Consider the following 42,638-nt stretch of genomic DNA (forward strand, 5'->3'; position numbering starts at 1 on the left):
GTTGATAAAACTTTAGACGATGTCAACCAAAAAGATTACCATGCATTAATGTTGCCAGGTGGTGTTATTAATCCTGATAAATTAAGAACCAACCCTAAGGCGGTCAATTTTGTAAAATCATTTTTTGAAAACCATAAACCAGTAGGGGCAATTTGCCACGGACCATGGTTGTTGGCAGAGGCTGATGTGTTGAAGGGACGTAAAATGACATCTTACGGTTCTATCAAAACTGATATGATCAACGCAGGTGCAAATTGGGTAGACCAAGAAGTAGTTGTGGATGAAGGCTTGGTAACGAGCAGATCTCCTGAAGATTTGCCTGCATTTAATGCCAAGCTTGTTGAAGAAGTTTATGAAGGTAAGCACGAAGATCAAGTAGCATAATCATTCAATATAGTTGAAGAAAAAGCGTCATACATTAAGTTGTAGGACGCTTTTTTTATTTCACTCGCATCAAAACGCTGTAAATTGCAGCAATATTTTTTCCAATTTCTTAAAGTTGGCATCGTAGGTTTCTCGAGTTGATGTCAAATCAATCCACAAGTAAGATTTAGAGGTTTCAACGATGATGTAGCAACAATTATAAAACGTGTCTTCTGTTTTTAGCTGCACTTTAAAAGCTTTTCCAATGGTGTTAAACTCTGAAAGGTTCTTTTTGAATAAGACTTTCTGATTGGTCGACCACTTTGGCGTGTCTCCTGATTTATAACTGGAAATAACCCAGTTTTCAAAATTTTGAAGCGTCTTGAACTTTTCTTTTTCAAAAGCTTTAACTAATAGCGCACTTTTTGATTTATCTATTTCATCAAACGTGCCACCAAAAAAGTTGGGACTTGGTGTTTCTTTAATATCCCACCATTTGGGGATGATCACACTATATCCGTTAGCTGAATCTGCATAACTGATTTGGTATTCTCCAGAACTCTGCTTTGAAATTATTTGGGACACATTGGTAAGAACAATTGGTTTTGTTTGTGAAATGCCACAAAAAGACACTAGTGAAAGAAACAAGAATATCACAACAGATTTTATGTTCATATAAGCTTAAGGTGTTGCTATTTGATTTTGTAACGCGATGGTCTCCGCATTATTGAGTTGACACTTTTAAAGACTAGTTTTAAACGTTATAAAATTATAATTTAGCGTTCTAAGCCCTCCAATTCCAGATGGTAATCATACTGTAAATCTTCATGCAACGTGCTCACTATTTTTTTTATAAGCACAATTTGCCGCTCATAGGAGTTGGTAAGCGTTACATTTTTAAAAATTGAAGGTTTAAAATCCTTAAGAACAGTGCAAAAATGAAGTAACAATTCTACCTCAGTTTCTTTTTTAAGTGAATATCTGGCGTACTTTTTAACAGTCTTCAAGATTTTACGAACACTCTTTTTTATATAGAAATAATTTTTGGTGTTGATGCCCTCAAATTGGGCATTTATTTCTGCCTTTACACTTTCGATATAACCAGATTCGTCGTGAGATTCAAACAGCAAATAGGTGAGCAGTTCCTTGTTTTCTTTTTTGAATTTAGAGAGGCGCAAACAAAGTTCCAGCAATTCTTCTGAAGACCGATGTTTTAATTCTTTCTTTATAGTTACAACAGAGACTGCTTTCATTTAACGTTATTTTCTTCCGTCTACTGAATATCTTCCAGCGCCAACCAAGGCAATCACAACAAATGCCAACAGATAGAGTAAGGCCATTTCTTTAGTGGCAAAGTCATCATTAATATGAACAACAAATGCTGCTACTGCCATAGTAATCACAACAGGAATAGCCGCAATTCTTGTTTTAAAACCAATCAAGACAAAAATCGGTGCAACTACTTCCCCAATTATTGCTAATACCAGAGATGCGGTACTTCCAATACCAATTGGATCAGGAAAACCAGAAGCATTTTCAAGAAGCATGTTAATTTTGGGGATACCATGGGTAAGTATCATTCCTGAAAAGGAGACTCTTAATATGGCAAGAGCCAAATCGTTTAGGTTGTTTTTCATTCGAATCTGGTGGTTTAAAATTTTTAAAGGCTTTATACTATAATTTATTCTTAATTTTAAAATAGATACTATGAGCGCTTTATCTCAATTTAGGATAACTTTCAGGACTCACCTCATGCATGATTGCATACACACTTTCAAAAATGTCTTCTGCCGATGGTTTTGAAAAATAATCACCATCTGTTCCATATGCAGGTCTGTGTGGACGAGCTGTCAACGTTTTCGGTTGACTATCTAAATATTGGTAGGCGTTTTGGGTATTCAAAATGGCGTTGAGCAAATAGGCTGAGGCACCACCAGGAACATCTTCATCGATAACCATCAATCTATTGGTTCTTTCAACACTTTTAACAATATCATGATTTAAATCGAGAGGCAATAAAGACTGAACGTCAATGACTTCAGCATCGATACCAACTTCCATTAATTCTTTGGCGGCCTGTTCTACCAAGCGCAATGTGGAACCATAGGACACTAGGGTAATGTCTTTTCCTTCTTTAATAGTTTCTACTACGCCAAGAGGTGTTTTAAACTCACCTAAATTGGTTGGCAGTTTTTCTTTAAGACGGTAGCCATTCAAACACTCTATAATAAGCGCAGGCTCATCACTTTCTAAAAGCGTATTGTAAAATCCTGCAGCTTTGGTCATATTTCTAGGCACTAAAACATGGATGCCCCTAATCAAATTCAACACCCCTCCCAATTGAGATCCAGAATGCCAAATGCCTTCCAACCGATGACCTCTGGTGCGCACAATTAAGGGCGCTTTTTGTCGGCCATGGGTTCTGTAATGCAAAGTTGCCAAATCATCACTCATAATTTGAAGCGCGTATAAAATGTAATCTAAATACTGAATTTCAGCAATAGGGCGTAAGCCGCGCATCGCCATCCCAATACCTTGACCCATAATCGTGGCTTCACGGATACCTACATCAGCAACTCTTAGTTCGCCATACTTTTCTTGAAGTCCTTCCAAACCTTGATTGACATCACCAATAGTACCGGCATCTTCACCAAAAATTAAAGCTTGCGGGTATTTCTTAAAAATCGCATCAAAATTATCACGGAGCACCAATCTGCCATCCACATCATCTGCAGAAGCGTCATACGTTGGTTTTACTTCCTTGATTTGTAAAGCTGATTTTTTAGATTGACTGTAAAGATGTGAGCTGTATCTTGGTTGAATTCTATCTAAATAGGCATCAATATACTTATGGGCAGCGTCTTTTTCTGCAGAATTTTCAGAAATCACATAACGCAATGCTTTTCTGACCGCAGAAGCAATGTCTTTTCTGATAGGTTCAGCAGCATTGGTCAATTCTGTAACGATGCGTTCAATAAATACTTTATTAGCGCTAGAATTTGCAAGATTGGTAATCAGCTGGATCGCTTCTTGTTGCTCTTCCTTCATAGGATTTTGGTAAGCTTCCCAAGCTGCTTTTTTACCTTCCCTAACTTGTTTCTTGATATTTTTATCAGTGGCGTCCAATTCAACCTCAGTGGAAATGCCGTGGCTAATGATCCATTCGCGCATTTTACGGATACAATCATTTTCTATTTCCCAATCTAAACGCTCTTTACTTTTGTAGCGTTCATGAGAACCAGATGTGGAATGCCCTTGCGGTTGTGTCAGTTCTACAACGTGAATCATGACAGGCACATGTTCTTCCCTTGCAATTTTGGAGGCACGTTGATAGGTTTCTATTAATTCAACATAATCCCAGCCATTTACTTTTAATATTTCATAACCTTTATAGTCTTTATCTCTTTGGAAACCTTTTAAAATTTCAGAAATATTCTCTTTGGTGGTTTGATGTTTCGCATGTACTGAAATACCGTATTCATCATCCCAAATGCTAATAACCATTGGAACTTGTAAAACACCCGCAGCATTTATGGTTTCAAAAAACAAACCTTCACTAGTACTGGCATTACCGATGGTGCCCCAAGCTACTTCATTTCCTTTATCAGAAAACTTCAGACTGTTGATGCCACTGACGTTTCTATATATTTTTGAAGCTTGTGCCAATCCTAAGAGCCGTGGCATTTGGCCAGCAGTAGGAGAGATGTCTGCACTCGAGTTCTTTTGCTCCAATAGGTTTTTCCAATCGCCTTTTTCATCCAAACTATGGGTGCCAAAGTGGCCTCCCATTTGACGACCTGCTGACATGGGATCATTGTCAATATTAGGATCACCATAAAGGCCTGCAAAAAATTGCTGGATACTCAATTCTCCAATGGCCATCATAAAGGTTTGGTCTCTGTAGTATCCAGAGCGGAAATCTCCATTTTGGAATACTTTGGCCCAAGCCAATTGTGGAACCTCTTTACCATCGCCAAAAATGCCGAATTTAGCTTTTCCAGTCAATACTTCTCTTCTGCCCAATAGACTACATTCTCTGCTGGTCATGGCAATTTTGTAATCACTAAGAACTTCTGATTGAAATTCTTCAAAAGAGATATCCTTGATAGTTTTTGGCGTCGTTTGCATAAGGTGGTTTTTAGATATTGCAAAAGTAGTCAAAACAGACAAGTATTGCAATTCAAATACGTGTTACAGGGTTGAATTGACGTTTAATTACCAAGCCTTGGCATCGTATAAGTCTGTGTGTCAAGTGCTGATAATTAAGTTGTTAATGCTTTTATTTTTTGAGTAAGGTTGTATTAAAGAGCTTTAAGATGCGCTTATACTCATCGGTCCAGCTACTCGGTTCTACAAAACCATGATCTTCTGCAGGGTAAATGGCCATTTCCCAATTGTCCTTGCCCAATTCTATCAAACGTTGCGACAATCTTACCACATCTTGAAAATGCACATTGACATCTACCATCCCGTGTGCCATCAGCAAATTACCTTCCAAACCTTCTGCAAAGTAAATAGGAGATGAACGTTGATATGCAATAGGGTCATTGAACGGCTCATTTAATATGTTGGCAGTATATCCGTGATTGTAATGCGCCCAATCTGTAACTGACCTCAAGGCAGCACCAGAAGTAAATGTTTCAGCCTCAGTAAATAATGCCATTAACGTGATAAATCCGCCGTAACTACCTCCATAAATTCCGATTTTTTCTTGATCAATCCCATAATTATCAACTAAATATTTGGCACCATCCACTTGGTCAGATAAATCTTTTCCACCCATATGTCTGTAAATTCCTGTGCGCCAATCTCGACCATAGCCTGCACTGCCTCTATAATCTATGTCGATAACCGTGTAGCCTAAATCAGTCAATAAATTATGGAACATGTATTCTCTAAAATATGATGACCACCACTTATGGACATTCTGTAAATAGCCAGCGCCATGTACGAAAATGACGGCTGCATTGTTTTTGACCGAAGCTTCAGGAACATACAATCTTGCAGGAACTTGTGCGCCATCTTCGGCCTTAAAAGTAATGAGTTTAGGATCTCTCCAAGTATAAGATTGGAATGCATCAGATTGTCCAGAAGTCAATTGCTCTGCTTCTGCTTTTGCTGAATTCTTCTTATAATATAGCTCCCAAGGTTGATTGCTGTAGGAGTGACGAATGGCCATGTGTTTTTCATCAGGAGAAAGACTCACGTCATTATTGCCCGTCATGGTGGTGAGTTGCCCCATTGTTCCACCCATAATCGGCATTGTATAGAAATGTCTTTCGGCTGGGCCAACTTCAGAGGTGGATAAGTACCAATTTTTTTTGTCGTTGGACATAAAAGGGTCAAAAACTTCAAAATTCCCTGAGGTCAATGCTTTTTTCTTGCCATTTGTCACATCTAAAAGATAGAGGTGTGAATAGCCAGTGGCTTCAGATTGAAAATACAGATGCTTATTATCTGGCAGCCACCCCATAGTACCGCCACCCATGGTCCAGCCAATTCCGGGGCCGGCAATCCATGCTTCATCGCGTTGCCTGTCTAAGTTGGTCAGTTCACCTGAGGTCAAATCTAATTTCGCAATCCAACGGTCTTTGTTGTCTTTTGAGCGCACATTCACGATAGCGTGTTGGCCGTTGTCAGAAAAATAAGCTTGCGAACTAATGACTTCGCGTTCTTTTTCTTCCCATTCTTTATCTGGATAATCTTTCACGTAATCTGGTAAATCCTTAATACCAGGCAAGGTGCTCGTGTTGACGGTATAAACAGTATCTTTTTCGATATTGTAAATAGCCAATGCCACTTTGGTTTCATCATCACCGACTTTAGAACGGGTGCCCAAATCAGTGGTATAACTGGAGGCATCAATGTAATTTGGTACAATGGTGGCATCGCTTTTGCCACGTTGGTAGAGTGTAAAAGTAACATACTTGGCATCAGGAGATACTTGTAAGTTGAAGATCTCGTTGTCTCCTGAATAATAGGTATAGGCCTCTTTTTCTTTTCGAGCTTCTCTTATTTTTTTGGAAGTTTCTTTGTTGTCTTCGCGTTCTTTGACCACGCTCAATAATTTGAGATTTTCTTCTTCCAAAAACGACGCTTTATCTGAAGATTTTGGATCTTTCTTTTTTGGCGCCTCACCCGATTTGATCTGGGTCAGTTTTTTTAAGATGCCTGTTTCTTGTGAATAGATATAAGCATTATCATCTGCCTCAAAAGCGATCCAGTCTTCATTCGCCAGAAAATTAGGGTTGCTTATGTTTTTTGGGAATTGGAGTAACTCTGTTTCCTTGTCAGATTTGACATCAAATATGATGAGGGTGTTGCCTTTGGCGTAAATCTTTTTGGTTTTTTTGCTGTTGTATGTGCCCCTGGCAAAGTCTATATCTTTCTCTTCTGTCCAAGTTACTTTTTCAATGTTTTTGGGATTTTTTAAACGGATGCGATACAATGAATCTGAGGGATCATCATCTCTATTATAATTAAAATAAATGGCGCTGCTGTTTTGATCCCATTTGATATTGGAAGGGAAAGTGCCCATCCATTTTGGGTCTTGCATTATTTTTTCTACCGAAAGATCGCTTTGTTGCGCGTAGATATTGATAAACAGTACAGAAAAAAGAATACTGAAGAAAATAGATTTTGTCATTAGTTATAGTTTAAAACACGGTTGGACTAAACTACATAATTTTAAAAATATAAAACCAATGAAAAGAGATAAATTGAAAATTAAATCTTTTTTTTCCGACAATTAAAATCAGCCAAAATCTGCGCTATCTGATGGAGATTTAATACCATTTACGTCTAAAAAGTCCCAAAAGTACTTCTGGGTCTAGCGTAAATTTGATGCGGATGCGTTGGCTGTAATTAGGCTCATCAACTTCCCAGCCCAAGTTGGAATAAATAGGGAAATAGAGTTCAAAATAATCAGTAACCAAATTGAGCCTGATGCCAGAATCATAAACGAACTTAGGGTTAACCGACTTGTTTTTTACCAAGCCGATATCTCCATAAGCTTCAATAAAGCGCCACAAAGTAGTGCTCACATTGGCCGTCGTCATCCATTGGTTGGCGAACGGGGTGTCTAATTTTGATTTGAAACCACCTTCCGCAATGATAATTTGCTGACTAAAAATACCTGTATCTTCTGAACGTCCCAAATAATTGTAATCAAACAAATAATCGGTTGGCCTGTCTAATGCAAAACTAAAGAAATCTGAATTTTCATCGGTTTTATTGTAGAGGAATGTTCCGGCAAAAAATCTGAAATTGAACTGTCGGTTATTTTCTGTCAATTTTCGCCATTCGTAGTTCACTGATATTTTTCCAAATTGTCGGGCTGCTTGAAAGTCGTAGTAAAACTTTGAATAATCAATCAAATCAGTATAGGCATTCACATATCTTACGTTAAAAACACTATAATCAGGGTTTGTTACCGTTAGCAGTGGATTATTATTGGTTCTGGAAATGTCTAAATACCTGAAATTTATAAAGCTCGATTTGTTCGATCTGTAATTGTCATTATCCCTAAAATAGAGTGATACGCTCGGACTTATAACTGTTACAAAAGCGTTTTCAGCGAAAGAGGAATAACTGCCTCCCAAACCGTAATTGATCCGGAACAAATCTTGGTCTTCAACATGTTGCGTATAAATCCCGCTGGCACCACCAGTGATTGTTTTTGAATTAAAAGAATATTTGGGCGACAGTCTATAACTGAAATTCTTCATTAAAAGTGTCTTGTTATACACTTTTGCGCCCAAGGTGAGTCCGTCGTAAATATTATTAAACTCCACTAGTGGCATAAAAAACACCTGATTGTAATTGGGGTCTTCTATATCCTTAAACAATCTAAACTGCAACGGTTTGTTGTTAAAAAACCAACCTTCCAAAGATTTCCAATTATCTCTCAAGTTATATTCAGGGATGGTGTTGTCGTAATTCAAAACCAACTTCGTTGCATCGTTGTGTGGAATGGTCAATGTTTTTGATCCATGAACATCCTCGATCCATTGTTTTGAAAGCACGGAATCATTTTTTAAGGTGAATAGAGAAACCGGAACATTGGTTTTTCTCTTATTCTTAATGGTGAATGTCACGGAATCTTTTGTCTTAATGACATCCTTGATTCTAAAATCTATTTTTTCAGTGGTATTGATATAATCCGTAAAGAACCAATCCACGTCTTTATCTGTATTCTTTTTGAGCAAATTTTCAAAATCCGAAATCGTAGTTGCTTTTAATGAGAAATTCTGAAGATATTCTTGAATGGTTTTTTCGACAATGCCTGAATTGACAAAATCATTTAGATATTTAAGTCCGATGCCTGCTTTGTATTTCCCGGCAATGTTCGCATTGAATTTCAATAGAGAATCCTTTGCTGTGGTTAAGGATTGATCTCTATTGGTACGCGCCATTTGCATAAAATAGAGATTATACTGCTCATTAAAATCAACATCTGCTGCGTGAAAAGAACGAATGCCCCAAAAATTAGATAAGGTGCCCAACAACTTTAGGTCTGGATAATATTCGTCAATATATTTCATCAAATAATAAATCTGAATACCATCTTTGAGCCAGTATTCTTTTCTCGAATCTAGCAATAATGTATTGTCCAAATAATTTTTTAAGGTGGTTTTTAAAAGCTTCAGTTCATATTGAAGATTACCAGGGAAAGGATTGATGAATTTTGGAAGTTGATTTAAACCATAAAGAGGATCTTTTCTATATTCAATATCCGTTACCAATAAATAATTATGCGGATATGGCCCAAGATTTTCAGTAATGAATTGGGTGATTTTATCCGTGATGATAGCACGATCTGTTGGCATGATGCCTTCATTTTCCAAATTGGTGATGACCGTAAAATTATCAGTTTGCACAAAATTAAATTTAGGAAACTTATTGAGATAAAGTTTACTATCTACACGATCTTTACCAAATAAGGAGAAGGTTTGTGTGCTGTCATTCTGTGTGATGTCTTGAATATCAAGTTCGGAATAAAGGGCATAATTCTTTGGAAACTCGAGCTTTAAAAAGAGGTTCGCTTTGGGAATAAATAAATCATCTAAATTCTTATTGCTATAATAATGCCATTGGCCATCATAGGCAGCGGGCGTCATATACCAATATTTTAAATTGAACTCATTGTTATCAGTCACCCCATAGTCTGTAAACGTATGGTCTGGAAATTGTAAATTGTAAAATAACTGAATTTGATAGGATTGGTTTGGCAAAAGGGGCTCAGAAAGTTGCACTTCTACCACATCTGGATGTAATTTTAATCTGGAATGCATCAGTTCTTGATCTTTACTATCTCTTATGGCGGTGATATTTGTATAGCCACGCATCTCATTCTTGGCAAAATGGAATTTCGTACTGTATTCCTGCGTAAACCTATCTGCCAAAGGGGTGCGTTTGGTTGAAAAACTGTTGTTCCAATCGTTGAGATAGATGGTTTTTAAGGTGTCGTTTGAAGTGTTCTGGTAATGAATGGTTTGCGCTATTTTTGCGCTCTTGTTGGGCATGTTGAACTGGGCATCGATTTTGATCTCATTTTGACCAAACATTAGCACCGAATATAAGATTACGAAACTTAAAAGGATACGTCGTTTCAATATGCTATGATAAACTTTAGGGTTTTCAACTGTTTTGAGAGATAATGATAAAGTGTAGACTTTTTGCTAGTACCGTCATGTTCTCGGCTTAATATATCGTATTAGAAGTGGTTATGGTTTTTTAATAGAGGCTATTTGTGAATAATTTCAGAGCACATTTCAAATAAGTGCGAAAAATGTGCTCTAAAAATCAAATCATCTCCTAAGATTTAAGGATCAAAGGTTCAGTAGAGAGACCAAGTAATCTGTATTACTTTAGAAATTAGGACTCAATTCAAATTCCTTATAAAAACTGTCGAGAATTTCGATGACTTCATCAGGAGTGTCCACCAAATGCACCAATTCCAAATCCTTGTCACTAATATTAGTGAAAGAATCCAGCAATATTTCTCTAACCCATTCTAAAAGACCCGACCAAAAATCTGTTCCTACTAAAATTATCGGGAATTTTTCAATTTTATTGGTTTGTATCAAGGTGATGGCTTCAAACAATTCATCTAAGGTTCCAAAACCACCAGGCATTACCACAAACCCCTGGGAGTATTTTACAAACATGACTTTTCTTACAAAAAAGTAATCAAAGTCTAAACTTTTATCAGCATCGATATACGGGTTGTCATGTTGTTCAAAAGGGAGATCAATGTTCAATCCCACCGAAATACCTCCTGCAATATGTGCGCCTTTGTTTCCTGCTTCCATAATTCCAGGACCGCCACCAGTGATCACACCGTAACCATGTTCTACAATTTTTTTGGCGACTTCTTCGGCTAGTTTATAATATTTATGATCTGGCTTAGTACGTGCTGAACCAAAAATGGAAACGCATGGTCCTATTTTGCTCAATTTTTCATACCCATTGACAAACTCTCCCATTATTTTAAAAATGGCCCAAGAATCGTTCGTTTTTATTTCATTCCAAGCTTTACTGTGTTTCTCTAATCTCATTCTGTATATGCTCTATTGTTTATTTTTATTTTTTATTTATTATTCATGATTCAGTCCTCAGTCTTCGGTCATCCGTCATCCGTCATCCTCCACATTGCCAAAACAGACAAATTTAAAAGAAAATAAGACAATAACTTCTATTCAACGTATTTTAAAACTAGTTAAGGATAAGATTTTTATGAAATGTTCCCGATCAGACTAATTTCTGTAGCATTTTTATCTGATAGTGAAATATGGTGTACTAAAAAAGATCTTGTTCTTGACGATTGTGGATGGAGTTGTGAACAAAAAAAGGCAAATCTCTCGATTTGCCCATTTGATAAGATAATTGGTTGCTGAAATGTTTTAAGACTCATTTAGAGTGCTTTACGACCGGAAATAATGTTATAAAGAATAGCAATAACTGCGATTACCAATAGAATATGGATCAAGCTACTGTCTGCCAATCCTGGAACAACACCTAAAAAGCCCAAAAGCCAAATGACAATACAAATTACGGCTACAAGCCAAAGAATACTTCTCATAATTGATAGTTTTTAAGTTATATGACTAATATAGTAAAGATTTGTATTGATACCGTGCCGATACCGATAAATTTTTAACATTATTCATACCGTCTTTTTATAGAAATACTTAAATAATTTTATTTCTTGTGGTTTTCTAGTTCCTTTTTAAGAAATTTTGCGGTGTAACTATCTTTGTGCTTAGCCACTTGCTCAGGAGTGCCCTCCGCAATAACCTCTCCGCCGCCTTTACCACCTTCATAACCTATATCAATAATGTAGTCTACCGCTTTAATCACATCCATATTATGTTCTATAATTAGGATAGTATTGCCTTTGTCAACCAATTCATTGAGAACATCCATCAAGACGCGTATATCTTCAAAATGTAACCCTGTTGTAGGTTCATCAAGGATGTAAAAGGTGTTTCCGGTGTCGCGTTTGCTCAGTTCGGTTGCCAATTTAATGCGCTGTGCTTCTCCACCAGAAAGGGTTGTGCTTTGCTGCCCGAGTGTGATATAGCCTAAACCAACATCTTTGATGGTCTGCAGTTTTTTATGGATTTTAGGAATGTGTTCAAAAAAATCAACACCTTCATTAATGGTCATGTCCAAAACATCACTTATAGATTTCCCTTTGTAACGAATTTCTAAAGTTTCTCTATTAAAACGTTTGCCTTGGCAGGTTTCACATTCCACATACACATCTGGAAGGAAATTCATTTCAATAACCCGCAATCCGCCTCCTTGGCAGGTTTCACAACGTCCGCCTTTCACGTTAAAACTAAAACGTCCTGGCTTGTATCCACGGATCATAGCTTCAGGGATTTTAGCAAACAAGCTCCTGATTTCATCAAAGGTCTTGGTGTAGGTGGCAGGGTTACTTCGTGGGGTGCGACCAATTGGTGATTGGTTAATGTCAATAACTTTATCAATATGCTCCAAACCTTTAATACTCTTATACGGCATTGGTTTTTTGACGCCGTTAAAATAGTAAGCGTTCAGAATAGGGTAGAGGGTTTCATTGATCAAGGTCGATTTCCCACTGCCTGAAACACCGGTCACGCCAATCATTTTACCCAAAGGTAATTTGACCGATACATTTTTCAAATTGTTTCCAGTACAGCCTTTCAACTCTATAAATTTTCCATTGCCTTGGCGACGTTTCTCAGGAACTTCGATTCGCTTTGTGCCATTGAGGTAGTCTGCCGTAAGTGTGTGGTGCGTTTTAAGTTCTTCGGGAGTGCCAACACTGATAATTTCTCCGCCATACTTCCCAGCCTTTGGCCCGATATCAATGACATAATCAGCACTTTCAATCATATCCTTATCATGTTCAACAACAATGACTGAATTGCCGATATCACGAAGTGCGACCAATGATTTTATTAATTTTTCATTGTCACGTTGGTGCAAACCAATACTCGGTTCATCCAAAATATAAAGGACACCCACCAATTGTGAGCCAATTTGAGTGGCTAATCTTATGCGTTGTGCTTCTCCTCCAGACAATGATTTAGAGCTTCTGTTGAGCGATAGATATTCTAAGCCTACGTCTAATAGGAACTGCAAGCGCGTTCTAATTTCTTTGATAATTTCTTCTGAAATTAGCAATTGTTTTTCAGAGAGTTTGGAAGTCAATTCCGCAAACCAATTGGACAAGTCGATAATATCTTTATTGGCCAACTCTGCAATATTGAGTCCGTTGACCTTAAAGTAAAGCGATTCTTGACGTAAGCGTGAGCCATGGCAGGCATCACATTCCACTTTGTCCATATACTCTTTTGCCCAACGCTTTAAGGACGTAGTTTCTGCAGTAGCAAACTGATTTTCAATAAAATTGGCAACCCCTTCAAAATCAATTTTATAATCGCGGGTTACGCCTAAAGTTTTGCTTTCTATGGAAAATTTTTCATTGCCACCGTATAATATCATTTTTTTTGCCTCGTCAGGAATGTCCTTGTACGCATCTGTCAACTGGAAACTGAACCGTTGCGCAATGGTGTCAAACTGTTTAAAAATCCAACTGTTTTTATAGGGTCCGTGAGGAGCAAGTGCGCCAGCTTTAATGGAAAGACTCTCATCAGGAATAATTTTTTTCTCATTGATCTGATACAGTTTTCCAATACCGTTGCATTTTGGACAGGCACCTTTGGGTGAGTTAAATGAAAAGTTGTTGGGCTCCGGATTTGGATATGAAATCCCCGAAGTAGGACACATCAAACTTCTACTGAAATAGCGGGTTTCATTGGTATCCTGATCCAAAATCATCAACACATCATCTCCATGGTACATGGCGGTGTTAATGGATTCGTTTAATCGCTTTTCATTATCCACAGAGTCATCAATTTTAAGTCGGTCAATGACAATTTCAATATCGTGCATTTTATAGCGGTCCACTTTCATACCTTTTACAAGGTCTTTCACTTCGCCATCAGCACGCACTTTTACAAATCCTTGCTTGGCAATTTGCTCAAACAATTCACGGTAATGTCCTTTACGTGAGCGTACCACTGGTGCAAGAATGTTGATGCGTTTGCCCTTAAAACTTTCTTTGATCAAGCTTTTGATTTGCTCATCCGTATAACTTACCATTTTTTCGCCTGTATTGTAACTATAGGCATCACTTGCCCTTGCGTACAACAGGCGTAAAAAGTCATAAATTTCTGTAATGGTGCCGACAGTCGAACGTGGCGATTTACTGGTCGTTTTTTGTTCAATAGCAATCACAGGAGAAAGGCCATCAATCTTATCCACATCTGGACGTTCCAATCCGCCTAAAAACTGACGTGCATACGCCGAGAATGTTTCAATATAACGGCGCTGACCTTCAGCATAAATGGTGTCAAAAGCCAATGACGACTTACCACTCCCTGACAAACCTGTAATGACCACAAGTTTTTCTCTAGGAATTGTAACGTCTATATTTTTTAGGTTGTGAACGCGTGCGCCTTGAACCTCAATTGTTTCTTCAAATTTACTCATAGCACTAGTGTCTTGCTTGATTTTACAAACAAGTTTGCAAAGGTACAATTTTAGATGTTAATTTTCTGTGAAGGCTTTCATTGGATTTCATGTGATTACATAAAAAAAAGCACTCATTTTCTATGAATGCTTTTCCTTCCTTTTCATAGCCATTTAGTCCAAATTATTTTGGCATCACTACACTATCAATCCTATGAATTATACCGTTACTTCCCATGACGTCAGTAGCCGTGATTTCACTGTAATTTCCTTTTTGGTCTTTCAACCATATTTTTCCATCTTTTTGCATGACGGTCAACATTTCGCCATTTAAGGCTTTCAGCTCCACTTTGCCATTTCCTTTTTTCAAGGCAGCAACATCATCCGTTGCTTTTGATTTTCCTGAAACAAGATGGTAGGTTAAATTATAATTCAGTCTTTATTAATACCAGCCAGTTGCTTGTGTTGAATGCCGAGCATGATTATCAAATGTGGGCCGATGTTGAAGGAGAAATGGTCAACATCGGGCTTATTGATAATAAAAAAGACTTGTTGGCGATGAACTATAAGGAAAAGCAAAATCCTTAAATATTACATCGAGCCTTTGGGTGGTAGTGAGCATCCTAACGTATCACGCTCAAATTCAAATGTCTATTTGAAATAGATGTCCATTTTATTTGTCTTGTCTTTTTCGCAAAATTAGTAGAACTTCGTTCCGTAGAATTCAATTTCAAATCATTTTACAAAACAATCTTATTTATATGAAATTACTAGGTATAGGCTCGAGAATCAATCATAACGAATTTGGTAAGGGCGTTGTCACCAACGTCACCACAAAACATTATTGGGTGACCTTTATTGACAACGGATTGGAAACTATTGAACTGGATAGCGCATTTGAAGTCATTGAAGCTGCCGAAGATGATGTAGATACCATTAGTTTTTATGAAGTTGAGCGCACTCTAAAATCCATTTTAAAACAATGGAGTGATGTGAGCGAAGTGGTCACCATCGCTGATAAATGGAAAGGTGGCAAGCTTATTATGGAACCTGGAGACTCCAATTTAAAATCGAACGAAGTGCCTATCGATACATTTTTCAATAAAATCACTATGGTTCGTGATCGCTTAAGAGTCATGGAACAAAAGATTAACAGCAGTAATCTTGACGCACAGGAAAAGATTGATTTACAACAATATCTTACCAGATGTTATGGGAGCTTAACCACATTTAATGTGCTGTTTAAGCATAAGGATCATAATTTTGTGGGGCAGAAAGGGTAGTAGTCAGTCGCAGTCTCAGTCTTAGTCTCAGTCTTAGTCTCAGTCACAGTCAGAGTCACAATTTCAGTCGCAGTCACAGTTGCAGTCACAGTTGCAGTTTACAGTGACGGTTTACTGAAAACCGCGACTGCGACTGTAAACTCATTTAGTCCCTGTAATATCCGTGATCTCCAATCCAAAAACCATAAACTTGTGAAAGGTTGGCAACTGGGCACCACTTTCTGTTGTGGTCCAAACACTCCACGAGGCTTCCAATCCGTCAATAGGTAAAATATCCACCCACATTTGAAAGCTGGTGGGTTTTCCGGAAGCATCCAGATGCCACAAATAGGAATCTCCAGGAGTTGAACCACCGGAAGTATAGGTCACTAAAAGTGATTTTGAACCGTTTTCCAAAGTGACTAAGCGGCGCTCTGTTCCAGGATCAAAGACCTTATACGGCGCCACTAGCCAAAAAGAATCATTGTTGAAATAAGCGAGGGCTTTTTCAATGAGTTCTTTTGAGTCAGCACCTTCAACTTTTTGGTCGTTTTTAAAGACTTCGCTTTTCGATGTGTCTTTCAGATCTAAATTGACTTTATAATCTTTCCAATAGACTTCGCAGGTGTTTTCGGCTTTGTTCCATTTAAAATGATGGCGTTTGCTGAAGGTCCATTCCAGATAGTTGGTGTTTTGGTAGGCTTCATAATCTAAAGCATTTAGCATTTTTTTGGCGACCTGTTCTGCTTGTTCACCTTTAATTCCTGTTGGCAAGTCCTTATCGTATTTGAAATATGTAAAACCGAATAAGAGAAGGGTGGGAAGCGTTATGAAGATAATGGCGCCTACGATAATTTTTAATATTTTTTTTGGATTGGCCACGAATTCACGACTGTTTTTATAGTTAAAAAATGATGCTGCAACAAGAGCTATTTCGCAGAGTTACGCAGAGAAAATAGAGATGCACAGAATGTTTTTTAGAGTGTACATTTTACTCTGTGAATCTCTGTGTGTGTTTAACTCTGCGAAATAAGGCGAAATAACCCAATCCTAATTCTCATTCTTATACCCTTCCGGACGTTTCCAACGTACCGGTGCTTTTGGTTCTGGCTTCATTTTAAATTCTTGGGTCTCCAACAATTTCATGGCTTCTTTAACGGCGCGCTCCAATTGCGGATCATTGCCGTTCATGCTCAACTTTGGTTCCTGAATCACTTCAATGTCTGGCGCAACGCCTTCACCTTCCACAGCCCATTCGCCATTCACATCATAAAATCCACCACGAGGCGCCACCATGCGGCCACCATCTATAAAAGGAGGTGTGTCCCAAGTGCCTACCAATCCGCCCCAAGTTCTGGTGCCAATCAGCGGTCCGATATTTTTTTCTTTAAACATATAAGGCAGCAAATCTCCGCCAGAACCTGCACGCTCATTGATAAGCATCACTTTTGGTCCCCAAATTCCCGCCATTGGTGTGGTCCACGGTCTGTTATCGTTGGTCTTACTATTAAAATATCCAAACAGCTCACGAGACATGATGTCAATCATATAATCTGCCGCTGAACCGCCACCGTTGTTGCGCTCATCAATAATTACCCCTTTTTTATCCTGTTGGGAAAAGTAGTATCTGTTGAAAGATTTAAATCCGTCTTGGCTTGTATTTGGCACATACACATAAGCTAATTTGCCGTTGGAGAGTTCATCTACTTTTTTACGATTACTTTCTACCCAATCCATATACCGTAAGCTGCGTTCATTAGAAACTGGCTTTACCAAAAACGATTTGGCTCCTATAAGCGATGGTTTACTGTTCACTTCAATGGTGATTTCTCTATTGGCAGTTTGCTCCAACAGACGGTAGATATTCTCTTTCGGAGATACCGTTTTCCCATTGATGGAAACGATGTAATCGCCTTCATTCACCTGAATTCCTGGTAAGCCTAAAGGTGAATAGGTACCAGGATTCCAACGTTCGCCATTGTATATTTTGCTGATACGGTAACCATCCTTTGTCCATTCAAAATCAGAGCCCAATAAACCGACAGGAACGCGATCAATGTCTGGCATATCGCCTCCAGAAACATAAGAATGGCCAATGGAAACTTCACCGCTCATAATGTCCACCACGTAGTTCAAGTCTGTTCTATGGCGCACATGGTCAATCCACGGCGCATACCATTTATAAACCTCGTCCCATGGTGCTCCATGAACATTGTCAACATATAAAAAATCGCGCATATAGCGCCACCCTTCTTTAAAGATTTGCTGATATTCAGCTTTAGGATCAACTTTTACCTTCAAATCCATTTTGAGCTTTTCATCATCTTTTGGAGGTGTTGTGGTGCTGGTAATGCTCCAACTGTTGTTTTGTTTTATCAACGCATTGTCACGATCGGATGAAACCACCATTTCTGAAACGTCTTTGGCATATTCTGTGGCTTTGCCTTTCTCCAAACTATAACTGTGAATTTTGAATCCAGTAGCATCAGGAATCATTTCCTCTACAAAAACAACATTTTTTGGACCTTTAATCAAGCCCACATAACTGCCTTCTTTAAGTTCAAGAGGTACGGCACGATTAAAGATATTTTCTTGGTCAATGATAATTTTTGGCACATCAGCCGTTTTATCTTTGTCTTTGGAATCGTCCTTTTTATTCTTGTCCTCTTTTTTATCCTCTTCTGATTTATCGTCCTTCTCTTTAGAATTTTCCTCATCGGTTTTTGGAAGAATGGGAGCGTTATCTTTACTGTTCAGAACGATGGCATATAAACTTCTCGTCACATTCACATCATAAGAACTCATATCTAGCCAACCCGAGGTCAATCCGTAATTGGTACTCGCCAAAGTGTAAATATACTTTCCTGAAGCATCCCACACAGGGCTTATCGCGTCTGCAATACCATCCGTAATTTGAATGGTCTCATTAGTTTCGACATTGTAGACAAAAATGGATTTGAAGTGACTTTCCTTTTGTTTGGCATACGCAATCCATTTACTGTCAGGAGACCAAACCGGATTCATGGAACGATCAGGATGCGCGTAACGATCTGTGTCGGCTTTTACGACCTTTTTGGTATCAAGATTGACAATCCAAAGGTTGTAATCGGTATCTGTATACGCGATGTATTTGCCATCATTGGACCATTCTGGTTTAAAGTAAAAAGTGGCATTGGGTAAGGTGATCTCTTCTTGATTATTGCCGTCTTGGTCTGCAACTTTCATTTTATAGTTACCAGTGGCATCAGAAAACCATGCGATTTTATCTCCTTTTGGTGACCAGATCGGACTGCGGTCTGCCACTCCAGAAGAATTGGTAAGGTTGCGCCACGTACCATTTTCTTTCGGTACCGTAAAAATCTCTCCACGATGCTCAAAAACAGCACGCATCCCTTTTGGAGAAATTTGCGGATTGCTTAAACTATTTGCAGAAACATCTTCCCAACGGGGTCTTGAAAAATTCAAATCGCCAGTTGCAGTGATGTTCAGCTGTTTGGTTGTTCCAGTTTCTATATCCAATAGGTGCAAATAGCCTCCTTGTTCATACACGATTTGATTGTTGGTGGCATCCAAGCTTTTGACATCAAATTTTTTATGAAAGGTAATTTGTTTCTCTGTTTTACTTTTAGGATCAAAGGACCAAATATTACTGGTATAATCACGTTCTGACAGATAATAGACAAGTCCGTTCTGCCACACAGGATACAAATGCCGTTCTTTATCCAGTTGAGGCGTGGTAATCAAATCTTTGGTTTTTAAATCCACAATCCAAATGGGCATTGCTTGTCCGCCTCTGTAGTTGCGCCATTCCGGATCCCAAGAGGTGATAGGGGTATAGGCTATATATTTTCCATCCGCAGAAATATCACCATACGCTGCTCTTGGAATATCTAATGCCTCAGGAAAGCTTCCTTCTGCAGTTACGGTGTAAAATTTTGAAAGTGTGGTAGGTTTTCCTTCGCGCCCTGAACGAAAGAGGATTTTGCTGTCGGGCGTCCACCCTTGTACATAATCGCCATCAGGATGAAAGGTGAGGCGCTGTGGCTCTCCGCCTTCTGAAGGAACAATGTACACATCAGAATTTCCATCGTATTCAGCCGTAAAAGCAATCATCTTGCCATCCTCAGAAAAATGGGGGTCAGATTCATACCCTTCGCCACTGGTCAATCTTATGGCAGTGCCACCATTAATTGGGGCTTTCCACAAATCATTCGCATAAATAAAAACAACTTCGGTTTTAGAAATGGTGGGTTGCCGCAGTAATTGCGTGCCTTGTGAAAACATGGAAAGTGAGGAAAATAGTGTAAAAAGGACAAGGGAATTTCTCATAATAACGGTGGTTTTGAAAATGTTTTAAAAATACAAATAATATGGTATGGATAACCTACTGCAAAGCGTACATGTGTTGCAATGCTGTTAATTTTTTATTTGAAAAGACACGTAGTTCTTCAAAAAAAATGGTGAATTCATCCTCAAAATCATCATAAAACTCCTGAAGTTCATTGGTAGCGCTATTCATTCCTGAAATGTTATTGGTACGGTGGTTCATGCCATTGAGTACTTTTTGAATCCCTTCAATTTGGGCGTAGCTTAACAGCCAATTGTCGGCAATCATATAGGGCATCATCTTCTGAATACGCAGAGGCAAGAGCTCAAAATTTGTTTTTAGCGAGTCATAAAAATTAGCAACATACAGGTCCAAAGGTGTGTTAGAATACTGCGACCAATTTTTGGCTAAAAAATGGTCGTATAAAATATCCACAATCACACCGCTATAATGGCTGTAGTTTTTATGGAGTCTTTTTGTACTTAATCTGACCGTAGGATGGGCATCCGTAAAAGTGTCAATTTCCCGATGGAGTAAAATGCCAATTTGAATGTCTTTCGGCTGCTTTTCATAGCGTCTTCCTTTGATGCCGTCTGCCATAAAGTTTCCGATAGTGATCAACGGGTTGTCTCCTGAAAGATAAATGTGGGCTAAAAAATTCATCGGTCTAATTTACGGAATTGCTTTTTAGATTTCCGATTTTGTAATTGTATATTTGCTTTTCACTTTAAAAAACAGATATGACACTCATCAAATCAATTTCAGGAATACGAGGCACCATTGGCGGACATGTTGGAGATAATTTAACGCCTATTGATGCGGTTAAATTTGCATCGGCTTATGGAATATGGTTAAAACAACAGCGCCATAAAGAGACGCACAGAGTTGTGGTGGGTCGTGATGCGCGTATTTCTGGTGAAATGATTCAAAATTTAGTGATGAATACGTTGGTTGGTTTGGGTATTCATGTTATTGATCTCGGTTTGTCAACAACCCCAACTGTTGAGATTGCCGTACCTATGGAACATGCTGATGGCGGCATTATTTTAACAGCAAGCCACAATCCTAAACAATGGAATGCACTTAAACTCCTCAATGCCAAAGGCGAATTTTTAAATGGAGAAGAAGGCGCTAAGATTTTGGAAATTGCTGAAAGCGGAGAAATGATCTTTGCAGACGTAGACCATCTTGGAGAGATTACGAAAAATGAGGCGTATATAGATATTCATATTGATGAAGTTTTAAAATTGCCCTTGGTGAATAAAAAAGCCATCGAAGATGCTAATTTTAAAGTGGTTGTAGATGGTGTCAATTCTACAGGTGGTATTGCCATCCCATTATTATTGGAACGTTTGGGCGTGCATACTGTAAAACTATTCTGTGAACCTAACGGACAATTCCCACATAATCCAGAACCTTTGAAAGAGCATTTGCACGATTTATCTGCAGCAGTAGTTAAAGAGGATGCCGATTTGGGCATTGTGGTAGACCCTGATGTGGATCGCTTAGCATTTATGGATGAAAAAGGTGAGATGTTTGGTGAAGAATATACTTTAGTGGCCTGTGCCGATTATGTATTGAGCAAAACTCCGGGGAATACAGTAAGCAATATGAGCTCAACCAGAGCCTTGAGAGATATTACTGAAAAACACGGTGGTACTTACGAAGCAAGCGCGGTAGGAGAGGTAAATGTGGTTGAGCTGATGAAGAAAAACAATGCCATTATTGGTGGTGAAGGTAATGGTGGCATAATCTATCCAGAATCTCATTACGGCCGTGATGCCCTTGTTGGTGTGGCTTTGTTTTTGAGCCTGTTGGCAGAAAGGAAGATATCTACAAGTGCGCTCAGAGCCTCTTACCCAAGTTACTTTATGGGTAAGAAGAAGATCGAGTTAACAGCTGATATGGATGTGGATGGTATTTTGAAAGCGATGGAAACACGTTATCAAAATGAAAAGTTGACTACAATTGACGGCGTAAAGATCGATTTTAGCAACAGTTGGGTCCATTTGAGAAAGAGCAATACGGAGCCAATTATCAGGATTTATACCGAAGCGCCTTCACAATTAGAAGCAGATGAACTGGCCGATAAGATCATATCTGAAATTAAAGCAGTCGCAAATATTTAGTACCTTTTAATGATTATTAAAAATTGAATTCATCCCGCCGTTCAGAGGGATAAAACACTTGAAATTTTAGTTCAAATGATTTCGACACCAACACCAAACACAAAAACAACCGAGCTAGAAAATTACTTTCAACAGTTCAGGCAACATATTATTGGGATTGATCAGGAGTTTATGACGCCTTACGGGAAGCAGAGAATCATTTATACAGATTGGACCGCATCGGGACGTTTATATAGACCCATTGAAGAGAAGTTGACGAATGAATTTGGGCCTTATGTGGCCAATACCCATACGGAAACTACGGTTTCTGGAACAGCGATGACTAAGGCCTATCATAAAGCAAAACATATTATCAAGGATCATGTTAACAGCAATGCTGACGATGTGTTAATTTGTTGTGGCAGCGGAATGACAGAGGCTATCAATAAATTTCAGAGAATTTTGGGATTAAAAGTTCCAGAAAATCTTCAAAAGCACACCATAGTTCCTGATGAAATGAGACCAGTTGTTTTTATAACGCATATGGAACACCATTCTAACCAAACGTCATGGTTGGAGACAATCGCCAAAGTTGAGGTAATTCCGCCAGGTGAAGATGGATTGTTTTGTATGGCTAATTTAGAAGCGCTTCTTGAAAAACATGAGGCACGACCAATCAAAATAGCCTCGGTTATTGGAGGTTCCAACGTGACAGGAATCCAGACACCTTATCATGACATTGCCAAAGTGATGCACCAAAATGGTGGGGTCTGTTTTGTGGATTTCGCCTGTTCTGCACCTTATGTAAATATGGACATGCATCCCGAAGATGAAGACAAAGCGCTGGATGCTATTTTCTTCTCGCCACACAAATTCTTGGGAGGTCCGGGAACATCAGGTGTTTTGATCTTCAACAAGAAACTCTACAAAAATATGATTCCTGACAGTCCGGGTGGTGGCACCGTGAGTTGGACCAATCCATGGGGAGAACACAAGTATATTGATAATATTGAAGACCGTGAAGATGGTGGTACACCAGGCTTTTTGCAAACCATAAAAACCGCATTGGCCATTAAGCTCAAAGAGCAAATGGGCGTTGATAATATTCTGAATCGTGAACATGAAATTATTGATTATATTTTTAGCAGTTTAAAAGACATTGAAAACCTTACTATTCTTGCAGGCCAGCATCAAAATCGATTAGGCGTCATTTCATTTTATATTGATGACTTACATTTTAATTTGGGAGTAAAGCTTTTGAATGATCGTTTTGGTATCCAAACACGTGGTGGCTGTAGCTGTGCAGGTACCTATGGGCATTTTCTATTGCATGTAGATATTGAAACGTCCCATCAATTGACGAATGAAATTTCTTTAGGAGAATTGACACGCAAACCAGGTTGGATACGGATGTCCATCCATCCTACAACTACCACGGAAGAAACGGTCTATGTATGCGAAAGTTTAAAAAAACTCGCTAAACACCATAAGGAATGGGCAACGGATTATCAGTATGTTCGCGCGACTAATGAGTTTATACATAAATCGGCTTTAGTTGAAGATAAACATGCAATTCCGGTGAATGATTGGTTTGAGCTGTAATTTTCCGAATTATTTGTTCGAAGGTTCTCTATTATTTTTGACACCCACTGAAGCCTCGGCGTCACAAATCCTTAAAAATAAATCAATAGGTTAGAACTTAGCGCTTCTGCGTCTCTGCGAGAAAAATCAAAAGATTTTAAAGAAAAAAATTACACAGATTCTAACTGGAATTTGGTATTTATTTTTTGGAATTTTAAATGAAACACTCGTCTTTTGGAGCTCCCAGAAGCTTTCGGATAAAGATTCTTACAGGTATATCTATCCATTAAGACTTAGCGCCTCTGCGCCTCTGCGAGAAAATCAAATGATTTTAAAGATAAAAATTAGACAGATTCTAATTGGAATTTGGTATTTATCTTTTGGAATTTTAAATGAAACACTGGTCCCTTAGAGCTCCCAGAAGCTTTCAGATAACGATTCTTACAGGTACATCTATCCATTAAGACTTAGCGCTTCTGCGTCTCTGCGAGAAAAATCAAATGATTTAAAAGTTAACAATTACACACATTCTGATTGGAATTTGATAGTTGTTTATTCAGCCCAATTTTTTTGAAATATTACTTTAGTGCATCTTGATTTAGTTTCTAAAAATTTTGACACGAATTTCACGAATTTTCACGGATTTACTAGTTCTTAGAACTTAGCGCCTCTGCGTCTCTGCGAGAAAAATCAATTGATTTTAAAGAAAAAAATTACACAGATTCTAATTGGAATTTGGTATTTATCTTTTGGAATTTTAAATGAAACACTCGTCTTTTGGAGCTCCTAGAAGCTTTCGGATAAAGATTCTTACAGGTATATCTATCCATTAAGACTTAGCGCCTCTGCGCCTCTGCGAGAAAACTACTTTTTATATAGCATTCAATTGGAAAGGCAAGTTATTCAAAATTGATGGGCAAGTCTATAATCTAAAATCCATCAGCGAAGCGATCTAAAATCTATTTTTACAGAAACTTTTCCGGCACAGCGTTTCTATGCTTCCAGCGTCTATGCGTCCATAAATAATATTGTGGCGCCTCGTAAATTTGTTGTTCTAATTTTTTTGTGAAAATATCGGTAATTTCATAATCTGGATACTCGTTCGGATTTACCGCAAGCGTTTCAAATGTAGTTTCGTAAAAGCCACGCTTCAAACGTTTCACTCTAAAGAACACTACGGACATGTCCAATCGTTTTGCCAACATTTCCGCACCTGTGTGGATTGGGACTTTGATCCCCATAAATTCATTCCAATGGAATGCTCTCGAAACACGCGGCGTTTGATCTGACACAAAACCATTTATCGTCAGCTCGCCATTTTGTTTAGCTTCCGTCAGTGTAGGAATGGTTTCTTTAGTGGTTATTAAGCCACTGTTGTATTTAGCACGAATCCGTTTTACTAAATCATCAAAATACTTGTTGCCTAAACGGCTGTAAACGGCGTAGCCTTTATGCGAAACGTACTTTTGAAGAATGAAAATCCACTCCCAACTGCCGTAGTGGCCACACATCAAGACGATACTTCTATTTTGTTTTTCAAGATCATTGATAAGCTCAACATTTGTAAAGGTAAATCGCTCTTTCATCGATTCTTCGGAGATGGTCAAAGATTTAATCGCTTCAACCATCATATCACAAAAATGGTGGTAAAACTTCTCGGTAATCGTGTTTATTTCAGCTTCTGGTTTATCAGGGAACACCAATCTCAAATTATCTTGAACCACTTTTTTCCGGTAACCAACAAGTTTAAAGATAATAAGATAAAGTCCATCAGAAAAAGCGTAAAGCAGCCGAAAAGGTAACATTGAAATCAACCAAATAAGCGGATAAACCAAGATGTAAATGAGAAATTGCATTTTTTAATATTAGATTTGCAGCTGCAAATATATGTTTAAAAATAATTAATACGTTTGGAGTTTATGGGTAATTTAGATTTGGTAACCATTATCGTAATTGCGGCAAATGCCATTATTTCTTACAAGGGCTTTAAGGATTATGGTTTTTTTGAACGCTACAAATTCAACGTTGGCGGGATAAGACGTGGGGAACAAATTAGGATTTTCAGTTCAGGATTTTTGCATGTGGACATGGCGCACCTGTTCTTCAATATGTTTACACTATACTTTTTTGCACCAGTGGTCATCTACCATTTAGGAACACTTTACTTTTTGATAATTTATGTGGCAAGTTTGATTTTAGGAAACTTATTGTCACTCTATTTTCATAAAGAAGAATTCCACTATAGTGCAGTAGGCGCGAGTGGTGCTGTTACTGGCGTATTGTATGCTGCTATTTTGTTGGAGCCATCAATGCAATTGGGAATTTTGTTTATTCCGTTGCCAATTCCTGCCTACGTTTTTGGGATTTTGTATTTGCTTTATTCCATCTATGGGATGAAAAAACAAATTGGTAATATTGGCCATGATGCCCATTTTGGTGGTGCCATTGGAGGGTATGTGGCCACCTTGATCCTTATGCCATCGCTTTTTAAAACTGATTTATTGATGGTCGGTTTGTTGGCAATTCCCATCATTGTGCTGTTTGTAATGCATAAAATGGGCAAGCTTTAATAGGGTCGAATTATTAGGCATCAGATGATTGTTGATTTTTCCCCCTATATCTAGAATCTAATAAAATTGCTTTATTTCTGTTAAACGGCATTTTAAAATATTTTGCCATAAAATCACAGATCATGATTTCAAATGATACCATAGTAGCACTGGCAACACCCTCAGGAAGCGGTGCTATTGCCGTCATACGGCTTTCAGGAAAAGAGGCCATTGCTACGGGCTCAAAATTTTTTAAATCGGTTTCTGGTAAGGTTTTATCTGAGCAAAAATCGCATACTGTGCATTTGGGACATATTGTAGATGAACCCCGGGTGATTGATGAGGTTTTGGTGACCATTTTCAAGGATCCGCATTCTTATACAGGCGAAAACGTCATTGAGATTTCATGCCATGGCAGTTTGTATATTCAACAAGAAATTATTCAATTATTTCTTAAGAATGGGTGCAGAATGGCGGATGCTGGGGAATTCACATTGAGAGCATTTTTGAATGGTAAGTTAGATTTGAGTCAGGCCGAAGCCGTAGCCGATTTGATAGCGAGTGATAGTGAATCCTCCCACAAGATTGCAATGCAGCAGATGCGTGGTGGTTTTAGCAATGAGATTAAGAATTTACGTAATGAATTAATGAATTTTGCCAGTTTGATTGAATTGGAGCTCGATTTTGCTGAAGAAGATGTGGAATTTGCAAACAGAGATGAGTTTTATAAATTGGTCAACAGGATTGTGAACGTTTTGAAACGTTTAATTGATTCTTTTGCCGTTGGAAATGTTATTAAAAACGGCATTCCGGTTGCGATTGTGGGGGAGCCCAATGTGGGAAAATCGACCTTATTAAATGCGTTATTGAATGAAGAGCGCGCCATAGTTTCTGAAATAGCAGGAACCACTAGGGATACCATTGAAGACGAAATGGTGATAGGAGGGATGGCTTTTAGGTTTATTGATACTGCAGGAATCCGTGAAACGGAAGATGTTGTTGAAAGTATAGGCATCAAGAAAACCTTTGAAAAAATTGAACAGGCACAAGTGGTCATGTTTCTGGTTAGCAGTGTTCAATTAACCGCTGGAAACAATGCTGTTCAATCGTTTACAGTTGAAATTGAAAAAATAAAGAATAAATTCCCCCAAAAACAAGTGCTGGTTGTACTTAATAAAATCGATCAAATTTCAGATATTGAACTTGCTAATTTGACCAAGGCGATAACACCTCACACGGCACACCTCATTCCTATTGCGGCTAAAACAGGATTTGGAGTAGAACAGTTGACCGATACCTTGCTGAATCTTATCAATACAGGAGCCCTCAGAAACAATGAAACTATCGTGACCAACACAAGGCATTACGATGCGCTCTTGAAAGCCTTCGAAGAAATGCAAAAAGTAAAGTATGGATTAGATTCAGAGCTTTCAGGCGATTTATTAGCGATTGATATCAGGCAAGCGCTCTACCATTTTGGAGAAATCACGGGTGAGATTACAAATGACGATTTGTTGGGGAATATTTTTGCTAATTTTTGCATCGGCAAATAGAACTGGTTTCCGATGCTTGTTTATTCTCTTCTTTTGCTTGATATACAGTTAGTTATAGTGTTAAAGTTTTTCTTTCTATTTCTTTTATTATTACTTTTGGTACCACATATGTACTACATTTTTAAATTATGTAGTACAAACGTATCACATAATGAAAATAACACTAAAAGAACGGAAACTGCCAAGTGGGAAAATTAGCTTGCTAATAGAGTACTACAAAGGATCGGAGATATCTCCAGACGGCAAAAGAAAACACATTCGGGACTATGAAAATTTGAAAATGAATTTACATGGTAACCCTAAGAATGCCATTGAGAGAAAAGAGAACAAAGAATCTATGGAATTAGCCAAAAAGATTCTTGCCATTAGGGAAGCAGAATACTATCAAGGCAAGTTTGACCTCAAAACGACCACCAAAGGTATAAGACGCTTTTTTGACTTCTTTCGAGAAAAAGCAGAAGAGCGCTATGATAGCCCAAAAAACTATGGTAATTGGACGGCCGCACTGATGCACTTTGAGCGTTGTATTCCTCCAAACACAACTTTTGACGATATTGATGAAGCTTTTGTTAACCGAGTTCGGAAATACATCGATAAAGAAGCTCGTACAAAAAGCGATTTACCCTTATCACTCAATTCTAAATATTCCTATTTCAATAAATTTAAAGCGGCTTTAAGAGCTGCTTTTGACGAAGGCTATTTAGCACTTAATTATGCTACAAAAGTTAAGTCCTTTGAGCAAGCAGAAAGTCAACGCGAATATCTAACTTTTCAAGAGTTGCAGACCTTAGCTAATACCGACTGTAAATATGAAGTTTTGAAATGTGCTTTTCTTTTTTCCTGTCTATCAGGTTTAAGATGGTCAGATATTAATGCTATGACTTGGTCGGAGGTGCGTGATGAAGATGGTATCAGTCGAGTTAACTTTAGACAAAAGAAAACTGACGGGGTAGAATATCTTTACATCTCAAACCAAGCACGTGAATTGTTGGGCGAACGTTGCGCACCAAATGATCGTGTTTTTGTAGGTTTAAAATATTCGGTAATTTATAATAACGAAATAGTGCGATGGTGCAATCGTGCTGGAGTATCGAAGCACATTACCTTTCATAGTGCAAGACATACAAATGCTGTCCTGTTATTAGAGAATGGCGCGGATATTTATACGGTGTCCAAACGTCTTGGCCATCGAGAAATAAGAACCACACAGATTTATGCCAAAATAATCGATACAAAAATGAAGGAAGCGGCTAATAGTATTCCGGTCTTGAATTTGTCCCTTGATTAGAATATCTGCATTTTGAATCTATCAAGTTGGGAAAAGTTGAATGGAAATATATTTTTATGAACGTTTGCCGAACTTGCTAAATTTTTTTCAATAGTTGTCATAAACTTAATAAATGACAATTAATATATCGCTGATGCGATTTACATAATAGAAAACAATAAATTATCTTAGTGTTTTTAAAAGTCCACATAATGAGCATTGAAGCCACCAAATTAGAACTCATTCAAATTTTGTTACAGACGCAAAATGAACATCTCCTATCAAAGCTTAAAGAGGTTTTTGACGAGGAACAAATTGACTGGTGGTTTGAGATGTCTAAAGAAGAACAAGAAGAAATCAAAACAGGTTTAGATCAAGCAGACAAAAGCAATTTTATAGCTAATGAGACTGTTATGAAACGTTTTGACAAATGGCATTAATAATACTTTAGATATATGTTTTTTGACTGTGTGAAATGTCTCTTTATTAGAATATCTGCGTTTTAAAACCTAAAAATTTTTAAAACCCTCAATTATAATTGTTAATAACTCAAAATAACACCTCAATAGGCTGTTTTCTCATTATTTTATTAGTCATCATTTAATGTCATATGTTGGTATTAAGAATTAAATTAAATTTTCATGAAATAATTTGGTTTCATTTGGTTTAATCTGTTTGTTTATAAGTTGTTGTGTATAACTTCGTGCAATTATTTCTTCTTTCATTAGCCTCTTTTTATACTTTTATTTCTATCATCCCATAAGGGAAAACAAAAGCGCTTTTGTTCATTTTAATCATTTAAAACAATTAAAAATGGACAATCTATTAATATTGGAACGATTTGATCGTTTAGAAAAATTATTGGTCGGCCACAAAGAGGTTCTGACCTTTAACGAGGCCTGTGATTATACAGGCATATCCCGAAGCTATCTTTATAAGCTCACGTCTTCAGGGAAGATTCCACACTCCAAACCCAACGGTAAAATGCTCTTTTTTGAGAAGCGTAAACTTGTGGAATGGTTACTTCAAAACAAGCGAAAATCGCAATACGATATAGAAAGTGAGGCATTGGCCTATTCCTTAAGGAATAAGCGTATTTGATCAGCAACATGTGCTAATTCTTATTCACTAAAGCCAACGTCTATGGAAACAAATAAACAGCAATTATATATTGTTAAAGATCCCAAGAAGAAAACAATTTTTGATTATGCGATCGACTATTTATATGGTAAATATGACATATTTTATAATGAGATCTCACACGATTTTCAGATATCATTAAAGGGAAATAAGGAATGGAATTATATCAATTTGAATTCTTTGATCATCGAATTGAACAAAGCAGGCATTGAGATAAATCCTGCGAAGCTTGAGATACTTATAAAGTCAGAACTTATTAAAAAATACAATCCCATTAAGGAGTATTTTAAATCATTGCCCAAATGGAACGGAGTGGACCATATTTCAAAATTAGCGTCCTATTTGCCCATCTATGAACCTGAGGTCTTTCTTTACCATTTTAAAAAATGGTTGGTAAGGTCCATAAAGTGTGCCTTGGAACCGGGTTACTTCAATAAACAAGCGCTTATCATAAGCCATAAAGGACAGAGCTCTGGCAAATCTACCTGGTGCCGATTTTTATGTCCTCCTGAACTTGCAGAATATATGGCCGAGGACATCAGTAATGATAAGGATGCCAGGATTCAGTTATGTCGGAATTTTTTATATAATCTAGATGAATTGGCCGTGCTATCAAAAAATGATGTCAACGCTCTGAAAGCCTTTTTCTCCAAGACTTTTATTAATGAACGCCTGCCATACGATCGAAAGAATACCACATTGCCAAGAATCTGTTCATTTATGGGTTCCACCAACATGTCTTCATTTCTAAATGATGAAACAGGTTCTGTCAGATGGCTTTGTTTTGAATTGAAGGACGTGATCGATTTCTCCTATTCCAATGAAGTAAATATAAAGGACGTATGGACCCAAGCATACCATCTCGCTTACGTTGATAAAACTTTTAATCCTGAACTCTCCGCAAAAGATGTGAACGAAAATGAAGAGCGCAACAAACGGTATACTAAGCTGACTTCGGAACAGGAGATGGTTGCCAAGTATTACGAATGCTCCGACGACCTTGAGGATTTTGTGACTGCTACAGATGTTATGGTTGCCTTGTCCTGTCTCAACGTGCGGTTGAACCACATCAATCTGGGAAGGGCACTCTCTGGTTTTAACTTTCAAAAGGTCAAACATCCCCAAAGACAAGTGTACGGTTATTTGGCAAAAGCGATTTTTAAAAACAGCCCTTGGGAACTGGAAGTACCAAAAAAACTATAAAATAACTTACCTACTTACCTAATAGTTATAAAAACCAATGAATACTTGGGTCTGTCTAGGTAACATCATTTAAAAAGGACTTACCTCAATCTTACCTAAAAATCAGAATAGGTAAGATAGGTAACATAAAAAGGAACTTACCTTTTGTTATAAGCCTTATGATTACTGGCATAGGTAACTAGGTAGGGAAATATGAAGTTATAAAAGAAGACGCTGATGAAAAGAAAAATAAACTGTGAAACAGCCCGAGCTTTTCCCATCGAAAAGGCGCTGGCAAAACTCGGGCACTTTCCCATAAAAACAGCGGAAAAAGAAGCTTGGTTTCTGAGTCCTTTCAGGTCAGAAACCCAAGCCTCTTTTAAAGTCTCTAAAATAAAAAACCAATGGTATGACCATGGTGCAGGGGTAGGCGGCAATGTGATTGATTTGGTGTGTAGGATTTTGAAATGTTCTGTAAAAGAAGCCTTGGAGTTTATAAATGATGATAGGGCTTGTTTTTCTTTTCATCAGCAATCACATTTCAGTAAAAATGAAACAGGAATAAGCATTACCAAAATACAGGACATTAGTCACCCTGCATTGATTCAGTACCTGAACTTTAGAGCGATTCCATTACAGATTGCCAATTCTTATTGTAGTGAAGTTTGGTACACTTTTAAGGGAAAACAATTTTTCGCTATTGGTTTGCAGAATAACAATAACGGATGGGAATTGCGGAATAAGATTTTTAAGAATAGCAGCAGCCCAAAATCCTATACCTATCTCCAAAGAAACAGCAAACATCTAATCATCTTGGAAGGGATGTTTGACTTATTATCGTTGGCCGTTTTGAATGCCCTTTTAATAGAAGTTTCAGATGTCATGGTTTTAAATTCCATTGCATTTATTAAGAATGTTGAAAAACATATTTCCAATTATGAAATTGTCGATCTCTATTTGGACAATGATTCGGCTGGACAAAATGCAACACTTTATTTGACAAAGAAATATAGTCATGTAAATGATCAAAGTGATGCCTATAAAAACCACAAGGATTTAAACGAATTTTTATGCCATGAGAGAAAAGAATGAAATTGAACGAAACAATGAACAGCAGCAATATCTAAAGATTCCTGCCCATTTACTCAGACATTCTGAAAGTGTGGAATTGGATTTGGAAAGGGATGCCAATGGAATGGGAATTATTCTGGGTAGGAATTCGAGATGTGTGTCTGTGGCCACATTCTCGTTTGCTCCCGAAGGTCGCAAAGAAAAAAAAGGAGTGTTTAAGGGGAAAAGTGATCTGGTTAAGTTTAGATGTTCCATCTATGAAAAGAAGCTTCTAAACATTAAGGCTGCAGCCTCAGGATTGAGCCTAAGCGAATATATCCGGCGGTCCGTATTCGATAAGGACATTACCGAACGGTTTAGCGAGGAGCACATCGAACTTTATAAGATGATGATCAAATACCATAATAATTTTAAGGCCATCGGGAATATGTACAGAAAACGAAATCCTAAACTGACCGAATCGGTATATGCCCTGGCCAATGAAATCAAGACACATCTCAAAAAATTTCAATCATGATAGGAAAGGGTAAAAGCATATCACACACCAGAGCCTCGATGGCATATGGATGGAACCAGGAAAAGGATGCCGAGATCGTGCTTAAGGAATTTTTGCATGGTGATTCCCCAGCAGAAATTACCAAAGAATTCAAAATGCTCCAGGATCTGAATTGCAATTGTACCAAGAACACCCTGTCATTTATCATCAGTCCAACGGTTGAGGACGGTAAAAAATTGGACAAGAGTAAATTGGAAGAAATATCAAAACGGTTCATGCACGAAATGAAATTGGGAGAACGTCAGGCCGTAGCTTTTGTGCATAAGGACAAAGAACATAAGCACATCCATTTGTATATCAATCGTATTGATTTTAAAGGTGTGGCTTACAATGACAGCTTTATAGGAAAACGGAGCCAATTGGCAGCAGAAAAAGTAGCTGAACAAATGGAATTGACCACCGTTAAACAAGTGCAATTTGAAAAAGAATTCAATCTGAAGGAACTGCGAACCGAAATCAAGCGCAGACATGACCTGACCATGAATCAATTTAAGCCCAAATCCTTTGATGCCTATATAAAGGGTATGGAAACCAATGGGGTCAAAGTTCTTCCTACGATAAATAATCAGAACAATTTACAAGGGTTTCGTTTTCAGTTTGATGGGCATAATTTAAAAGGGAGCGAAGTCCATCGTAATATGTCCATAGGAAATATAGGCAAACAAATGGGGAGCCTGGAAGGTGCAAAGATTTTAAAGAATAATATGGTGGGCGTGAAGCTCGCAGGCAAAACAGTGGGTCTAGCGCCACAATTAGCTTTAAAGCTGACCAAATTCATTATCAAAAAAACAATTCAACATGGACTCTCTTATTAAATACATGGATCATGACAAAACTTGAAGAACTTACCGCTTTATTGGTCAATGAGATCAATGACTTTAAAAGTGCCGTAGAAAAACTGGAGAAAATCAACGCCCAGTTAAGAGATACAAAAATCAAGATGGATCTTTCGGAATATAAAATGCTTATCCAATCCCATCAAGAACAGATGATCTCCAATATTAAAGCGATGGAGCGGTTTCAAAACCACTTTGACAATAAAATAAAGGAGGCCAAGATTTATCCTAATTGGGCGGTGGTGGTTTTTATTTTGAGTTTAGTAATAGGTGTTGTTGGGGTGGTGCTTTTAGTGATGAGCTATTTTGGGTGACAACAAGAGTTCATTAAACAGTTCTGCTTCCAAACACAATACTTTTTTTCCTTTTTTTTAGCTATTATATTATGTGTTTTTACGGTGTGAGCAACACTTTAGTATATTCCATATTCTCCTCAATTTTGATTTTATCAATACAAGTATATACGGATACTCGATCGAATAAGTGAATGTGCAAGCGCTTATTATGTTAGCGGAGAACTTTCTTTTAATAGAATTTTATTGTCGTAATATGCCAGATTATTTAAGTACAGCGATAGGAAGCATTCTTTTTTATAAATAATCTTCCTATATTGAACGTCTTAAGCGACTTGTTGATTGGTCTATAATTGCCCTAACGGTTATAATTACTGAAAAACTTGATGCGTTACCAACCGCTATGAACAAAAAAGAGCTTTCAGAAAGAGATATCTGTACTAAATTTATCAATCCAGCCATTAAGAAAGCGGGATGGAATATGAGAACTCAAGTGAGGGAAGAAGTATATTTCACAGATGGCCGAATAATAGTTCAAGGTAAACTGTATGTGCGCGGAAAAAGTAAAAAGGCAGATTATATATTATACCACAAGCCTAATGTTCCCATTGCAATTGTTGAAGCCAAAAACAATAATAAACCTGTGGGCTCCGGAATGCAACAGGCTTTGGAATATGCAGATATCCTTCAAATCCCTTTTGTCTTCAGCTCAAATGGAGACTCTTTCGTTTTTCATGATAAGACGCTAACAGATGGTGACATCGAAAAGGAAATTAAATTAGATGATTTCCCTTCTCCTGAAGCCTTATGGCAGAAATACCTTAAGTATAAAAACATTGAAACCCCTCAAGCTTTAGAAATAGTCGAGCAAGATTACTATGTGGATGATAGTGACATGTCCCCACGTTATTATCAACAAAATGCGGTGAATAGAACCATTGAAGCCATTGCAAAAGATCAAAAGCGTATCATTTTGGTCATGGCAACTGGTACTGGTAAAACTTACACAGCTTTTAATTTTATTTGGCGTCTCTGGAAGACAGGTCTTAAAAAACGTATCCTGTTTCTTGCGGACAGAAACGCATTATTGACCCAAACTAAAAATGGCGATTTTTCTCCTTTCGGAAATGATATCATGCATATTATCAAGAATAGAAAAATCGACAAATCCTATCAGATATATTTTGCATTGTATCAAGGATTAACAAGTACTGACGAAGAGAAAAACGCTTACAAGGAGTTCAGTCCAGATTTCTTTGATTTGATAGTGATTGATGAGTGTCATAGAGGAAGTGCGTCAGAAGCTTCGGCGTGGCGAGATGTGTTGACGTATTTTAATTCGGCAACTCAAATCGGACTTACAGCTACTCCAAAGGAAACTAAAGATGTTTCCAATATGGAATATTTTGGGGAACCTGTTTATACCTATTCGTTAAAACAAGGCATTGAAGATGGTTTCTTAGCACCTTATAAAGTGGTCAGAATTACGACCAGTGTGGATGACGGATGGCGGCCAACAGTTGGTTTACGTGATAAATATGGACATGAAATAGAAGACCGTATTTATAACCTCAAAGATTACGATCGGACTTTAGCTATTGACGAACGCACCGAAGTTATTGCCAAAAAAATCACAGAGTATTTAAAAGCAACAGATCGGTATGCCAAAACGATTGTGTTTTGTACAGATATTGATCATGCCAATAGAATGCGACAAGCACTTATTAATGAGAATGCAGATTTGGTGGCTAAGCATTGGAATTACTGTGTTAAAATAACAGGAGATGATGACGTCGGTAAACAAGAGCTTGACAATTTTACTGATGTAGAAGAACGGTTTCCAGTAATTGCTACTACTTCAAAAATGCTAACTACAGGAATCGATACTAAAATGGTAAAGTTTATTGTATTAGAATCGAACATACAATCGGTAACCGAGTTTAAGCAAATCATAGGTAGAGGAACACGGATTAGGGAGGCTGAAGGGAAAGTGTATTTTACGATTATGGATTTCAGAAAAGCCACCAATATTTTTGCGAGGCCCGATTTTGATGGAGATCCAGTACAAATTTATGAGCCACCATTAGATGGACCAGTTGTTCCTCCTGATGAAACAGAGCCTAACGATCCAACTGCACCAGAAACAGTATTATCTGATCCCTGGCCTGAATTTACAGATGGTCCAAATATCGATATTGATGATGGTCCTACTGAAATTAGGAAATATTACGTTAATCAAGTGCCTGTTTCAGTTGTGAATGAGCGCGTGCAATATTACGGTAAGGATGGGAAATTAATAACAGAATCCTTAAAGGATTATTCCAAAGCAAATATTGAAAAAGAATTTTCAACTCTTGACGATTTCATCCTAAGGTGGAGCGAAGCTGACAAGAAGGAAGAACTCATAAAAGAACTGGCAGAGCATGGGATCTTCTTAGAAGCACTTCGCGATGAAGTCGGGCAGGATTTAGATGACTTTGATTTAATCTGTCACATTGCATTTGACCAACCTGCTTTAACGCGACAGGAACGTGCCAATAATGTACGGAAGCGCAATTACTTTGTTAAATACACTGAAACGGCACAAACAGTTTTAAATAGTTTATTAGATAAATATGCGCAAGAAGGTATTTATTCCATTGAACAAGGTTCTGTACTAAAAGTGAAACCATTGACTGACATGGGTTCTCCTGTAGAATTGGTAAGAGCATTCGGGAAAAATAAAGATTTTGAAAAAGCTCTAAAAGAATTAGAAAACGAAATATATCACATAACCGCTTAAATATGAAAATATCCCAAATTCTAGATAAAATTGATGAACGACAACTATTCGTTCCTGCATTTCAGAGAGAATATGTTTGGAAAAGACAACACGCGAAAGATTTAGTGTCTTCTTTAATCCAGGATTATCCCACTGGCACAATGTTAACATGGGAAACCAATTATCCTCCAGAATTAAAAGGTTCGCATAAGTATGATGAACGTCAAGGAGCTGTTAAATTGATATTGGATGGGCAACAGCGCATTACCACGTTGTATATGTTGATGACTGGAAATATTCCACCCTATTATAAAAAACATGAGATCTTGGTTGACATTAGAAACCTATATGTTAATGTTGAAACGCTTGCACTTGAATATTATAAAATTACAGTGATGGAAAATGATCCGTTATGGGTTAACATTACTGATATTTTTCAAGCAAAAATACGTTATCGTGATGTCATTCAGAAATTAGAATTGAAATTGGATGGAGAAAGAGTGGAAAGAGAAAAATCTGATCTTATAGATGATAATTTTAGAGCGATAGAAAAAATTAAGGATCGTGATTTTCAAGAACAAATTATACCACCAAAAGCTTCATTAAAAGAGGCAATAGATATATTTTATATTGTGAATGCAAGTGGTGTTAATTTAACTGACGCCGAATTGGCTTTAGCTCAAATATCAGGTTATTGGCCTGAAGCTAGAGATTTGTTTAAAAAGAAGCTGGTCGAATTAGAAAAGCATGGTTTTGTCTTTAAGCTTGACTTTATTGTCTATGTATTATTGGGAATTTTGCATAATATGGGTTCTAAATTAGACAAGTTGCACAGTCAAGATAATAAGGAACATATAAAGGCAGCATGGAAACGATTGGATGAAGATGTTTTGGATTATGTTTTTAATGTATTAAAAAGTCAAGCATATATTGACCATACCAAAGAAGTGAACTCCGTATATGCGTTTGTACCAATTATAGTTTACGCATATAATAAGGGTCCAAAAAAATTATCTCAATTAGAAATTAAGAAAGTAATAAAATGGTTTTATTATTCTCAAATTCGTCAACGTTATGTTAGTCAGTTACAGCAGAAACTAGATAAAGACATAGGCATTGTAGCCAAAGATGAAAATCCATTTGATAAATTGTTAAGCATTATTGCAGCAGAACGTCCTTTGGAAATAAGTAAGGACGAATTTGTTGGTGTTGGTATAAGCCATGCACTTTGGGGATTAATGAATTTTTATTTTAAAAGTAAAGGTGCTATTTGTTTCACAACAGGCATCAATATTCGTAAAAATATGGGTAAAAAATACGAACTCGAATGGGATCATATTTTTCCATACTCGCTATTAAAGCTGGAAGGATATAATAGAAACAATAGAGTTAAATATAGTCTTGCACAGGAAATTACAAATAGAGCCATATTAACACAACTTGCAAATCGAAAGAAAAGCAATCATCTCGCTGAAGGTTATTTAGAAGATACTTCAATAGAATTTCCAGACGCTTTGGAGAAACAATGTATTCCACAAGATAAAGAGTTGTGGAAAATGGAGAATTTTGAATTGTTTTTAGAAAAACGAAGAATCCTTTTGGCTAAAGAACTTAATGAATTCCTAAATAACATCACTGAAACAAACTATGCATCACTTGACATGGATATTGTCGAAATGATTTTGTCGGGAGAAAACAGTCAAGTGGAATTTAAAACCACTTTGCGTTATGACATGCGGGAAAATAAGGTGAACAAAAAACTTGAAGAAGTGGTTCTAAAAACCTTGGCTGCATTTTCTAATGGTCAAGGAGGTACATTGGTCATGGGAATAACGGACGAATTGGAAGTCATAGGTCTAGAAAATGACCTTAAAACGCTGACGAGTGGCACCAAAGATGAATTTGAGTTGCATTTAAGAAATTTAGTGAATCACGCGTACGGAATTGAATTTGCCACAAACAATTTAACAGTCTCTTTTCCGGAAGTTAATGAGGTAGAAATTTGCGTTTGTGATATTAAACAAGGTTTAAGACCATTATATACTGAAGTTACCGATAAAAACGGAAATAAGTCTAAAAAATTCTATGTAAGAAGTGGCAACTCTTCACAGGAAATTGATATTACAGAGGCCGCACAATATATTAATCAAAGATTTTAAAAAACCTAATGAGTAACATAACAACAAACATAAAAGGCATACGCGACATCATGCGTAAGGATACAGGAGTCGATGGCGATGCACAACGCATCTCACAAATGGTATGGATGCTATTTATGAAAATATTTGCCGACAAAGAAGAAGAATGGGAAATCACTTTAGACAATTATGAGTCGCCAATTCCTGAAAATCTAAAATGGCAAAACTGGGCAGCAGATGATGAAGGTCTAACTGGTGATGCTTTGATGGATTTTATAGATAATAAATTATTCCCGGCACTTAAAGATTTAGATATAACTATAAGTCCGCAAGCTCATATCATCCGCTCGGTGTTTGATGATACCTATAACTATATGAAAAACGGGACGCTCTTCCGTCAGGTCATTAATGTTATTGATCAGATTGATTTTAATAGCACAACCGAGCGTCACTTATTTAATGATATTTACGAAACCATTTTAAAAGAATTGCAATCGGCAGGATCATCAGGGGAATATTACACCCCAAGAGCCGTTACGCAATTTATGGTAGATATGATCAACCCACAATTGGGTGAAAGTGTTCTTGATCCTGCATGCGGAACAGGCGGTTTTTTAACTTGCACCATTGACCATATCCGTGAGCAAGTAAAGACGCCTAAAGATAGAGAGATCATGCAAAACTCGATACGAGGGGTTGAAAAAAAGCCATTACCGCATTTACTGTGTACCACCAATTTGATGCTGAATGGCTTTGATTTGCCAGCGGTACGACGCGATAATTTACTGAGCAAACCTTATGCCGATTGGGGCGCAAAAGATAAGTTGGATATTATTGTTACCAATCCACCGTTTGGCGGGGTGGAAGAAGATGGTACCGAAACCAACTTCCCTCAAAAGTTTAGAACTAAAGAAACTGCCGATTTATTCTTAGCCTTAATTATTAAGTTGCTAAAAAACAACGGACGTTGCGCCATTGTTTTACCCGATGGCACCTTGTTTGGCGAAGGCATGAAAACACGTTTAAAAGAAGAGTTATTAGAGCGTTGTAACCTGCATACCATTGTGCGTTTACCAAATGGCGTATTTAACCCTTATACCAGTATTAAAACCAATTTATTGTTTTTTGAAAAGGGAACCCCAACTAAAGATATTTGGTATTTTGAACATCCTTATCCAGAAGGTGTAAAAAGCTATAATAAAGGTAAACCTATTCATATTAAAGAGTTTGATTTAGAAAAAGCGTGGTGGGATAATCGAGAGGAGAATGAAAACGCTTGGAAAGTATCTATTGATGACATAAAGAAGCGGAACTTTAATCTTGATATAAAAAACCCACACCAAGAAGCAGACGATTTAGCAAGCCCAGAAGAATTATTGGCAAAATTTGAAGCCACCGAGAAGAAGATTTCATCCATTCAAGACGAGATTATTAATGTATTAACTGAAGCTTTAAAATAGGATGCAACTACTACAACATTTTAAGGACTTAACGCTTCACCCTAAAAACGCACAAGAGATTAAAGGCTTGATTCTACAATTAGCCATACAGGGCAAATTGACTTCAAATTGGAGAAAAAACAATATTGATATTGAACCTGTTTCAGAATTGCTGAAAAAAGTTGAAAAAGAAAAGGCTCAACTTATTAAGGATAAAAGGATAAAAGTTGAAAAATCTTTATCATCAATAAGTAAGGGTGAAGTTCCTTATGTAATACCAGAAAGTTGGAGTTGGTATAAATTAGCCGAACTGAGTTCCATTAATGGTGGTTTCGCATTTAAAAGCGCAAACTATATTGATGATGGAGCAAGAGTAATTCGCATATCTGATTTTGATGAAAATGGTTTTAAAAATCATAAGATAGTCAGGCATTTATATACAAATGATTTAGAATCCTATGTTTTGGAAGACAAAAACATATTAATTGCTATGACTGGCGGAACCGTTGGCAAAAGTTTATTTGTCAATGAAGTTCCAGAAATTATGGTTGTCAACCAACGAGTGGCAACAATCAAAATATTCATGCCTATTTATGAAGCTTATATTAATTGTGTTATCCCAACCAAATTAATTCAAGATGTTATTGAAGAAGCTAAAAATTCGACAAATGATAATATTTCAATGTCTGATATTAAGGGTTTTAAAATACCACTTCCTCCCTTAGAGGAACAAAAAGAAATCGTCCGCGTCGTAGAAATTCTTTTTAAAGAAGTTGAGCAATTAGAGAAATTGACCCTCGAACGCATTTCTTTAAAAGAAGATTTTGTTACCTCTGCCTTACAGCAACTCACTACCAATAATGCAAACCAAGAATGGGCGTATTTACAAGAACATTTTAAAAGCTTCTTTAATGAAACCAAAAACATTAAAAAGTTACGGGAAACGGTTTTGCAACTGGCTGTTCAAGGAAAACTCACCGCACACTGGCGAGTAAATAATCCTGAGAGAGAAGATGCCAGCATCTTATTAAAGCGCATCCAAATGGAGAAAGCACAACTTATAAAGGACAAAAAGATAAAAAAGGAAAAAGCATTACCTGTAATTACTAAAGACGAAATTCCTTATGAATTGCCTGATGGATGGGTTTGGTGTAGAATTGGAGAAGTCTCGATTCATTCACTTGGTAAAATGTTAGATAGAAATAAAAATACTGGTACTTACAAGCCATATTTAAGAAATCAAAATGTCCGCTGGTTTTCAATTGATATGAATGATGTTAAAGAAATGAAATTTGAAGAAAATGAATTTGAAAAGTTTTCAGCTAAGAAAGGAGATGTGCTTATTTGTGAAGGTGGCTATCCAGGAAGAGCTTCTATTTGGGATAAAGATTACCCAATCATGATTCAAAAAGCTCTTCATAGAGTAAGATTTATTGATGAGCTTATCGATCCAAATTTATTTGTTTCATATTTATGGTTACTTGATAGCAATCGATCAATAGAGCAATATTTTACAGGAGCTGGGATACAACATTTGACGGGTCAATCTCTTCATAAAATGTTATTTCCATTACCTCCATTCCGAGAACAAAAAGCCATTGTCCAAAATGTAAATGCTTTAATGGGTTTATGTGATGCGTTGGAGCAGGAAGTAAAACAAAGTCAAGAACAAAGTGAGCGGTTGATGCAGAGTTGTTTGCGGGAGGTTTTTGAATAAGGCAAATTTAATAATTTAATTAATCAGTTATGTTAGGAGTAAGTATTTTAGAAATAGATAAGTTAATTATCAATGCTAAATCATTTAAAAATTCAACAGAGTTTTTAAGTAAGTTGTCTTCATTAGTGATTTCTTTTATAAACAAAACTGAAGAGAAAAATGCTAGTTATACCGACCTATTTAATAATGATTTAAATCAAAACGATAAGAGGTTTATAGCTTACTCCTTTATACGAATCTACTCTATTAATTCAAGTATGGTTACGGACCCTATGGTGAAACATAAGGTGTTAAAACTAATTGAAGTGTCTACTCCTGAAGTTTATAAGTATTTAAAAATAGATGACAGAACTGAAAATTATATAAAAGAAAGTCATTTAAGTAGCTACGCTTCAAATATTGAAAGGAAAATTGATGAAAGCATTAATAAAGAATTTAATCTTCTGTCAATAAATAGTTATAAAAATATA

34 protein-coding genes (1 of these 34 only partly in view) are annotated in these 42,638 nt (G+C 37.2%); 20 read left to right on the forward strand and 14 right to left on the reverse strand.

All coding sequences use genetic code 11. From position 1 onward, the window contains the following. On the forward strand, positions 1-384 hold the 3' portion of the coding sequence (locus A9996_RS08385) for a type 1 glutamine amidotransferase domain-containing protein (protein WP_066433199.1). It extends 177 nt beyond the left edge of the window; 384 of the gene's 561 nt are visible here — the last part of the coding sequence; its start codon lies off the left edge, out of view; its stop codon occupies positions 382-384. Between the two features lie 69 nt (positions 385-453). Here A9996_RS08385 and A9996_RS08390 read toward each other — a convergent pair whose 3' ends face one another. The 10 genes from A9996_RS08390 to A9996_RS08430 form a co-directional block, all read right to left on the reverse strand. Then, positions 454-1,038 carry a BAR domain-containing protein gene (locus A9996_RS08390; protein WP_066433141.1) on the reverse strand — a complete coding sequence of 195 codons (585 nt, stop codon included), beginning with the start codon at positions 1,036-1,038 and terminating at the stop codon, positions 454-456. Positions 1,039-1,139: 101 nt separating this feature from the next. Next, positions 1,140-1,616 (reverse strand): hypothetical protein, encoded by a 477-nt coding sequence (locus tag A9996_RS08395; protein WP_066433143.1) that lies wholly within the window; start codon positions 1,614-1,616, stop codon positions 1,140-1,142. Between the two features lie 6 nt (positions 1,617-1,622). Continuing rightward, positions 1,623-2,000 (reverse strand): DoxX family protein, encoded by a 378-nt coding sequence (locus tag A9996_RS08400; RefSeq protein ID WP_066433144.1) that lies wholly within the window; start codon positions 1,998-2,000, stop codon positions 1,623-1,625. Positions 2,001-2,079: 79 nt separating this feature from the next. After that, positions 2,080-4,491: an alpha-ketoacid dehydrogenase subunit alpha/beta gene (locus A9996_RS08405; RefSeq protein WP_066433146.1), complete on the reverse strand. Its 2,412-nt coding sequence runs from the start codon at positions 4,489-4,491 to the stop codon at positions 2,080-2,082. 151 nt (positions 4,492-4,642) lie between these two features. After that, positions 4,643-7,009, reverse strand: a complete 2,367-nt coding sequence (locus A9996_RS08410; RefSeq protein WP_066433147.1) for a S9 family peptidase — start codon at positions 7,007-7,009, stop codon at positions 4,643-4,645. 139 nt (positions 7,010-7,148) lie between these two features. Continuing rightward, positions 7,149-9,929, reverse strand: a complete 2,781-nt coding sequence (locus A9996_RS08415; RefSeq protein ID WP_066433149.1) for a gluzincin family metallopeptidase — start codon at positions 9,927-9,929, stop codon at positions 7,149-7,151. A gap of 303 nt (positions 9,930-10,232) precedes the next feature. After that, positions 10,233-10,922, reverse strand: coding sequence for an LOG family protein (locus tag A9996_RS08420; protein ID WP_066433151.1), 690 nt, complete (start codon positions 10,920-10,922; stop codon positions 10,233-10,235). A gap of 356 nt (positions 10,923-11,278) precedes the next feature. Beyond that, positions 11,279-11,446, reverse strand: a complete 168-nt coding sequence (locus A9996_RS19865; RefSeq protein ID WP_111625943.1) for a lmo0937 family membrane protein — start codon at positions 11,444-11,446, stop codon at positions 11,279-11,281. A 119-nt stretch (positions 11,447-11,565) separates the two neighbouring features. After that, a complete protein-coding gene (gene uvrA / locus A9996_RS08425; RefSeq protein WP_066433152.1) occupies positions 11,566-14,409 on the reverse strand; it encodes an excinuclease ABC subunit UvrA in 2,844 nt (947 codons plus the stop codon). Positions 14,410-14,572: 163 nt separating this feature from the next. Continuing rightward, positions 14,573-14,824: a fasciclin domain-containing protein gene (locus tag A9996_RS08430; RefSeq protein ID WP_083993895.1), complete on the reverse strand. Its 252-nt coding sequence runs from the start codon at positions 14,822-14,824 to the stop codon at positions 14,573-14,575. Here A9996_RS08430 and A9996_RS08435 point away from each other — a divergent pair. Both A9996_RS08435 and A9996_RS08440 read left to right on the forward strand, forming a co-directional pair. After that, entirely contained in the window at positions 14,782-14,976 is a 195-nt protein-coding gene (locus A9996_RS08435) for a hypothetical protein (protein WP_146608955.1), read from the forward strand. The genes A9996_RS08430 and A9996_RS08435 overlap by 43 nt on opposite strands. 173 nt (positions 14,977-15,149) lie before the next feature. Then, a complete protein-coding gene (locus tag A9996_RS08440; protein ID WP_066433154.1) occupies positions 15,150-15,671 on the forward strand; it encodes a hypothetical protein in 522 nt (173 codons plus the stop codon). A gap of 141 nt (positions 15,672-15,812) precedes the next feature. On the opposite strand, the gene A9996_RS08445 is transcribed toward A9996_RS08440, so the two are convergent. The 3 genes from A9996_RS08445 to A9996_RS08455 form a co-directional block, all read right to left on the reverse strand. Next, entirely contained in the window at positions 15,813-16,532 is a 720-nt protein-coding gene (locus A9996_RS08445) for a hypothetical protein (protein ID WP_066433155.1), read from the reverse strand. A gap of 168 nt (positions 16,533-16,700) precedes the next feature. Then, on the reverse strand, positions 16,701-19,979 hold the full coding sequence (locus tag A9996_RS08450; protein WP_066433156.1) for a S41 family peptidase: 3,279 nt from the start codon (positions 19,977-19,979) through the stop codon (positions 16,701-16,703). A 55-nt stretch (positions 19,980-20,034) separates the two neighbouring features. Further along, positions 20,035-20,640 carry an acyl carrier protein phosphodiesterase gene (locus A9996_RS08455; protein WP_066433158.1) on the reverse strand — a complete coding sequence of 202 codons (606 nt, stop codon included), beginning with the start codon at positions 20,638-20,640 and terminating at the stop codon, positions 20,035-20,037. Between the two features lie 77 nt (positions 20,641-20,717). On the opposite strand from A9996_RS08455, the gene glmM reads away from it, so the two are divergent. Both glmM and A9996_RS08465 read left to right on the forward strand, forming a co-directional pair. Continuing rightward, positions 20,718-22,106 carry a phosphoglucosamine mutase gene (gene glmM / locus A9996_RS08460; protein ID WP_066433159.1) on the forward strand — a complete coding sequence of 463 codons (1,389 nt, stop codon included), beginning with the start codon at positions 20,718-20,720 and terminating at the stop codon, positions 22,104-22,106. Between the two features lie 75 nt (positions 22,107-22,181). After that, complete coding sequence (locus tag A9996_RS08465; protein ID WP_066433161.1) at positions 22,182-23,687, forward strand: aminotransferase class V-fold PLP-dependent enzyme; 1,506 nt, start codon at positions 22,182-22,184, stop codon at positions 23,685-23,687. Between the two features lie 944 nt (positions 23,688-24,631). On the opposite strand, the gene A9996_RS08470 is transcribed toward A9996_RS08465, so the two are convergent. After that, positions 24,632-25,522: a lysophospholipid acyltransferase family protein gene (locus A9996_RS08470; protein ID WP_066433162.1), complete on the reverse strand. Its 891-nt coding sequence runs from the start codon at positions 25,520-25,522 to the stop codon at positions 24,632-24,634. Between the two features lie 63 nt (positions 25,523-25,585). Here A9996_RS08470 and A9996_RS08475 point away from each other — a divergent pair, with 63 nt between their 5' ends. The 15 genes from A9996_RS08475 to A9996_RS08545 form a co-directional block, all read left to right on the forward strand. Then, positions 25,586-26,236: a rhomboid family intramembrane serine protease gene (locus tag A9996_RS08475; RefSeq protein WP_066433163.1), complete on the forward strand. Its 651-nt coding sequence runs from the start codon at positions 25,586-25,588 to the stop codon at positions 26,234-26,236. A 122-nt stretch (positions 26,237-26,358) separates the two neighbouring features. Next, a complete protein-coding gene (gene mnmE / locus A9996_RS08480) occupies positions 26,359-27,768 on the forward strand; it encodes a tRNA uridine-5-carboxymethylaminomethyl(34) synthesis GTPase MnmE (RefSeq protein WP_066433165.1) in 1,410 nt (469 codons plus the stop codon). A 151-nt stretch (positions 27,769-27,919) separates the two neighbouring features. Further along, a complete protein-coding gene (locus A9996_RS08485) occupies positions 27,920-29,056 on the forward strand; it encodes a tyrosine-type recombinase/integrase (protein WP_066433167.1) in 1,137 nt (378 codons plus the stop codon). 191 nt (positions 29,057-29,247) lie between these two features. After that, positions 29,248-29,475, forward strand: a complete 228-nt coding sequence (locus A9996_RS08490; RefSeq protein WP_066433169.1) for a hypothetical protein — start codon at positions 29,248-29,250, stop codon at positions 29,473-29,475. Positions 29,476-29,848: 373 nt separating this feature from the next. Beyond that, the gene (locus A9996_RS08495; RefSeq protein WP_066433171.1) at positions 29,849-30,136 is read left to right on the forward strand and encodes a helix-turn-helix domain-containing protein; all 288 of its coding nucleotides are present in this window, start codon (positions 29,849-29,851) and stop codon (positions 30,134-30,136) included. Between the two features lie 42 nt (positions 30,137-30,178). Continuing rightward, the gene (locus tag A9996_RS08500) at positions 30,179-31,378 is read left to right on the forward strand and encodes a virulence-associated E family protein (RefSeq protein WP_066433173.1); all 1,200 of its coding nucleotides are present in this window, start codon (positions 30,179-30,181) and stop codon (positions 31,376-31,378) included. Positions 31,379-31,594: 216 nt separating this feature from the next. After that, the gene (locus A9996_RS08505) at positions 31,595-32,449 is read left to right on the forward strand and encodes a toprim domain-containing protein (protein ID WP_245905325.1); all 855 of its coding nucleotides are present in this window, start codon (positions 31,595-31,597) and stop codon (positions 32,447-32,449) included. Then, positions 32,433-32,945, forward strand: a complete 513-nt coding sequence (gene mbpA, locus A9996_RS20545) for a mobilization protein MbpA (protein ID WP_245905326.1) — start codon at positions 32,433-32,435, stop codon at positions 32,943-32,945. The genes A9996_RS08505 and mbpA overlap by 17 nt, the downstream gene beginning before the upstream one ends. Continuing rightward, positions 32,942-33,799, forward strand: coding sequence for a relaxase/mobilization nuclease domain-containing protein (locus tag A9996_RS08515; protein ID WP_066433177.1), 858 nt, complete (start codon positions 32,942-32,944; stop codon positions 33,797-33,799). The genes mbpA and A9996_RS08515 overlap by 4 nt, the downstream gene beginning before the upstream one ends. Positions 33,800-33,810: 11 nt before the next feature. Then, positions 33,811-34,134 carry a DUF6730 family protein gene (locus tag A9996_RS08520; RefSeq protein WP_066433179.1) on the forward strand — a complete coding sequence of 108 codons (324 nt, stop codon included), beginning with the start codon at positions 33,811-33,813 and terminating at the stop codon, positions 34,132-34,134. Between the two features lie 382 nt (positions 34,135-34,516). Then, positions 34,517-36,895 (forward strand): EcoAI/FtnUII family type I restriction enzme subunit R, encoded by a 2,379-nt coding sequence (gene hsdR / locus A9996_RS08525; protein WP_066433180.1) that lies wholly within the window; start codon positions 34,517-34,519, stop codon positions 36,893-36,895. A gap of 2 nt (positions 36,896-36,897) precedes the next feature. Beyond that, the gene (locus A9996_RS08530) at positions 36,898-39,033 is read left to right on the forward strand and encodes a GmrSD restriction endonuclease domain-containing protein (protein WP_066433181.1); all 2,136 of its coding nucleotides are present in this window, start codon (positions 36,898-36,900) and stop codon (positions 39,031-39,033) included. 8 nt (positions 39,034-39,041) lie between these two features. Beyond that, on the forward strand, positions 39,042-40,472 hold the full coding sequence (locus A9996_RS08535; RefSeq protein WP_066433182.1) for a class I SAM-dependent DNA methyltransferase: 1,431 nt from the start codon (positions 39,042-39,044) through the stop codon (positions 40,470-40,472). A gap of 1 nt (position 40,473) precedes the next feature. Then, a complete protein-coding gene (locus A9996_RS08540) occupies positions 40,474-42,168 on the forward strand; it encodes a restriction endonuclease subunit S (protein ID WP_066433183.1) in 1,695 nt (564 codons plus the stop codon). 29 nt (positions 42,169-42,197) lie between these two features. Next, on the forward strand, positions 42,198-42,638 hold a 441-nt coding region (locus tag A9996_RS08545; protein ID WP_157487200.1), incomplete at its 3' end, for a hypothetical protein.

Origin of the sequence: Gelidibacter algens (assembly GCF_001678675.1) — a bacterium.
Classification (GTDB): domain Bacteria; phylum Bacteroidota; class Bacteroidia; order Flavobacteriales; family Flavobacteriaceae; genus Gelidibacter; species Gelidibacter algens.

What these genes read in the sequence shown, in the direction of transcription:
- A9996_RS08390 (WP_066433141.1), bottom strand. Translation starts at nt 1,038, where the DNA reads ATGAACATAAAATCTGTTGTGATATTCTTGTTTCTTTCACTAGTGTCT.
- A9996_RS08395 (WP_066433143.1), bottom strand. Translation starts at nt 1,616, where the DNA reads ATGAAAGCAGTCTCTGTTGTAACTATAAAGAAAGAATTAAAACATCGG.
- A9996_RS08400 (WP_066433144.1), bottom strand. Translation starts at nt 2,000, where the DNA reads ATGAAAAACAACCTAAACGATTTGGCTCTTGCCATATTAAGAGTCTCC.
- A9996_RS08405 (WP_066433146.1), bottom strand. Translation starts at nt 4,491, where the DNA reads ATGCAAACGACGCCAAAAACTATCAAGGATATCTCTTTTGAAGAATTT.
- A9996_RS08410 (WP_066433147.1), bottom strand. Translation starts at nt 7,009, where the DNA reads ATGACAAAATCTATTTTCTTCAGTATTCTTTTTTCTGTACTGTTTATC.
- A9996_RS08415 (WP_066433149.1), bottom strand. Translation starts at nt 9,929, where the DNA reads ATGTTTGGTCAAAATGAGATCAAAATCGATGCCCAGTTCAACATGCCC.
- A9996_RS08420 (WP_066433151.1), bottom strand. Translation starts at nt 10,922, where the DNA reads ATGAGATTAGAGAAACACAGTAAAGCTTGGAATGAAATAAAAACGAAC.
- A9996_RS19865 (WP_111625943.1), bottom strand. Translation starts at nt 11,446, where the DNA reads ATGAGAAGTATTCTTTGGCTTGTAGCCGTAATTTGTATTGTCATTTGG.
- uvrA (WP_066433152.1), bottom strand. Translation starts at nt 14,409, where the DNA reads ATGAGTAAATTTGAAGAAACAATTGAGGTTCAAGGCGCACGCGTTCAC.
- A9996_RS08440 (WP_066433154.1), top strand. Translation starts at nt 15,150, where the DNA reads ATGAAATTACTAGGTATAGGCTCGAGAATCAATCATAACGAATTTGGT.
- A9996_RS08450 (WP_066433156.1), bottom strand. Translation starts at nt 19,979, where the DNA reads ATGAGAAATTCCCTTGTCCTTTTTACACTATTTTCCTCACTTTCCATG.
- A9996_RS08455 (WP_066433158.1), bottom strand. Translation starts at nt 20,640, where the DNA reads ATGAATTTTTTAGCCCACATTTATCTTTCAGGAGACAACCCGTTGATC.
- glmM (WP_066433159.1), top strand. Translation starts at nt 20,718, where the DNA reads ATGACACTCATCAAATCAATTTCAGGAATACGAGGCACCATTGGCGGA.
- A9996_RS08465 (WP_066433161.1), top strand. Translation starts at nt 22,182, where the DNA reads ATGATTTCGACACCAACACCAAACACAAAAACAACCGAGCTAGAAAAT.
- A9996_RS08470 (WP_066433162.1), bottom strand. Translation starts at nt 25,522, where the DNA reads ATGCAATTTCTCATTTACATCTTGGTTTATCCGCTTATTTGGTTGATT.
- A9996_RS08475 (WP_066433163.1), top strand. Translation starts at nt 25,586, where the DNA reads ATGGGTAATTTAGATTTGGTAACCATTATCGTAATTGCGGCAAATGCC.
- mnmE (WP_066433165.1), top strand. Translation starts at nt 26,359, where the DNA reads ATGATTTCAAATGATACCATAGTAGCACTGGCAACACCCTCAGGAAGC.
- A9996_RS08485 (WP_066433167.1), top strand. Translation starts at nt 27,920, where the DNA reads ATGAAAATAACACTAAAAGAACGGAAACTGCCAAGTGGGAAAATTAGC.
- A9996_RS08490 (WP_066433169.1), top strand. Translation starts at nt 29,248, where the DNA reads ATGAGCATTGAAGCCACCAAATTAGAACTCATTCAAATTTTGTTACAG.
- A9996_RS08495 (WP_066433171.1), top strand. Translation starts at nt 29,849, where the DNA reads ATGGACAATCTATTAATATTGGAACGATTTGATCGTTTAGAAAAATTA.
- A9996_RS08500 (WP_066433173.1), top strand. Translation starts at nt 30,179, where the DNA reads ATGGAAACAAATAAACAGCAATTATATATTGTTAAAGATCCCAAGAAG.
- A9996_RS08505 (WP_245905325.1), top strand. Translation starts at nt 31,595, where the DNA reads ATGAAAAGAAAAATAAACTGTGAAACAGCCCGAGCTTTTCCCATCGAA.
- mbpA (WP_245905326.1), top strand. Translation starts at nt 32,433, where the DNA reads ATGAGAGAAAAGAATGAAATTGAACGAAACAATGAACAGCAGCAATAT.
- A9996_RS08515 (WP_066433177.1), top strand. Translation starts at nt 32,942, where the DNA reads ATGATAGGAAAGGGTAAAAGCATATCACACACCAGAGCCTCGATGGCA.
- A9996_RS08520 (WP_066433179.1), top strand. Translation starts at nt 33,811, where the DNA reads ATGACAAAACTTGAAGAACTTACCGCTTTATTGGTCAATGAGATCAAT.
- hsdR (WP_066433180.1), top strand. Translation starts at nt 34,517, where the DNA reads ATGAACAAAAAAGAGCTTTCAGAAAGAGATATCTGTACTAAATTTATC.
- A9996_RS08530 (WP_066433181.1), top strand. Translation starts at nt 36,898, where the DNA reads ATGAAAATATCCCAAATTCTAGATAAAATTGATGAACGACAACTATTC.
- A9996_RS08535 (WP_066433182.1), top strand. Translation starts at nt 39,042, where the DNA reads ATGAGTAACATAACAACAAACATAAAAGGCATACGCGACATCATGCGT.
- A9996_RS08540 (WP_066433183.1), top strand. Translation starts at nt 40,474, where the DNA reads ATGCAACTACTACAACATTTTAAGGACTTAACGCTTCACCCTAAAAAC.